Source organism: Flavobacterium endophyticum, assembly GCF_003634455.1.
Lineage (GTDB): Bacteria > Bacteroidota > Bacteroidia > Flavobacteriales > Flavobacteriaceae > Flavobacterium > Flavobacterium endophyticum.
Window position 1 is genome coordinate 1 of the sequence record NZ_RBLC01000008.1, and the last position, 57,671, is coordinate 57,671.

The 57,671-nt window shown below is 36.6% G+C and carries 50 protein-coding genes (1 of these 50 running past the window's edge); 20 read left to right on the forward strand and 30 right to left on the reverse strand.

The genetic code is table 11. From position 1 onward, the window contains the following. Positions 1–162: 162 nt before the first annotated feature. Complete coding sequence (locus tag CLV94_RS16585) at positions 163–606, reverse strand: DUF4268 domain-containing protein (protein ID WP_121377636.1); 444 nt, start codon at positions 604–606, stop codon at positions 163–165. 69 nt (positions 607–675) lie between these two features. Between CLV94_RS16585 and CLV94_RS16590 the strand changes: the two genes are divergently transcribed. Then, entirely contained in the window at positions 676–1,314 is a 639-nt protein-coding gene (locus tag CLV94_RS16590; protein ID WP_121377637.1) for an NUDIX hydrolase, read from the forward strand. Between the two features lie 51 nt (positions 1,315–1,365). Then, positions 1,366–2,181 carry a lysophospholipid acyltransferase family protein gene (locus CLV94_RS16595; RefSeq protein ID WP_121377638.1) on the forward strand — a complete coding sequence of 272 codons (816 nt, stop codon included), beginning with the start codon at positions 1,366–1,368 and terminating at the stop codon, positions 2,179–2,181. Here the strand turns inward: CLV94_RS16595 and CLV94_RS16600 are convergent, their stop codons facing one another. From CLV94_RS16600 to CLV94_RS16610, 3 genes are read right to left on the reverse strand one after another with little or no spacing between them, the layout of a single operon-like run. Next, a complete protein-coding gene (locus CLV94_RS16600) occupies positions 2,182–3,036 on the reverse strand; it encodes a TraB/GumN family protein (RefSeq protein ID WP_121377639.1) in 855 nt (284 codons plus the stop codon). A gap of 7 nt (positions 3,037–3,043) precedes the next feature. After that, the gene (locus CLV94_RS16605) at positions 3,044–3,679 is read right to left on the reverse strand and encodes a hypothetical protein (protein WP_121377640.1); all 636 of its coding nucleotides are present in this window, start codon (positions 3,677–3,679) and stop codon (positions 3,044–3,046) included. A gap of 14 nt (positions 3,680–3,693) precedes the next feature. Continuing rightward, a complete protein-coding gene (locus tag CLV94_RS16610) occupies positions 3,694–4,188 on the reverse strand; it encodes an RNA polymerase sigma factor (protein ID WP_121377641.1) in 495 nt (164 codons plus the stop codon). Between the two features lie 717 nt (positions 4,189–4,905). Between CLV94_RS16610 and CLV94_RS16615 the strand changes: the two genes are divergently transcribed. Continuing rightward, complete coding sequence (locus CLV94_RS16615) at positions 4,906–6,210, forward strand: NAD(P)/FAD-dependent oxidoreductase (protein WP_121377642.1); 1,305 nt, start codon at positions 4,906–4,908, stop codon at positions 6,208–6,210. Positions 6,211–6,218: 8 nt separating this feature from the next. On the opposite strand, the gene CLV94_RS16620 is transcribed toward CLV94_RS16615, so the two are convergent. Further along, complete coding sequence (locus CLV94_RS16620) at positions 6,219–7,301, reverse strand: DUF3810 domain-containing protein (RefSeq protein ID WP_121377643.1); 1,083 nt, start codon at positions 7,299–7,301, stop codon at positions 6,219–6,221. A 165-nt stretch (positions 7,302–7,466) separates the two neighbouring features. On the opposite strand from CLV94_RS16620, the gene CLV94_RS16625 reads away from it, so the two are divergent. From CLV94_RS16625 to mazG, 3 genes are all read left to right on the forward strand, one after another. Beyond that, positions 7,467–7,724 (forward strand): (2Fe-2S) ferredoxin domain-containing protein, encoded by a 258-nt coding sequence (locus CLV94_RS16625; RefSeq protein WP_121377644.1) that lies wholly within the window; start codon positions 7,467–7,469, stop codon positions 7,722–7,724. 67 nt (positions 7,725–7,791) lie between these two features. Then, positions 7,792–9,258, forward strand: a complete 1,467-nt coding sequence (locus CLV94_RS16630; protein WP_121377645.1) for an aminoacyl-histidine dipeptidase — start codon at positions 7,792–7,794, stop codon at positions 9,256–9,258. Positions 9,259–9,377: 119 nt separating this feature from the next. Then, positions 9,378–10,154, forward strand: a complete 777-nt coding sequence (gene mazG / locus CLV94_RS16635) for a nucleoside triphosphate pyrophosphohydrolase (RefSeq protein ID WP_121377646.1) — start codon at positions 9,378–9,380, stop codon at positions 10,152–10,154. A gap of 49 nt (positions 10,155–10,203) precedes the next feature. On the opposite strand, the gene CLV94_RS16640 is transcribed toward mazG, so the two are convergent. The 18 genes from CLV94_RS16640 to CLV94_RS16725 form a co-directional block, all read right to left on the reverse strand. Continuing rightward, on the reverse strand, positions 10,204–10,659 hold the full coding sequence (locus tag CLV94_RS16640; RefSeq protein WP_147406652.1) for a hypothetical protein: 456 nt from the start codon (positions 10,657–10,659) through the stop codon (positions 10,204–10,206). Between the two features lie 74 nt (positions 10,660–10,733). Next, positions 10,734–11,081, reverse strand: coding sequence for a hypothetical protein (locus tag CLV94_RS16645; protein WP_121377648.1), 348 nt, complete (start codon positions 11,079–11,081; stop codon positions 10,734–10,736). Positions 11,082–11,186: 105 nt separating this feature from the next. Next, positions 11,187–13,208, reverse strand: a complete 2,022-nt coding sequence (locus CLV94_RS16650; RefSeq protein ID WP_121377649.1) for a DUF349 domain-containing protein — start codon at positions 13,206–13,208, stop codon at positions 11,187–11,189. A 147-nt stretch (positions 13,209–13,355) separates the two neighbouring features. Beyond that, complete coding sequence (locus tag CLV94_RS16655) at positions 13,356–14,099, reverse strand: shikimate dehydrogenase family protein (RefSeq protein WP_121377650.1); 744 nt, start codon at positions 14,097–14,099, stop codon at positions 13,356–13,358. A 74-nt stretch (positions 14,100–14,173) separates the two neighbouring features. Continuing rightward, the gene (locus CLV94_RS16660; RefSeq protein ID WP_121377651.1) at positions 14,174–15,562 is read right to left on the reverse strand and encodes a tetratricopeptide repeat protein; all 1,389 of its coding nucleotides are present in this window, start codon (positions 15,560–15,562) and stop codon (positions 14,174–14,176) included. 134 nt (positions 15,563–15,696) lie between these two features. Continuing rightward, a complete protein-coding gene (locus tag CLV94_RS16665) occupies positions 15,697–16,890 on the reverse strand; it encodes an aspartate aminotransferase family protein (protein ID WP_121377652.1) in 1,194 nt (397 codons plus the stop codon). A gap of 64 nt (positions 16,891–16,954) precedes the next feature. Next, positions 16,955–18,601, reverse strand: a complete 1,647-nt coding sequence (locus CLV94_RS16670) for an OstA-like protein (RefSeq protein WP_121377689.1) — start codon at positions 18,599–18,601, stop codon at positions 16,955–16,957. A gap of 114 nt (positions 18,602–18,715) precedes the next feature. Beyond that, positions 18,716–19,987: an adenylosuccinate synthase gene (locus CLV94_RS16675; protein WP_121377653.1), complete on the reverse strand. Its 1,272-nt coding sequence runs from the start codon at positions 19,985–19,987 to the stop codon at positions 18,716–18,718. Between the two features lie 21 nt (positions 19,988–20,008). Beyond that, positions 20,009–20,473, reverse strand: a complete 465-nt coding sequence (locus CLV94_RS16680; RefSeq protein ID WP_056072956.1) for a Fur family transcriptional regulator — start codon at positions 20,471–20,473, stop codon at positions 20,009–20,011. Positions 20,474–20,634: 161 nt separating this feature from the next. Continuing rightward, positions 20,635–22,854 carry a RelA/SpoT family protein gene (locus tag CLV94_RS16685; protein ID WP_121377654.1) on the reverse strand — a complete coding sequence of 740 codons (2,220 nt, stop codon included), beginning with the start codon at positions 22,852–22,854 and terminating at the stop codon, positions 20,635–20,637. Positions 22,855–22,996: 142 nt separating this feature from the next. Continuing rightward, positions 22,997–24,520, reverse strand: coding sequence for a serine hydrolase (locus CLV94_RS16690; RefSeq protein ID WP_121377655.1), 1,524 nt, complete (start codon positions 24,518–24,520; stop codon positions 22,997–22,999). A 20-nt stretch (positions 24,521–24,540) separates the two neighbouring features. Then, positions 24,541–25,326: a TrmH family RNA methyltransferase gene (locus tag CLV94_RS16695; RefSeq protein ID WP_121377656.1), complete on the reverse strand. Its 786-nt coding sequence runs from the start codon at positions 25,324–25,326 to the stop codon at positions 24,541–24,543. Positions 25,327–25,398: 72 nt separating this feature from the next. Beyond that, positions 25,399–26,730: a DUF58 domain-containing protein gene (locus tag CLV94_RS16700; protein ID WP_121377657.1), complete on the reverse strand. Its 1,332-nt coding sequence runs from the start codon at positions 26,728–26,730 to the stop codon at positions 25,399–25,401. Between the two features lie 17 nt (positions 26,731–26,747). Next, positions 26,748–27,764 carry an AAA family ATPase gene (locus CLV94_RS16705; protein WP_121377658.1) on the reverse strand — a complete coding sequence of 339 codons (1,017 nt, stop codon included), beginning with the start codon at positions 27,762–27,764 and terminating at the stop codon, positions 26,748–26,750. Between the two features lie 21 nt (positions 27,765–27,785). Next, on the reverse strand, positions 27,786–29,000 hold the full coding sequence (locus CLV94_RS16710; protein ID WP_121377659.1) for a DUF4350 domain-containing protein: 1,215 nt from the start codon (positions 28,998–29,000) through the stop codon (positions 27,786–27,788). Continuing rightward, a complete protein-coding gene (locus CLV94_RS16715) occupies positions 29,001–29,765 on the reverse strand; it encodes a DUF4129 domain-containing protein (protein ID WP_121377660.1) in 765 nt (254 codons plus the stop codon). Next, positions 29,758–30,711, reverse strand: a complete 954-nt coding sequence (locus CLV94_RS16720) for a hypothetical protein (protein WP_121377661.1) — start codon at positions 30,709–30,711, stop codon at positions 29,758–29,760. Before CLV94_RS16720 ends, CLV94_RS16715 begins: the two co-directional genes overlap by 8 nt. Then, positions 30,708–31,676: a stage II sporulation protein M gene (locus CLV94_RS16725; protein WP_121377662.1), complete on the reverse strand. Its 969-nt coding sequence runs from the start codon at positions 31,674–31,676 to the stop codon at positions 30,708–30,710. Before CLV94_RS16725 ends, CLV94_RS16720 begins: the two co-directional genes overlap by 4 nt. 20 nt (positions 31,677–31,696) lie before the next feature. Here CLV94_RS16725 and CLV94_RS16730 point away from each other — a divergent pair, with 20 nt between their 5' ends. Both CLV94_RS16730 and CLV94_RS16735 read left to right on the forward strand, forming a co-directional pair. Further along, a complete protein-coding gene (locus tag CLV94_RS16730; RefSeq protein ID WP_121377663.1) occupies positions 31,697–32,440 on the forward strand; it encodes an RDD family protein in 744 nt (247 codons plus the stop codon). 47 nt (positions 32,441–32,487) lie between these two features. Continuing rightward, positions 32,488–33,090 carry a trimeric intracellular cation channel family protein gene (locus tag CLV94_RS16735; protein ID WP_121377664.1) on the forward strand — a complete coding sequence of 201 codons (603 nt, stop codon included), beginning with the start codon at positions 32,488–32,490 and terminating at the stop codon, positions 33,088–33,090. On the opposite strand, the gene CLV94_RS16740 is transcribed toward CLV94_RS16735, so the two are convergent. Beyond that, positions 33,091–34,902 (reverse strand): T9SS type B sorting domain-containing protein, encoded by a 1,812-nt coding sequence (locus CLV94_RS16740; protein WP_121377665.1) that lies wholly within the window; start codon positions 34,900–34,902, stop codon positions 33,091–33,093. 133 nt (positions 34,903–35,035) lie between these two features. Here CLV94_RS16740 and CLV94_RS16745 point away from each other — a divergent pair, with 133 nt between their 5' ends. The 4 genes from CLV94_RS16745 to CLV94_RS16760 are packed head-to-tail and all read left to right on the forward strand — an operon-like array spanning position 35,036 to position 39,168. Beyond that, positions 35,036–36,013, forward strand: coding sequence for a GNAT family N-acetyltransferase (locus CLV94_RS16745; RefSeq protein WP_121377666.1), 978 nt, complete (start codon positions 35,036–35,038; stop codon positions 36,011–36,013). Beyond that, on the forward strand, positions 36,010–37,107 hold the full coding sequence (locus CLV94_RS16750; RefSeq protein ID WP_121377667.1) for a DegT/DnrJ/EryC1/StrS family aminotransferase: 1,098 nt from the start codon (positions 36,010–36,012) through the stop codon (positions 37,105–37,107). The genes CLV94_RS16745 and CLV94_RS16750 overlap by 4 nt, the downstream gene beginning before the upstream one ends. Beyond that, on the forward strand, positions 37,108–38,385 hold the full coding sequence (locus CLV94_RS16755) for an O-antigen translocase (protein ID WP_121377668.1): 1,278 nt from the start codon (positions 37,108–37,110) through the stop codon (positions 38,383–38,385). Between the two features lie 48 nt (positions 38,386–38,433). After that, a complete protein-coding gene (locus tag CLV94_RS16760) occupies positions 38,434–39,168 on the forward strand; it encodes a glycosyltransferase (protein WP_121377669.1) in 735 nt (244 codons plus the stop codon). Between the two features lie 6 nt (positions 39,169–39,174). On the opposite strand, the gene CLV94_RS16765 is transcribed toward CLV94_RS16760, so the two are convergent. Together CLV94_RS16765 and CLV94_RS16770 are read right to left on the reverse strand one after the other, a co-directional pair. Beyond that, the gene (locus CLV94_RS16765) at positions 39,175–40,848 is read right to left on the reverse strand and encodes a hypothetical protein (RefSeq protein WP_121377670.1); all 1,674 of its coding nucleotides are present in this window, start codon (positions 40,846–40,848) and stop codon (positions 39,175–39,177) included. 24 nt (positions 40,849–40,872) lie between these two features. After that, the gene (locus CLV94_RS16770; protein ID WP_121377671.1) at positions 40,873–42,009 is read right to left on the reverse strand and encodes a glycosyltransferase family protein; all 1,137 of its coding nucleotides are present in this window, start codon (positions 42,007–42,009) and stop codon (positions 40,873–40,875) included. Between the two features lie 45 nt (positions 42,010–42,054). On the opposite strand from CLV94_RS16770, the gene CLV94_RS16775 reads away from it, so the two are divergent. Then, complete coding sequence (locus CLV94_RS16775) at positions 42,055–43,149, forward strand: glycosyltransferase (RefSeq protein WP_121377672.1); 1,095 nt, start codon at positions 42,055–42,057, stop codon at positions 43,147–43,149. 4 nt (positions 43,150–43,153) lie between these two features. Then, positions 43,154–43,552 (forward strand): sugar 3,4-ketoisomerase, encoded by a 399-nt coding sequence (locus CLV94_RS16780; protein ID WP_121377673.1) that lies wholly within the window; start codon positions 43,154–43,156, stop codon positions 43,550–43,552. Here the strand turns inward: CLV94_RS16780 and CLV94_RS16785 are convergent. The 4 genes from CLV94_RS16785 to CLV94_RS16800 form a co-directional block, all read right to left on the reverse strand. Further along, on the reverse strand, positions 43,543–44,487 hold the full coding sequence (locus CLV94_RS16785; RefSeq protein WP_121377674.1) for a glycosyltransferase family 2 protein: 945 nt from the start codon (positions 44,485–44,487) through the stop codon (positions 43,543–43,545). The two genes, CLV94_RS16780 and CLV94_RS16785, sit on opposite strands and share 10 nt — an antisense overlap. Position 44,488: 1 nt before the next feature. Then, positions 44,489–45,376 (reverse strand): glycosyltransferase family 2 protein, encoded by an 888-nt coding sequence (locus CLV94_RS16790; protein WP_121377675.1) that lies wholly within the window; start codon positions 45,374–45,376, stop codon positions 44,489–44,491. Beyond that, complete coding sequence (locus CLV94_RS16795; protein ID WP_121377676.1) at positions 45,376–46,059, reverse strand: cell division ATP-binding protein FtsE; 684 nt, start codon at positions 46,057–46,059, stop codon at positions 45,376–45,378. The genes CLV94_RS16790 and CLV94_RS16795 overlap by 1 nt, the downstream gene beginning before the upstream one ends. A gap of 116 nt (positions 46,060–46,175) precedes the next feature. Next, entirely contained in the window at positions 46,176–47,129 is a 954-nt protein-coding gene (locus tag CLV94_RS16800; protein ID WP_121377677.1) for a bifunctional helix-turn-helix transcriptional regulator/GNAT family N-acetyltransferase, read from the reverse strand. Between the two features lie 246 nt (positions 47,130–47,375). Between CLV94_RS16800 and CLV94_RS16805 the strand changes: the two genes are divergently transcribed. The 6 genes from CLV94_RS16805 to mdh form a co-directional block, all read left to right on the forward strand. After that, positions 47,376–50,393 (forward strand): tetratricopeptide repeat protein, encoded by a 3,018-nt coding sequence (locus CLV94_RS16805; RefSeq protein ID WP_121377678.1) that lies wholly within the window; start codon positions 47,376–47,378, stop codon positions 50,391–50,393. A gap of 32 nt (positions 50,394–50,425) precedes the next feature. Beyond that, a complete protein-coding gene (locus CLV94_RS16810) occupies positions 50,426–52,183 on the forward strand; it encodes a TonB-dependent receptor (protein WP_121377679.1) in 1,758 nt (585 codons plus the stop codon). A gap of 111 nt (positions 52,184–52,294) precedes the next feature. Beyond that, positions 52,295–52,744, forward strand: coding sequence for a hypothetical protein (locus CLV94_RS16815; protein ID WP_121377680.1), 450 nt, complete (start codon positions 52,295–52,297; stop codon positions 52,742–52,744). A 219-nt stretch (positions 52,745–52,963) separates the two neighbouring features. Next, positions 52,964–54,580, forward strand: a complete 1,617-nt coding sequence (gene asnB / locus CLV94_RS16820) for an asparagine synthase B (RefSeq protein ID WP_121377681.1) — start codon at positions 52,964–52,966, stop codon at positions 54,578–54,580. A 231-nt stretch (positions 54,581–54,811) separates the two neighbouring features. Beyond that, positions 54,812–56,752, forward strand: a complete 1,941-nt coding sequence (gene gyrB, locus CLV94_RS16825) for a DNA topoisomerase (ATP-hydrolyzing) subunit B (RefSeq protein ID WP_121377682.1) — start codon at positions 54,812–54,814, stop codon at positions 56,750–56,752. A 47-nt stretch (positions 56,753–56,799) separates the two neighbouring features. Further along, positions 56,800–57,671, forward strand: the 5' portion of a protein-coding gene (mdh, locus tag CLV94_RS16830; protein WP_121377683.1) for a malate dehydrogenase. 64 nt of this gene lie beyond the right edge of the window; 872 of the gene's 936 nt are visible here — the first part of the coding sequence; the start codon lies at positions 56,800–56,802; its stop codon lies beyond the right edge, outside the window.

A 57,671-nucleotide genomic window follows, 5' to 3' on the forward strand; every position in this document is an offset into this window, starting at 1 on the left:
CCTGCGCAGATGGTACTGCAATCCTGTGGGAGAGTATGTCGCCGCCTTCCTTTGAAAGAGTCCTTACATATCGTAGGGACTCTTTTTTTTGCATAAAACTCAACAAAAAAAGCTATTAACTTCAAAAGGTAATAGCTTAGTATAATTAAAAAGTAAAATTAATTATGTGTTGGTCTCTAAATCATTGATATAATCTTGATATTCATAGAAGAATCGCTCGAAAGCATCCATGTTTTGATAGAAAAAGTCAAATATTTCCGGCCAAGTGGCTTTGTTAAAAAGACTTATTCCTGTTTTTTCTACCCAAACTTTACTTATTATTTTGCCTGTTTCTAAGTGAAAATTTCTTTCAAAAACGGCATCAGGAATAAATTCATCCAGTAAAATCTGCTTTAACGATTCAATTTTCTCAAAATAAATCTTCCTTTTTTCTTCGTCTTTTGACTCTATGTCAATCAGGACTTGAGCTTTTTTGTTATCGACATAAAACTTAAAGGAGAAATCTTTAATTTTTGTATCGTAGAGAAGCCATTTTCTCGGATATTCTTCGGCAAATTTGATCCAAAATTCCTTTTTGATAATTTGAGCTTCTGCTTTGCTGTACATGTTGAATAAATAAGTTTGATTAAAATGAATTTTACGGTACCTTTATAAATCACATTGCAAAAAGATATAATGGATTTTCAGGTCTTTTTAGAATATATACCAAAAATAGAAAAAGAAACGCTACCATCGGTTGAAGCTCATATAAAAATGGCTTCGCTAGAACGCCTTTCTACTATAATTAATAAAACTTATGATAGAGACGGATTAAGGAATGCGGCCGTAATGATGCTTTTTTACCCAAAGAATTCAGAAGCACATCTCGCCTTAATCGTAAGAAATGCTTCTATCGGAATTCATTCTTCACAAATTGCTTTTCCTGGCGGTAAAGAAGAGCCAGAGGATTTAAATCTAGAGGCGACCGCTCTTAGAGAAACGTTTGAAGAAATAGGTGTCCTGCCTGAAAGGATTCAAGTTGTTAAGGCATTTTCTGAAGTTTATATTCCGCCCAGCAGGTTTCTTGTTTCTCCTTTTTTAGGTATTTGCCAAGCAGAGATAGTATTTAATCCTAGCGCGGATGAAGTTGCAGCAATGATTGAATTGCGGCTAGAAGATCTTTTAGACGATGCCAATTTAGTCCAAGCAAAGATCAAGGCATCTTATACTGATGAAATAGAAGTTCCGGCATTTAAGCTACAAGGACATATTGTTTGGGGCGCAACGGCAATGATGCTGAATGAGCTTAAAGAAACGATAAAAAGAGTGCTTTAATAGCTACGATTTTGTAAGTTTGCCTTCTGTTTTAAAAAAAAGCTCAATCGTATGGGATTGTTTAAAAGAAATCCTTTTGGTCATATACTTTTCTTGAAAAAATGGCTTATCCGTGTTTTTGGAATGCTGACGCATAGACGTTATAGAGGTTTTAACGAGCTTCAGATTGATGGCTCAGAAATTATCCGAAGTCTTCCAGATACTAACGTGCTGTTTATTTCCAATCATCAGACGTATTTCGCGGATGTTGTGGCCATGTTCCATGTTTTTAATGCCAGTCTAAAAGGACGTGAAGACAATATCAAAAACATCGGCTATATCTGGAATCCGAAACTAAACATTTATTATGTAGCGGCCAAAGAGACGATGAAAGAAGGCCTGCTCCCTAGAATTCTAGCCTATGCAGGAGCTATTACTGTTGAAAGAACTTGGCGTGCTAAAGGGAAAGATGTGCAGCGAGAAGTAAATCCTAATGATACCGAAAATATAAAGATTGCATTAGAAGACGGATGGGTGATAACCTTTCCGCAAGGCACTACGAAATCTTTCAAGCCTGTACGAAAAGGAACGGCTCATATTATCAAACAGCACAAGCCTATCGTTGTTCCGATAGTTATTGATGGTTTTAGGCGTTCTTTTGACAAGAAGGGACTTCGCCTTAAGAAAAAAGGAATTCTTCAGTCTTTTATCATCAAAGAACCTTTAGATATTGATTATGAAAATGACTCTGTAGAAGAAATTGTTGAAAAAGTAGAATATGCTATCGAACAGCATCCGTCGTTTTTAAAAGTACTTCAGCCTGAAGTCTTGGAAGAAGTTTTAAAAGTAGAAGAGGAATTAAACAAGAAAAGAAGGTGGGATTATTAACTATTTTACAGCTTCAACAGTAAAACCCTGCTTTCTCAATAACAAAATCACACCATTTTCGCCTGCAAGATGTGCGGCACCAACTCCAAAAAAAGTAGGCTTGAATCGAGCCACATCAGCAATTATAGGAATCCATTTTGCATTTCTCTTGACCAGCATTTCATCATCAAATTTTGAAGAAGCTGTTTCGCCGAGCTCGTTTGTGAAATTTAGTAAATCGCTTATTTTTTTATCCTTGTACAATTGCATAAGCTTATTGAAATCTTCTTCATAAGTCTTGATGCCATTTTTTGCTGTTCTCACTAATTCATCCATCTGTTCTTGATACGAAATCTTATCAAAAACTTTCATCTGTTCAGCAACGGTTTCTAGGCCATAAATTGCTTCATTTTGAGATTTGCTGATTTCAGCGAGCGCTTCTTCAACTGATTTAGGCTTACAGCCAAGGATTTTCTGTACAAACATAATACTCACGAAGCTTGGCTTTATGGTATTGATTGTCTTGGCAGAGATAGCCGCATTGTCTCTTAAAAAGTCATCTACAATTTTATAATCTTCTGCAGAAACGAGCGATTCCATAGTCACACCGTTTTTCATGTTCATATTGGCCATCATCTGACTTTCCATCTTTGGATCGTCAACATCAATCTCAAGATAAAGCTGTTCCGTCTTTTTCATCGCCTCGATGACATTCTGATCTAATAACGTATAGCAAGAAGCATGGATAGTTCCGTACAGGTAAGAAGGTTTTTTTATCCCGTTTCCCGAAATTTTCCATAACAAGGCATCCTCAAGCTTTTGAGCTTGCAATCCTATAAAAAATAGTGAGAATAAGAGCGATAAGCAATATTTCATGGAATTACTAAAGGTCTATTTTCTTTAGCTCCTCATAATTTTTATAAAGCTTTTTCATCAAGAAACCGTATAATAATTTATAAAAAAGCCAGGAAACTACAGTAAATACGCCTACGATTGCAATGACAATGCCAATAAAGAACAAGATAGCTTTAATGCCGTCATGTTCGATTTTTTCTTTTACCAAGGCGAAATCAGGATTGTAAAAATAAGCCAACATGAATCCTAATATCAAGCTGAATATGATCATTCCTAAGTTATACCATACATAAATATTTACTGTTCTTCTTGTCTTTAAAATGTTTTTCATCAAGATTTTGGTAGAATCTGTAGTAGAAATTACGATGTAATTCTTGTAAAATAAATAGATGAAGGTGACGATAATCGCATAATGGGCATACGTTAAAATTCTCATGTACAACAATATGTTATCCATGTTAAGTTTTTGGAAATATTCATCATTGTTTGAAAAAAGGCTGATTCCTATCCAAAATAAAAATTCTATGATACCAATAATCATAATCAATCTTACTACAGAAGATGAGTTCTTATGAATCATCTTGTAGATATCATTCTCAGAGACTTGCTGAAAAGAATTTTCATTCTTTTTCCAATCTTTCTTTAATAAATCTAACTCTTTCATATTTTTTTTCCTTGTTAAGGATTTAATATTTTCTTCAATTTTCCTTTAATCCTGTTCATTTTCACTCTCGCATTCACTTCGCTGATTCCTAAGGTTTCCGATATTTCTTCATAATCCTTATCCTCCAGATACATAAAAATCAAAGCTTTTTCAATGTCGTTTAATTGATATACGGCCTTATACATCAGTTTTATCTGTTCTTCTTCTTCATAATTATAATCTTCCTGCTTGATAAAATGCTTCGTATTGTCAAATTCCATTGTAGAAATTGACCGCGTACTTTTTCGATATAAAGTGATGGCTGTGTTCAAGGCAACCCGATACGCCCAAGTAGTGAATTTAGAATCTCCCCTAAATTTTGGATACGCTTTCCAAAGCTGGATCGTGATTTCTTGAAACAGATCGTTATGAGCATCATCGCCAGAGGTATACAATCTACAAATCTTGTGGATTATATTCTGGTTTTCTTTTAGCTGCTTAACAAAAGACTTTTCTAAATCTTGGCTCATGTAAGGTTAGTAGTTGAAGAGTCAAATTTGTTACAAGTTACTATTAATTTTAAATAATTATCTCGAATGTTTATACCAAAAATAAAAGAAGAGGAGATTTTTTCTTTATGGACTTTGCGTCTTTATGTGAAAATAATTGCTCGCAAAGGCACAAAGTATAGAAAGGCTGATTATATGCCAGCAGTACCAAGAGAATAGCATAAAAACCAAAACTTGCGATTGAATCTGACTGATGCTATATGATAATAGTTTTATGTTATGCAACATTTATTGTATGCTATACTACATCAGTTCTATGTATACTTCATCAACCTAATGTTATACTACATTAATAAAATATATATAGTATTAATTATATGTCATATAACATAGGTTTATTGCTATACAACACCTGATAGATGCTATGAAGCATTAGCTTTATATTATACTACATTGGGTAAGTGTTGACAGCATAAGCGCTATGTTATACTACTCTAATCTATTGTTATATGACATTGTCAAAATGTAATATAGCATGAGTATAATGTTACATTACATTCATGCAAAAAAAGAAGTATTTGATTAAAACTTTCTATTTAAGAACTGTAAAAAAATAATGGCTTGCAAAGGCATAGCGTCACAGAGTATAAAACGTCTAAATTTTATTTAAAGCGACAGGCTACAGTTTTAATTTTCGGGATAAAACTTCGTATCTTGCAGTAAGAATAAACGCAAACGATGAATATCCCACAATCAGATCTTCCTAGAATAGTTATTTTGGGAGGCGGCTTCGCCGGAATCGCATTAGCCAAGAAATTAAAAAACAAGCCTGTACAAGTCGTGCTTTTAGACAAGCACAATTACCATACGTTTCAGCCTTTATTATATCAGGTGGCAACTGGAGGGCTTGAGGCAGGCTCAATTGCCTATCCGATTCGGAAAGTAGTCCATGAATATAAAAATTTCTATTTCAGGCTTTGCCATGTAAACGAAATCAATACCAAAAGCAATAAGGTGATTGCCGACATCGGGGAGCTTCAATATGATTATTTGGTTATTGCAACCGGCTCTAAGACCAATTATTTTGGGAATAAGGAGATTGAAAGGAATAGTATTGCGATGAAAACAATTCCGCAGTCGCTTAATATCAGGAGCCTGATACTCGAAAATTTTGAGCAGGCACTTTTGACAGATGATGTGAATGAACGGAATGCACTGATTAATTTTGTTCTGGTCGGCGGAGGTCCTACGGGCGTCGAGCTGGCTGGTGCCTTAGCCGAAATGAAAAATGCGATATTGCAAAAAGATTATCCGGATTTGGATATCAGCAAGATGCAGATCAACCTGGTCCAGAGTGGAGACAGGATACTGAATACTATGTCTGAAAAATCGTCTGAAGCCGCAGAAAAATACCTGAAAAAACTCGGCGTAAATGTCTTGAAAAACATGCGAGTTACAAGTTATGACGGAAGAACGATTTCTACCAATACAGGAGTTTCTTTTGAAACAGCTACATTAATCTGGACGGCTGGTGTGCAAGGCGCTATCGTAAACGGGCTTCCTGCTTCATCTTTGGTTGAAAAAGTAGAACGCATCAAAGTGAATGAATACAATCAGGTTGCAGGCTATTCGACTATTTTTGCCGTAGGCGATATCGCAATGATGGCAAGTGAAGAATATCCGCAAGGGCATCCAATGATGGCGCAGCCTGCCTTACAGCAAGGAAAATTATTAGGAGAAAATATAATACGGCTGATTCAGAAGGAAGAAATGAAGCCTTTTAACTATAATGACAAAGGTTCGATGGCAACTATTGGACGAAACAAAGCGGTTGTCGATTTGCCGCATTATCATTTTCATGGCGTTTTTGCGTGGTTTGTTTGGATGTTTGTCCACCTTTTTTCGTTGATTGGATTTAAGAACAAAGCAGTAGTTTTTATGAACTGGCTGTATAATTATATCCGTTTTGATCGCGAAGGAAGGCTCATCGTTAGGCCGTACAAAAAGAAAAGCTTTACCAGTTTTACTTTTGATGAGATATAGCTAGAAGCTTAAAGCGGATGATTTTTATAATACCCAATCATCAACCCAACAAACTTGCTATAGCTTTCAAGCCCGTCTTTCTGCTGGTTTATTTTTAAGAAATGATCGTAGAAATAATGAAAAAAAGTATCGATAGGGGTTTGATAGCTGTCCCAAAAATCTTTTGATTCTTGGAAATTTTTTAAGATTCCGGGATGGATTAAAGGCAATAGCTCTTTGCTTTTTCCTTCCTCAATTTTTTCGATGTTACCCAAGCAATATTTCAGCGCATACGAATAGCCCGAATATTTAAAATAAATATTTGGGTTGTTTATAGAAGCCAAATAACCAATGAAATTAGCTTCGCTTTCAGAAGCATAGCCTATCTGATGTGCCATTTCATGGCAGACAGTAGTAGGGAAGTTGTATTTTGGAATCTTATAATTGACTTGGGCTTCATTCGTGAAAGGATTCAGATAGCCGCCAAATCCCATATAGGTCAAAGGCAGGCTCACCAAGGATTTTTTAATGCTAGGCACTTGGTATTGGAAATACGAATACTGTTTTCCTAGTTCGTCATATCCATCTTGTGTCAGCGCATATATTTTCTCAATTTCATACGGATTGTCAACTTTTAGGCTGTCATTTTTTACAATCTGACTATGGATTTCGTTTGTCTTCGCAATCATTTGTTTGGTAAATGCCTGCAATTCTTCCAGCGTATAGTCTTTGTCAAGTTTCATTTTGGCATACAGTGGCACGCGATGATAGTTCAAGCCCCACAAGCAATTAAAAAGAAAGTAAAAGATAGAAATGAAGCTCAGTACCGATAGCGTTTTTGATTTCCAATCCATTTTCCAAGATGCCCATGAAAATAACTGAGCTCTTCTTTTATAAAGTCGATAGATTAGAAAACAAATCAATACAGTATAAGCAATGTCTCCAAAAGAAAAAGGCAAGCGGCCAAAAAGAGTTCTTGAGATTTTTGAAAGCCACAAGTAAAAACCATTACTATAATATTTTTCAATGGCTTCAGGAAAAAACGATACGATATTGAGGATAATTATCTGAACTACTAAGAAAATACTCCAGATAATTTTTGATTTTTTCATCGACGAAACATTTGTTTTTGTAAATATAAACAGAAACAATTTAAAGTTTTTTTCTAGAAGAAACTTTAGATAAAAATTAATACTCGCTTCGTGCTTTGGTAGGATAATAAGTCGTAAAATTGCAATAGATTTCAGCGTAAAATCAGCAGCTTACTTTGATTATTTATGAAAAAGAAAAATGAAGAGAAAATAATTTTTTTCTGCAACGGAAAAAAGTGCGGCAAGTACAATAAAGAACCGAAAGATTACCTGAAAAAGAAGATTGCCGAATTCGGACTAGAAGATAAAGTCTGTATTTCAAAAATGGACTGCCAGGGAATGTGCAAGAAAGCGCCGGTAGTCTATATTGAGCCGAAAGATATCTGGAAAAAAGAAGTTACAGAAAAAAAAGCTAAAAAAATATTTGAAAAGTACCTCCTTTAAGCTTTTATATCTTGGGCATTCCGCACATAACTTTGTAACTTTGCTATACTAAATTCAAAAATAAATAATGAGTCAGGAAATAAGAAACCTTGAGCCGAAAGCGCTTTGGAATAAATTCGCCGATTTGAATGCTGTGCCGCGTCCTTCAAAAAAAGAAGAAAGAGTGATTGCCTTCATGAAAGATTTCGGTAAAAAACTAGGCTTTGAGACCATCGAAGACGAAGTTGGAAATGTAATCATTAAAAAACCGGCTACTGCTGGAATGGAAAACCGCAAAACCATCGTAATGCAATCGCATTTGGATATGGTGCACCAAAAAAACAACGATACTGTTTTTGATTTTGATACGCAAGGTATTGAAATGTATGTGGCAGACGGTTGGGTTCGTGCTAAAGGAACAACGCTAGGCGCAGATAATGGCTTGGGAGTTGCTACTATTATGGCTATTTTAGAATCTACCGATATTCCTCATCCCGCTATCGAAGCCTTATTTACGATTGATGAAGAAACAGGAATGACTGGCGCTATGGGACTAAAAGGAGGCTTGCTAGATGGTGAAATTCTTTTGAATCTTGACACCGAAGAAGACGATGAAATTGATATCGGATGTGCTGGCGGAATTGATGTGACGGCAACTGCCGAATATGACGAAGAAGAAACACCACAAGGTTCTGTTGGATATTCGATTACCGTAAAAGGCTTGAATGGCGGACATTCTGGAATGGATATCCACAAAGGTTTAGGAAATGCAAACAAAATCATGAACCGTTTGCTTTTTGACGGTTTTGATAACTTCGGATTGCAGATTTCTGAAATAAAAGGAGGCAGTCTTCGCAATGCGATTCCTCGTGAAAGTGTTGCAAAAGTAATTATCGCCGAAGTTTATGACGAAGCTTTTGTTTTCGATATGCAAGAAATTGTGAACGAAATCAAAACCGAATTCAAGACAACGGAGCCGAATTTAGAAATCGTTTTTGAAAAATTAGATACTGCTCCGGTAAAAGTAATGCCTTCGATTGCACAGTTTTATTTTGTAAGAGCAATGTATACTGCCCATAACGGCGTGTACAGAATGAGTGCTGATTTTGATGATTTGGTGGAAACTTCTAATAATATTGCAAAAGTAGTTGTAGGTGAAGGAAAATTATCTGTCCAGTGCCTGACACGTTCTTCTGTGGAATCATCTAAAATGGATTTAGCGAATGCTTTGCGTTCCGCTTTTGAATTAATGGGATGCGAAGTTGAGTTTACTGGATCATATCCTGGCTGGACTCCAAATGCAAAATCAGAAATACTTGATGTATTGACTGGTATTTATGAAACTCAAAACGGAAGCAAGCCAAATGTAGTAGCTTGCCATGCAGGTCTTGAGTGTGGTATCCTTGGAACTAATTATCCGGATATGGATATGATTTCTTTCGGTCCTACGATCAAAGGAGCGCATTCTCCTGATGAAAGAGCTAATATTGCTTCAGCTCAAAAATATTGGAAATTTGTTTTGGAAATTTTGAAAAACATACCAAGCAAGAATTAAGAATTTCCTATAAAATTCAAGCCATAGATTGATAGATTAGCACAGATAGAGAAGTTTATAATCTGTGGAAATCCTTTAGTCTGTGGCTATTTTTTTTACTTTTACAAAAAACCTTTTCTATGAATTCAAGACAGCAAAAACTCGACGCATTTGGCAGATTATTAGATATTATGGACGATTTGCGTGAAAAATGTCCGTGGGATAAAAAACAGACGTTGCAGACTTTGAGGCATCTGACGATCGAGGAGACATACGAATTAGGAGACGCGATTCTTGATAACGACTTGCAGGAAATTAAAAAAGAATTAGGAGACGTGCTGCTTCATATTGTTTTTTATGCAAAAATCGGAAGCGAAACCAACGATTTTGATATTGCCGATGTATGTAACGAGATCTGTGAGAAACTGATTCACCGCCATCCGCATATTTATGGAGATGTTGTCGTAGAAGATGAAGAAGAAGTAAAGCAGAACTGGGAAAAACTAAAGCTTAAAGAAGGGAAGAAATCGGTTTTAGAAGGTGTGCCTAAAAGTCTTCCCGCATTAGTAAAAGCAAGTCGTATTCAAGACAAGGTCAAAGGTGTCGGATTTGACTGGGAAGAACCGCATCAAGTATGGGATAAGGTAGAAGAGGAGATTCAAGAGTTTCAAGAAGAAATCAAGAATGGCGACCAAGATAAGATTGAAGCCGAATTTGGCGACGTTTTATTCTCTATGATAAACTATGCCCGATTTTTGAAAATCAACCCAGAAGACGCCTTAGAAAGGACCAATAAAAAGTTTATCAAAAGATTCCAATATCTTGAAAGCAAAGCTGGCGAATTAGGAAAACAATTGTCAGACATGACACTTGCGGAAATGGACGTTTTCTGGAATGAAGCCAAGAAGCTAAAATAAAAAGAGGCCCAGCTGAGCCTCTTTAAATGAATTATAATTAACCGAAAACCTAGATATTATTTTCAATAATAGATTGCCATTTTTTTGCAATCATTTCATTTTCTTGCCAATAAGCCTTTCCTAGCTTGTCATTTTCTAGGTCGTAAAGCACTACCGAATTCGTATTTCCGTTTTTAAGCTTGAACGTAAAAAGGATTTTATCGTCGCTGCCTGTTGATGTTTCTTCAACTCTGCAAGACGTCGCTTCTTTTAAGTCTACAAAAGAAGCTCTGTCGTTTTCTTTGTTTAAGTCGATAAAAAGAAATCCTTTGTTCGCCTCATCTAAAGCATAGATTTTTTTGTAATGCGTTTCACGCGTTGAGAAATCGTATTTTCCTTGGCGGAAATGGTCAAAGATTTCCTTAATTTTCTTTTTGTTTTTTGCCTGACTATTGGCGATATAAAGTAATGGCAAGACGCAAACCAAAGTAAGCACTAGCCCTATTGTTAGAGATGCTGTATCCATTTTTTAGATTTTTTGTATAATGATGATTTGGCTGATAGAAGTATCAGCCCTAAATTTTTAGCGTACGATAAAAATCACCAAAAAAAGTGGAAGGGAAAAAGTAAGATTGAGACATTTTCACATCGATTGATGTCCTGTCTCAGAAAAGCTGCAGTAGCTTTGCAGGTGCTGAAGCCTGAAAAACTTATGTCATAATACGATTCGAACCATTTAGCGTAAACAGGAAGATCTGCTCTCGGATTCGAAATAGAATGGATGCTTATTTCTTGATTTACAAAAGCCGAAGCTCTAAGATAATCAACCTGCTCAATGGATTTTTTATTGTTTTGTATAGCACCAAAAGCTTTTCCATCGTCGCTATTGACAAAAAGAAAGGCTACCAGAAAAACGGAGAACAGCGCTATGTTTTTAATCCATTTCATCGGGCAAAGATACTTTTTATAAAAAAGGTATAAAAGGATTAGAGGCATAAATGCCACAAAATCATAAAAAAAAGCCCTGCAATTTGCAGGGCTTTTGGAAATATACTATTCTGTTTTTATATTTCGAATCTGTTTCAGCTTGTCTTTCCACATCTGAAGGCTTTCTTTATGTCGCTCAATGTTTTTCTTTACTTCAAGAACCATTGGATTGTCCTTTTTTGCGTTCGCAAAAAACTGGATGTTATTCTCTAACTGGAAGATTTCTTGCTGTACTTCTTCAATCTTGCGGATCAAGAAAATCTTCTCGTTTTCAAGTTTTCTTGTATCATCAGAACTAGAAAGCTGGTCGATTCTACTGTTGAAACGAGCCATTTCAGAATCTTTTTTGCTTAAACTCAATTTATCGAACAAAGCATCTAGAATCTTATTGAATTTCCCTTCGATATGGCGTCTAGCATGGGGCACCTTTCCAAAACCTTTCCATGTTTCGATATGCGCTTTTATGGCATCCAAATCAGCTTTGTGCTCTCCGGTCAAAGCAAAGTCTTTGATGGTTTCAAGGTACGCTTTCTTTTTATCGAAAGCTTCGATTTCTTCTGAATTTACCTCGTTTCTTTGTGCATGAAGCTTGTCGAAATAATGATTGCAGGCTTCTTTAAAGTCTTTCCAGATGCTGTCGGAATATTTTCTTGGCACATGTCCAATCTGTTTCCATTCTTCTTGAATCTGCTTCATTATCGGAGTCGTTGCGGCAAAATCTTCGCTGTCTTTTAACGCATTTGCTCTTTCGACTAAAGCTAATTTCTTATTCAGATTGTCTTGCTGGTCTTTTTTGATATCCTTATAAAATGAATTTTTCAAGGCATTAAAGTCACGCACGGCATTTTTGAAAGCAGACCAAGTTTCTTCGTTAACATCGGAAGGCACTTTTCCGGTAGAGAAAAATTCGTTTCTCAAGGCTTCTACTTTTTCAATCTGACCTTGCCATGAAGAATGTGCTTCTACTTTTTCTTTCGCTAATTCTTCTATTTTTGAAATGATTTCTTTTTTCTTCTCAAGGTTTTCTTGTTCTGTGCCACGTTGTTTTTCGAACAGAAGTTCTCTTTTGTCATGGATTTTTTTAGTCAGTTCGCTAAACGTATTCCAGATGGCCTCGCGGTGTTCTCTTGAAACCGGACCGATATCTTCTTTCCAGATTTTATGAAGGTCTTGCAATTCGCGGAATGCTTTGTTTACATCCGGCTCATTTACCAGCACTTCCACTCGAGTAATGATTTTTTGCTTCAACTCTAGGTTGTGCTTGAAATCCAAATCCCTAGCTTCTCTGTCTAAATGCAAGTAGTCATAAAAGTTTTCTACATGGAAATGGTAGTTATTCCAAACGTGGTTGTATTTGTCTCTCGGAATAGGCCCTGCATTTTTCCATCTTTCACGCAATTCATTGAAATGTTTTAGCGTATCCTTGATGTTTTCTTGAGGATTGATTAATTCTTTCAGCTCTTCTACGATAGCTAAACGTACATCCAAGTTAGATTTCAAGTTGTTTTGAAGACTCTTGAAGTGCGTGTTTTTCTTATCTCTATATTGGTTAAATAAAGTGTCAAATTTGACTTTTAAAGGAAGATGGTAATGAAAATCTTCAGTCGTATCTGGATTTTCAGCTAAAAACTCTTCTCTTTTTTCTTCTATAAAATGATTGTATTTTGAGAGGAAAGCAGACTTGATTTCTTCCACATGGTCTTTTACAGACATTACTTTTTCAACAGCGACTAGCTTTTCTAATTCCTGTACAAGAGATTCCATGTCCATTGCTTCATAATCTTGCATTGGAATTTCATGACGCTCTTTAAGAGTTTCGTCTTCACTTTCTTCTGCATTGGAGTGAGCAATAGCATCTAAGGCTTCTTGGTTTTCGCTGACAGCAATGGTTTCTTCTAATTCTTCAGGAGAAATTTCTACAGCGTCTGCATTTTCAGCAGCAACAGTCTCAGCTTCTGCTTCAACAGCATCAGCATTGTTTTCGCTTTGTTCTTCTATCTGCGGATTTTCATTTTGAGACACATCTTGTGTTTCATTTTCTTGACTTCCATCTGCTTCATGCAGGTTATCATTCTTTTCTTCTAACATCATTAAATGTTTAAGGTTGGTAATTCTTTAGTTTGGAAAGATAGTAAAGGCGGATGAAAATTCAAAGAAAAACCAATATTTAAAGTAATTTTTGCCACTATAGATGTTTTTGTCGCAATAGAACTTTAGAGATTTTTGCTGAAAAAGCTACTTATTCCAAATTTTCCATGATTTCTCAGCCTGATAGCGCAGCATTTCTAATCCGTTTTTAGTTTTGGCTCCATATTTTTTAGCTTTCTTCAAAAAGATAGTTTCTTCGGGATTGTAGATCAAGTCATGGGCGATATGCTTTGGAGAGAAATATTCATAAGGAATAGGAGGAAAGGCATCTACATTAGGGGAAGTGCCAAGCGGCGTGCAGTTGATTACGATTTGATGATTGTCAAAAGTCGTAGCGTTGACTAGATTGTATCCGATGCTTTCGTCGGAAGCTTCTCTGGACACAAAAGTGTATAAAATTCCGAGTTCTTCCAAGGCGAAAGCTACGCCCTTGGATGCGCCTCCGGTTCCTAAAATCAATGCTTTCTTATGATGCGATTCTAACAAGGGTTCTAATGATTTTTTGAAACCGTAATAGTCCGAATTATATCCTTTTAGGTTTCCTTTTCGTGTAAATTTTATGGTATTGACCGCACCGATTCTTTCTGCTTTTTTTGAAATTTTATCAAGATAAGGCATTACGGCTTCTTTGTAGGGAATGGTGACATTTATTCCTTTTAAATTAGGATGCTGCTTGATGATTGCTGGAAATTCCTCAATTGACGGAATGTCAAAATTGACATAATCGTAATTGTTTAGATTCAAAGATTTGAATTTTTCTGCAAAATATCCTTTTGAAAAAGAGTATCCGATATTTTTTCCGAGCAGCCCGAATAGATGTGTAATTTTCATGCGTCTAAAATTAAAAAGCCTGGCAAAAGCGAAATTAATCATTTTTGCCAGGCTTCTAAAAGATATTCTTTTTGTTATTTTTTATGAATCATTTTTTGGACATCTTTTCTTTCCCAAACAGTAGGGAAGAGGGTTTCAAGAATGGTGTGGTTTTCGAAACTTACTCTCAATCCATTGCTGAGATGGAATTTTCCTTTTGTTTCGTCATCTTCCATAAAATATAAACCAGCAAGACGGTATTCTAATTGAAACTCTTCTGGGAAATACTCTGAAGCCTGCAATAATGTGTGTATGGCTGCTTCGAATTCTCCTAAATACTGCAGGATGTCAATCCAATACAGCCAAGTATCCAGCTCATAATCGCCAAATTCTACAGCTTTTCTATAACCTATTTCGGCTTCTTCTAGAAAATCTAAGGCTCTATTGATGGTTGCATAACGTTTCCAGTACAATCTATTTTCGTTATCAATTCCAATGGCCTTATTTACATAAAACAATGCTTTTTGATAGTTTTTCTGTCTTACGTAAAAATCGGTAATCGCAATCCAACCTTTGTCTAATAATGGATCTTCGTGAACAGTCTTGTGAAAATATTTAAGCGCCAATGGCTTGTTGCCTAATTTTTCATAACATTTTCCGATTCGAAGCAAGGCATACGACGTTGGATCATCTAATTCAATGGTCCTGTTGTAGCTTTCAATCGCTTCGTCATAACGTTTAAGACGTTCTAGAGACTTGGCTTTTTCCATGAAAGCACCCATGAACTCATCGTCGATCATGGAAGCGTAATCGAAGCATCTTAAGGCGTTCTCGTAATCTTGCAGTCCGTAATAAAGTCTGCCGCTTTGGTGCCATGCGATTTCGCTGTAAGGATTTCTGTCAATATAGTTCTCAAGAAAGGCAATAGCTTCCTTGTTTTGGTCTAAAAATTCAAAACAGTATACCACATTGTATAATGCGGCTTGGTCTTCTACGTCTTCTTCAAGACATTTGATAAAATTCTCCTTGGCAAACTCCAAATTGTCCATGAAAAGGTATTCCATGCCAATCAAGTTGTAGACATCTGCATAATCATCCGTCAGTTTTAGGGCTTCCTGCAATAATTCTACAGCCTTCTCATGATTGTCTCTTTTGGAGTAAATGTTGGCTTTTTGGATAAAAATTTCTTCGTTTTGGGGCTCAATGGCGTAGAGTTCGTTTAACAGCTTTTCAGCTGTTTCTAGCTTGTCATCATACACCAGCATTTCTACTTGTACTAGTTTTAAGCCTGTAGAACGAGGGTGCTGCTCAAGCGCTAATTTTAAGGCTTTTTTAGCCAGAGACGCTTTACCCATATCCAGATAGTGAAGAATAATTTCTTCAAATTCTTCCGAATCAAAGAAGAGAACTTTGTTAGTTTTCAACATCGATTCGAACTTGGACAAGGATAAATTGTAATCTTCTTCATCGTGACTCAAATGCATACTCTTTGTTTTTAAAATTATCCTTAATAAATTTAGGGAACGTAAATCTTTTTGCGAGGTAAGGCTGAAATTGTTGTGAACAATTTAATTAACAAAACTACTCTCTGTAAGTTACGGATTTTTATTGTTAAATCCTAATTTTTCAGGGTTGATTGCACTTCATCCATTACTTCTAAAATAATGGCACAACCTTCTCTGATTTCTTGTTCAGATATTGTCAGCGGAGGCGTAATTCTAATCGCTTTGCCTTCAAACAGCAGCCAGAACAAAATCAGTCCTTTGTCTTGGCATTTTAAAATTACTTGGTTCGTAATTTCGGCATCTTCAGTCATTGCGGCAAGCATTAATCCTCGCCCTCTTACTTCTTGTATCAAAGGATGTACCAAAAGCGAACGGAAAAGCTTTTCTTTCTCCAGAGTCTGCGGTATCAGGTCGGTTTCGGTAATTTCTTGTAATGTTGCCAAGCTGGCTGCAGCTATGACAGGATGTCCGCCGAAAGTCGTGATGTGCCCTAATTTCGGATTATCACTCAATAAATCCATCATTTCTGACGAAGCTGTAAAAGCGCCAACCGGCATGCCGCCACCCATTCCTTTGCCTAATATAATTACGTCAGGAATGACATCATAGTTTTCAAAACCGAATAATTTTCCGGTTCTTCCGAAGCCAGGTTGGATTTCATCGATAATCATCAGCGCGCCAACTTCTGTACATCTTTCTCTGACTTTTTTCAAGAAGCCGTTTTCTGGTTGGATGAATCCAGCACCACCTTGAATACTTTCTAATATTATTCCTGCGGTTTTCGTCGTGATTTTCTGTAAATCTTCTTCGTTGTTAAACGTGATAAAATCGACATCAGGTATTAGCGGACGGAAAATTTGTTTTCTTTCCTCAAATCCCATAACGCTCATAGAACCCATCGTATTGCCATGATAGGCATTATTGCAGGAAATCAATTGGCTTCTGCCTGTAACTCTTCTGGCAAGTTTTAAGGCACCTTCTGTAGCTTCTGTTCCCGAATTGACCAGATAGGTTTTTTCTAACGGTTTTGGAAGGAGAGAAGCTAATAGCTTGCAAAATTCGACAGCTGGATTTTGCGCATACTCGCCGTAAACCATTACATGTGAATACTTGTCGAGTTGATTTTTTATGGCGTCATTGACCCTTTTGTTCTGGTGCCCTAATGTACAAGCGGAAACGCCGGCGACAAAGTCAAGGTATTTTTTGTTATTGGTATCGTAAATGTAAGAACCGATAGCGTGAGAAACTTCCATTCCCAAAGGGTAAGGAGAGGTTTGCGCTTGGTATTTGTGGAAATCTTTAATCATTGAAATCTATATCATTGTACTGTTTGATTGCTTTGCTGCAATCCTAAATCTGCAATCTAAAATCTTATTGCACTTTCGCTTTCTTCTCAGGATTCTTTTTGTCATATTCCAAAGTTTCTTTTCGGACTTCCATCGGGACATCTTCTTTGGCCTTGTCAATCTTGCTTTGCTTCACAATTTTTTCATGAAGCTCTTGCTCTTCTGGAGGAAAAATATCATCCTTGCTTTTTATGATTTCGTCGCCCCGCCAAATAAATCCTCGGAGTTTCCGGGCATTTTCGGGCAGGTCTTTTTCGGGATAACTTTCGCTTTCTGTATTTTTAAACGCGGTTACAGTCGTGATTTTGTTGTCTTCCAGCTCAAGATGTATACTGCTGCTGATTCCTTTGTCGATAGCAGCTAATTGGCCTTTATCATAGGCATAATAAATCTTTTCGGTGTTCTTGACGAGATCGACTTCGTAGAGCTTATTGTCCCGAAATTTACCGTATAAATTGACACCCTTGACCTGATTATAGCCTTTTCCTAAGGTATCTTTGGAGGCAATAAAAGCATCTGTCAATACCTTGAGGGAATCTAATTTTTCAGTTTCTGTATTCGAAATAAGATGGATTACTTTTCCGGTCAATTGATTTTCTCCATTCCAAACCACTGGCCTTCCTATTAACTGCGTCAGTCCGTTTTTTTCGTTGGAGTGTAAGGAATCGCATTTTCCGCTCATGTCGATTTTATAAAAACGTACGTTATTGAAAGCCCGCATGATTCTATTTTCTGGCTTTCCGGTAACCATCAACTTTTTGCCATGGATATAAAGCGTGTCTTTTTCAATTAATGTCGCAGCAACAGCTCTTTTGGTCATTACTAAAGAGTCTTGGTTTCGATACACTTCACCATAATGACCTCGGACAATTCCTCTGTTGATAGAATCGGTGATTTTGACGTTGTTGGTTGCTGAAGCAAATTCCCTATTTCGGTCATAATACAAACTGTCGCCTTCGATAAGCCTATTGTTGTATTTGATATAGGAATTCTTTACAAAATGAGCATAATTCTTTTTGGTGTCATAAAAACCTTTTTCGGTGTAGATAAAATTTTCCTTGCTGGTAATCGTCGACGGACCGAAAAGATAGGAGTGGCCTGAATTTGAATAATAATCCAAATGATTTGACTTGATGACGTATTTTGGATTTGTAATAGTAACGGCGGTCAGGAACTGGAATTTCTTTTCATTCAGGAAATACCTTCCGGATTTGCTTACTAAAGTGTTTTCTTGGTCTTTTATTGTGCCATATGTGTTGTAATATGCCTGCTGGATTCTCCTGTCAAAATTAATCGTATCCGTTGTCAGTGTCATTTTTGGATCACGCATGACCACATTTCCTGTGGCATAAGCGAATTTTATGTTTCCTTGATATTCCGCATAGCGGCTGTCCATGAAAACCGTATCGCCTTGGTTCATTTTCACATCGCCAAAAGCCTTTACATAGTTTTCTTTTTGGAATAGATAAGCGGTATTGCAGGTCATCCTAACACCATCGTGCAGAATCCTGACATTTCCTCTATATCGAATTGCACCTGGAATTTCTTCCTGTTGGATATCGACAAAATCGGAATTTTCAACTACTATTTTTTTAGGAGGTGCCTGTGCTAGCAGTGTGTTGAAACTCAGTAGGATAAAAAAGCTTGCAAGAAATAAAAAGTTCTTCTTCAATGGATCGTATTTTGGCTCAAATTTAAGTAAAATCTCCAAATCTGATTTTTAATTAAGAATTATTTATAGGTAGCATAAAAAATAAAACGCCTTGACATTATCAAGGCGTTTTTATTATTTTATAATAGTCTGGGTTCTGTCTGGCCCGACTGAAATTACCTTGATCGGAACTTCTACAAATTTCTCGATAAACTCGACATATTCTTTTAATTCTGAAGGAAGCTCGTCGTAAGAAGTCATTCCCGTCAAATCAGCTTTCCAGCCTTTTTTCTCAACATATACTGGAGAAACGTTTTCTGGTTCTATGTTGTAAGGAAGATGGTCGATTTCTGCTCCTTTGTATTTATAAGAAGTACAGATTTTTAGGGTATCAAATCCTGAAAGCACATCGCCCTTCATCATATATAAAGCAGTAACTCCGTTTACTTGAATTGCATATTTCAAAGCTACTAAGTCTAACCAGCCGCAACGTCTAGCGCGACCTGTTACGGAACCGAATTCGTTTCCGACTTTTGCCATGGTTTCGCCATCTTTGTCAAAAAGTTCGGTAGGGAAAGGTCCGCTGCCAACTCTTGTCGTATATGCTTTGAAAATTCCAAAGACTTCTTTTACACGGTTTGGAGCGATTCCTAAACCAGTACAAGCGCCTGCTGCAGTTGTATTGGAAGATGTCACAAAAGGATACGTTCCGAAATCAATATCTAAAAGCGAGCCTTGTGCGCCTTCTGCTAATATTGATTTTCCTTCTTTCATCGCTTTGTTGATGTATTCTTCACTATCGATGAATTGCAATGTTTTTAATACTTTGATAGACTCAAAAAACTCGTCTTCCAGTTCTTTCAAGTCGTATTGAAGATCGACATCATAAAAAGCAATCATAGCTTCATGTTTGTCGGCTAAGGTTCTATATCTTTCTTTAAAATCGGCCAGTTCGATATCGCCTACACGAAGACCGTTTCTTCCTGTCTTGTCCATATAGGTCGGCCCGATTCCTTTTAAGGTTGAACCAATTTTAGCTTTGCCTTTTGATGCTTCAGAAGCAGCGTCAAGCAGACGATGTGTAGGCAAAATAAGGTGTGCTTTTCTTGATATGATCAATCTTGACTGGATATCGATATCAAATTTTGCCAATCCTTCCAATTCTTTTTGGAAAACAACAGGGTCGATCACAACGCCGTTTCCTATAATGTTGATTGATTTTTTGTGAAAAATTCCAGAAGGGATAGTTCTCAAAACGTGCTTGATTCCATCAAATTCAAGCGTGTGTCCAGCATTTGGGCCGCCTTGAAAACGGGCAATAATATCGTACTTTGAAGTGAGAACGTCAACAATTTTTCCTTTGCCTTCGTCGCCCCACTGCAATCCGAGTAGTAAATCTACGGTCATTTTTTAGTTGTTTGTGTTTATTTATTCTTTAGGTGTAGTCTTTTTGTTTCCGTAAAGGTATAGAGAGTGGTTGTGGATTTCGATATCAAAAATTTCTTCAATAGTTTTTTTGATGCTTTGGATTCGCGGATCGCAGAATTCAATCACTTCACCAGAATCGGTCATGATGATATGATCGTGCTGTTTATCGAAATAAGATTTTTCGTAATGTGCTTGGTTTTGTCCAAATTGATGTTTTCTTACCAATGCACAGTCCAATAGAAGTTCAATCGTGTTGTAAAGCGTAGCTCTACTAACGCGGTAATTCTTGTTTTTCATCTTGATATAAAGAGATTCGATATCGAAATGCTCTTCATTATCATAAATTTCCTGAAGTATAGCATAGCGTTCAGGAGTTTTGCGATGTCCTTTAGTTTCAAGATATTTTGTAAAAACATTTTTTACAATCTCTTGATTTTTATTGTTATCTACGGAAATTAGTGTCATATCCTGCAAAGATAAATTATTTTATTCAAGTATCAAGTTTCTCGTTTATTGATTTTTATATGTTTAACAAAAGATATAGACTATGGATTTTAATGAAGGATTTTGCTCGTAAAATTTCTGCGAAAATTCGAAAATTCGATTCTGAAACAAGTCTTTTGAGGCTAGTTCTTGTTAATCCGGGTTACTTTATCAATTCCGTCTATCTTTTTAATGTTTTCAATCAATTTTTTGAGAATCGTGTTGTTTTGCACGACAACAACAACTTGCCCGTTGAAAATTCCGGCATCACCGCTCAACGAAATACTTTGGATGTTTACGTGCATGTTGTTGGAAATTACTTTGGTCAATTCATTGGTCAGACCAAGCGTATCCATTCCAGTAATGTTCAGGATAGCCTTAAATTCTTGCTGCGTCGAGTCGATCCATTTCGCCTTGATGATTCGGTAAGCATAGTTAGATTGCAAGCTGATAGCATTTGGACAGTCTTTTTTATGGACTTTTATTCCTTCGTTGATAGTCACAAATCCAAAAACATCGTCTCCTGGAATCGGATTACAGCAAGTCGCTAGTTTATAATCGAGCTTGTCTTGTTCTTTTCCAAAAACCAACATGTCATAATTGTTGCTGATTTCGGGTTTATTGATGATTTCCGGATTTGTAGTAGGAGAGCGCTTGATTTTGTTTTTGAAAAAGTTCATAAACGTATTGCTCTTCTGCGCGGCATAATCTTTCAACTGCTGGTTGTCGATAGCGCCGATTCCCACGCGATAAAAGAGATCAAGGCTTGTTTTTAGCTTGAAATAATTGACCAGTTCATTGACGGTCGTTTCGTTTAAGGTCACTTTTAGATGACGCAATTTTCGAGTCAACAATTCTTTTCCGTCTTCAGCGGTTTTCTTCGTATTCTCGTTTAATACGTTTTTGATTTTCGTTTTTGCACGCGAAGTTGTCACATAATCCAACCAATGTGATGTCGGTTTTTGGTTTGGAGAAGTGATGATCTCAATCTGGTCGCCGCTGTTTAAGACATGATTTAGCGGGACTAATTTTCCGTTGACTCTTGTTCCCCGTGTCCTGATTCCGATTTCGGAGTGGATACTGAATGCAAAATCCAACGATGTGGCACCTTTCGGCAGCGACTTGATTTCGCCTTTCGGCGTAAATACATAAATTTCTTTAGAATATAAATTTAGCTTGAAATCTTCGACAAAGTCCACGGCATTTGTGGAGGCGTTTTCGAGAGCTTCCTTCAAAAGATTTAACCAGGTATCTAAACCGTGCTCTTCGTTGCCGCCTTGTTTGTATTTGTAATGGGCAGCGTAGCCTTTTTCGGCAATTTCGTCCATTCTTTCGCTTCGGACTTGAATTTCTACCCAACGGCCTTTTGGTCCCATGACCGTAATATGCAAAGCTTCGTAGCCTGTCGATTTTGGCGAAGAAATCCAATCGCGCAAACGGCTCGGGCTGGGACGATAATGGTCGGTAACTATAGAATAGATTTTCCAAGCCAAGAATTTCTCTTCGCTTGGTGCTGCTTTGTAGATAATTCGCAAGGCAAACTTGTCGTACACTTCGTCGAAGCTTACGCCTTGTGCCAGCATTTTCTTTCTGATTGAAAAGATGGATTTTGGACGGCCTTTTATGATGTAGTCGATTCCTTCGGCATCTAGCGATTCTTTCAGTACATCTGAAATGGATTTGATGTATTCGTCCTGCTGTTCCTTGGTTTCTTTTATTTTGCTGACAATATCATTGTAGATTTCAGGCTCGGTATATTTCAAGCCCAAATCTTCCAGCTGATTTTTTATGTTGTAAAGTCCCAAACGGTGGGCAAGAGGCGCATAAATATAGAGTGTTTCGGATGCAATTTTTGCCTGTTTGTAATCGACCATCGATTCCATTGTCTGCATATTGTGCAAACGGTCTGCAATTTTGATAAGAATCACGCGTACGTCATCATTCAGCGTCAATAGCATTTTGCGGAAGTTTTCCGCCTGCATCGAGATTTCGTTATCAGTTTTTACCTGGGCTATTTTGGTCAATCCTTCGACGATTTTTGCAATCTTCGGATTGAACATCTTTTCGATGTCTTCTACAGTAATATCAGTATCTTCAACAACATCATGCATCAGTGCAGCGGCAATAGAAGTGGCTCCCAGACCGATTTCTGATGCGACAATTTTTGCCACAGCAATCGGGTGGAAAATATACGCTTCGCCAGATTTTCTGCGTTGGTCTTTATGAGCGTCTACAGCAACATCAAATGCTTTGCGGATTAGTTTTTTATCATCTTCTGAAAGCGTCTGGTAACTGATTCGCAAAAGTTCTTTGTATTCTCTAGCAATTGCCTTGTTTTCTTGTTCTAAATCAATCTCTACCATGGCGTTTCTGATATTTGTTAGCTACTCACTAAAAGTAAAATAAAGTTTTGGATTTTCCAATTTTTTCGCTAGTTTGTATAGAAGCAAAAACCGCTCCAAATTGGGCGGTTTTTTTGTTGTATGGAGTTGTGTTTTATCGCTTTTATTTTATCCTGAAAAAGTTAAGGTCTTGAAAATCATAACTAAAATCTGTAGCAGGAGAAATAGGCTTCATCGTGAATTCTGCATTATCTTTCTCGAAGAAGATATGCGCATCAGCGTGGAAATAGCGATTGTCCCATTTTACGACGAAATTATTGTCTTTATAAAAGAAAATTTCACCTTTTAATTGCGGAGAACGTTTGGAAGCAAAATACATTTTTCCTTTCTTTTCTGTAATCGTAATTTCTCCGAGCCAATTGTCTTTATAGGTTCCAATGTACTTCTTGAAATCGATTTTCTGGTTTTTATTGTTTGTGACAGTTTGCCATACTTCATCTGTAATTTTGTCTGCTTTTTCCTCAGTAGCTTTGTTTCTATCACTGTAAATTTTTACATGGTCAATTGGTTCAATTCCGAGATAGCTGTCTTTAATTGTGTTGGTGATGGCCGAAAAAGCAGCGCCAGATTGCTGATTCGTAAAAACAATGATTCCGAGCTGCAATTCGGGAATCAAAGTTACTTGGGTTACGATTCCTTCTAAGCCGCCTGTATGTGAAACTTGCATCTTTCCTTTCACATCGGTTAATTGCCAGCCGAGACCATACGCTTTGAAAAGAGAATTATAAGGTGGCGCAGGCTTATTAGGCATCAGGGTTTGCGGTGTCCACATTTCTGCGTGTTCTTTTTCCGAAAACAATTTTTGTCCGTTGCCGTATTTTCCTTTATTCAATTGCATGATGGCCCATTTGCTCATATCGTTTACGCTGGAATAAATACCCGCGGCTGCGTCAAAAGTTTGGTTTTTATAGCGTGAAATGACCTTTAGCTTTCCATCGATAGGAACATGAGGAACGATTACGTTAGAAGTATCTTTTAAGCGTACCCATGTCGAAGCTGTTTTGGTCATTTCCAACGGTTTCAGGATTTTGGTTTCTATAAAATCATTCCATGTTAGGCCGCTAGCTTTATGAACGACTTCTCCCGCGATGATATACAACAGATTGTCGTAATCGTATTTTGTCCTGAATCCAGAAACAGGCTTTAAGTATTGGATATTTTCAATAATGTCTTGTGCTTTAAAATCAGAACCGTCAGGCCAGATCATTAAGTCGCCGGCACCAAGTCCGAGGCCGCTTCTATGTGTCAGCAGATCTCTGATGGTAAACTCGTTGGTCACATACTCATTATACATTTTGAATTCTGGCAAGTATTTGATGACTTTGTCGTCCCATTTGATTTTACCTTCGTCAACAAGCATTGCCAAAGCAGCGCTGGTAAAAGCTTTGCTGTTGGATGCAATTCCAAATAAAGTATTTTCGTCTACTTTTTGCTTCGTAATTATCGATTTGACGCCATAGCCTTTGGAGTGGATTACTTTTCCGTCTTTTACGACAGCAACCGCGATACCAGGCACATCAAAAGTTTTTAGTGTTTTTTCTACGACTTCGTCAATTTGCGTAGGCGTAATCTGTGCCGAAAGAGTAGTGCTTATTAAAATAGCGAATAGGCCTAATTTAAAATTCATAAGTTGTAATTCATAAGTGATTAAAATCCTCTTTGTCTTTTTGCTTCAAATATCAAGATTGCAGCGGCCACAGAAACGTTCATGGAATCAATTGCACCTTGCATTGGGATGATTATGTTTTGGGTCGCATTGTCGCGCCATTCTTGCGTGAGTCCGGTAGCTTCCGTCCCAACAACTAAAGCGGTCGGGGTGGTATAATCTTGCGTATGATAGCCCGTAGAATTCTGCAAAGTAGCACAATAGATGCTGATGTTTTTTTCTTTTAGGAAGGTAATAATTTCTTCAGTATTTCCTGTCGCGATGTTGTTTGTAAAAAGACAGCCCACACTCGAGCGTACAATATTTGGATTATACAAGTCGCTTTTCGGGTTGGCTATGATAACCGCATCTAGGTTGGCGGCATCGGCAGTTCGCAGAATGGCTCCAATATTGCCTGGTTTTTCAGGTGCTTCGGCGACAAGAATGAGCGGGTTTTCACCTAAATCTAATTCAGATAAAGAAAGAGTTTTGGATTTTGCAATGGCTAAAATTCCTTCCGTAGTATCACGATAGGCTAGTTTTTGGTAAACTTCTTTGCTGATTTCAATCAATTCTGCAGAATGGGAAAGTTTTCCGGCTTCGTTTTCAGAAATGATTTCCGGTAGAAATAAGATGGTTTCGATTTCATAACCGCCTTTCTGCGCCAGTTCGATTTCTCTTTGCCCTTCGATTAAAAAAGTTCCGGTCTGCTTTCGGGCTTTGGATTTTTCCTGAAGCAGCACCAGCGATTTTATAAATGGATTTTGGACAGAAGTGATTTGTTTCAAGATTGTAGTTTCTATGTTTCTAAGTCGCTAAGGTACTACCTTTTCTAAAATCATAAAACCTAAAATCATAAATTAAAGTATTCCTCTAGCTTTAATTTCCAAATATTTATTAATCGTGTCCAAAGTAAGATTTTCGGGTTGTGTCAATACCGAATAGATTCCGTATTTTTTCAATTCGTTAACGATAAGACGTTTTTCAAAAGCAAATTTTTCAGCGATGACTTTGTCATATACTTCTTGAACTGTAACTGCCTTCGAATTGATAATTTCGTTTAGTTCTGTGTTCTGAAAGAAAACGACGACCAGCAAGTGGCTTTTTGCAATTCCCTTTAAATACGGAAGCTGGCGATGAAGACTGTCTAGAGTTTCAAAATTTGTATATAAAATGATAAGGCTTCGGTGGTTGATATTTTTCTTTATGTCGGCATACAATCGGCTGTAATCGCTTTCAAAGAAATCGGTTTTGATGTTGTAAAGACTTTCCAAGATTTGGTGCATCTGTGAAGAGCGTTTTTCGGCTACGACACGATTTTCTACTCTTTTTGAAAAGGCAAACATTCCGGCCTTGTCTTGTTTTTTTAGAATTACGTTAGATAAAACCAAAGTCGCATTTATAGCATAATCCAACAGGCTTAGGCCGTTAAAAGGCATTTTCATCACACGGCCTTTGTCGATAGCCATGTAAATGGATTGTGACTTTTCGTCTTGGAACTGATTGACCATTAACGAATTCTTCTTTGCCGTGGCTTTCCAGTTTAGCGTACGGATGTCATCACCTTGCACATATTCTTTAATCTGCTCAAATTCCATCGTATGGCCAATTCTTCTGATTTTTTTTACACCATATTGAAACAGGTTGTTTGAGAAGGCCATCAGGTCGTATTTTCGCAGCTGAATATAAGACGGATAGGTCGGGACCATCTGGTTTTTGTCAAACGTAAATCTTCGGGAAACCAGTTTTAATGGAGAAATCACATAGATGTTGAGGTTTCCAAAAACATATTCGCCTCGTTCTGTCGGACGAAGATAATATTGGATGTCGTCTTGAGAAGAAGCTTTTATTTTTCGCTTGATTTCAAAATTACGGACTTGGAACTGCTCGGGAATTTCGTCTATGATTTTTATCCCGATAGGGAAGGTATAATAGTTTTTTATATGTACCCCAACTGGATTTTCATCGCCGTTTGATAGTTTTTCGGGAGCGATTCGAGTTCCGTCTATTCCGGTTTTGGCCGCAAATAAGATCAGTATGTCAAGGACTAGAAACGCCAAAAGCATCAGCAATACATATCCTGCCGCATTGTAGAGTGCCGGAAACATAAAAGCAAAGCAATAGATGAATCCGACGCCAATCAGCGCGAAAAAAAAGAAATTGTTGATGTATAGTTTTTTGGGCAGTTTCAAAGCGGCAGTGTTTTAAATTATCTAGGAATTTCGATAGCTTCAATCACCTGCTTGATGATTTCTACGCTTGTAATTCCTTCCATTTCACGTTCTGGCGTTACGATAACTCGGTGTTGCAGAACTGGAATTGCGGCTTCTTTGATATCTTCTGGCGTTACGAAATCTCTTCCGCGAATAGCGGCATATCCTTTGGCAGCATTTAGGATGGCAATCGATGCACGAGGCGAAGCTCCTAAATACAAGAAAGCATTTTCTCTTGTGTTTACGACTAGCTTGGCGATATATTCCAAAAGCTGAGGCTCTACAATAATCTGTTTTACCAAAGATTGGTATTTCTGAATTTCTTCAGAAGTCAGAACGGTCTGGATGTTATCTAATTTTCCATGATTCTGCAATAGGTGCTCTTTCTGGATAATCAGGATTTCTTCATCTAATTTCGGGTAATCGATATTCACTTTGAAAAGGAAACGGTCTAATTGGGCTTCTGGCAAACGATACGTTCCTTCTTGCTCAATCGGGTTTTGTGTCGCGATAACCAAAAACGGAGCTTGCATTTCATAAGTAGTGCCGTCCATTGTGATTTGGCGTTCTTCCATGACTTCAAACAATGCAGCCTGTGTTTTGGCAGGAGCACGGTTAATTTCGTCAATTAAGACTAGATTGGAAAAAATCGGTCCTTTTTTAAACTCAAATTCTGATTTTTTTAGGTCATAGACAGAAGTTCCTAAAATATCAGACGGCATCAAATCGGGTGTGAACTGAATTCTGCTGAATCCGATGTTTAATGTCTTAGCCAATAATTTTGCCGTAATGGTTTTGGCAACTCCCGGAACTCCTTCCAATAGAACGTGTCCGTTTGAAAGGATAGCGACCAAAAGCTGATCGATCATCTTGTGCTGACCTACAATAACGCTTCCGATTTCAGTCCTGATTTTTTCGATGCTTTCTTGCAATTGGCTTAAATCAATTCGAGATTGAAAATTTACGTTTTCGGTTGCATTTTCGTTTTGGCTGTGTTCTATATTTTCTTCCATTGGATATGTGGATTATGTTTCTTAATTGTCTTTTTCTTTTGCGAAAATCTTTTCGATGGCCGTATTTAAGGCTATCAAGTCGCTTTCAATACTTTGATGATAGTTTTTTCGGTACTGGTTTATAAGATAGACGGCTCGTTGTATATCTTCTAGCTTCTTGCCTGTTTTCTGCTGTAGCTTTTTCTCGAAATTTTCATCCAGAACAGTAGTATCAAGCAGGTATTCGTTTCTAACTTTTTCTAAGAAATATATGATTTTCTTTTCAATTATATTGTCGTGATTGCCTTCTTGGAAATATAAATTTCCGATGGTTTTCGTAAAATCGACTGTTGTGTTTTCTAAAGGCTTTATGATTCTGACGATCCTTTGTTTTCTTTTTGCATTGAATATAAGGAAAATCAACATTCCTAGCAAAAATATATACCATACGGCTTTTAAAGCGGGCTGGCTAAGTATATAGCGCAATGGGGAATTTGAAATGATTTCCCCAGTCTGGTTTTTTACAAGCCAGAATATTTCTCCGTCTGCATAACTCAAGGCTTTAGCCGCATATTTTGAGTGATTGTCTTTTAAAAGATGATAGTTCGTAAAGACAGTCGGCTGTGTGTGCAGGTAAAATTCTCCTTTGCCATAAGGAATTTTTATAAAATTGACCAGCTTTTCTGATTTGTTTCCTTGATATCCAAGAACAGTAGTGTTGAGCGTGTCTATTTTATTGAAATAGGAATTTCCGGATCCGACGGTGATATTGTATTTTTCTGAACCTAGATTTGGATTGGCCAGCCATGCCGAGATGGAATCCCTGCCTAGAAATTTTGAGGAATACTCGAATTTCAGGCTGTCCATTAATTTTTGCGGAAATGATTTTGAGCTGATAAAAATCTTATTTCCATGTTCGGCAAAATATAAGATTTCTTGTGTCGATTCGTCGTCAATCAGGTAGTTTTCTGAAATGGAAAGAATGGTTCCTTTGGCTTTATAGGTATTGACAAGACTGTCATAATCGTATAACGGCTCAAGATATTCGTAGGCCGTCTGTGTAATCCTATTGACTTTTTCATTATCAAACAAAGCTGGAGCTTCTTCATTAAAGATATACATCCCAAAAGGAATTTTATCGTTAATTCCAAAAGTAGGCGACCAGTTGATTGGTTTCGGCCGTGTAGCATCAATATAAACAATACCCGCTAAAAGCAGTACCAAAAACACGATGTATATTTTGATAGTCTTGTTCATTTATAGGGCTTTGATGGTTTTTTCAAATGATTTTACGGCTTTTGACAAGGTGTCTTCTTCTAGCTCAAATTCGCCATACCAGATGTAGTTGTAGAGATAAGAAAGGTATGAAAAATCGTTCCTTAGTTTTTCGCTTTTTATTTCGTAGAGATAGTCGGAATTTGTTTTCTCGACATCCCATTCGATGATTTCTTTTTCGGCTAGCTTTTTCAGCAGCCATAAATAATAATAGCGCACGACCAATCGGCTTTCGCCTGATTTTGTGGCTTCTTTGATCAGCTTTTCGAAGTCGACCAAATGAAGGTTCTTTTCGATTTCATCGTAATGAATTACTTTTTTGTCTGAAGATTTTCCAAAAATCCATCGGCCTTCATCATTCATAATAGCCTTCACGATAAGGTAGATTACGAATAAGATAATGATTACGGCTAGAATTTTCAGAAATAGTTCAACAAAAGACATGGAAGCTTCCTCGCTGCTCAAGCTGAAAATTTTCCCAAACCAATATGAAAGCCATTCTTTAAAACGATCCCAAGCATTTTTTTCTTGGGTCTTGGTTTCGTACTCAAAGCTCGAATCGCTGTATTTCTCTTTTAATTTGCTAAACGAACGGCTTTTTATTTCGGTGCTGTCGATTGCGATGTCTTTTTCAGAAAACTTAGAAATAGCAGTAACTGTGTCGGTTTTTTTTTCCGGCGGAGGATCCTGACTGAAAGCGGTATTCAGGCAGAAAAAGAAGAGAACTATGTAGAGTAGCTTATTCAAAATCTTTTCCGATACTGTCGATTTCTCCAAACGAAGTTTTGTTTTCCTCATGTTCTCTGCGGCTGTAGTAAATTAGGCCTTGGTTTACAATAAGGAGATTATTCAATACGTAATTTGCCAAGATTACAATTACAAAAATTATAGCCATCACGATTCCAATTGTAGAAAGCGCTTCTGTTGTTCCGTTAGCAGTCCCAGATTCAATTGAAGTAAAGAGGACAATCATAGAAATGACATACGGAATCATCGAAAAGATAGTCAGGACAACTTGAACAATCATATACATAATCATCGTGACGCCAATAATCGGCCAAAATTGCTTTTTTAAATATCCTATAGCATTTCCAAACGAAGTAAAATAACCGTTTGAAGTATTGAGATAATCAAATAATGTAAGTGATAGTATGCTGAATAGTGCAGGAATGGCAATGATAAGCAATGGGATTCCGATAATGATAAAGGACAGAAACAGTAAAACGACAAACAAAATCATCACCAACGGCGTAATTATAAACAAGGAAATAATAAAATACAGTACTATTTTTCCTGCTTTAGATTTTAAACGGCCAATTATTTGCTTGGTCGTGAAATTGCTTCCTCCGTTTTCGTCATATTGTTGCAAATAAACAACTGGATAGGCAAAATTTAATAAGGTAAGAAATAAGGAAAGAATAACAAATCCGACTAATGATCCGATAAAAAGACCTAAGTTTTCATTAAAAAGCTTTTCGGTAAAATTATAACCAGGATTTGTATTGTCTATTGAAGAAAAAATAGCTTCAAAATAAATTTTTGAAAGAAAATAGATGAAAACTGTCAGCAACAACAGGAATATTCCGTTGATGACAAAATAGTTTTTCAGGAAATGCTTTCCATCTTTTTTGAAAAAGGAAAAGGTGTCGTTAAGATAATCGCTAAAATTTCTTTTCTTGAATAAGGCTATCATTTGGCGGATTGGATTTTTTTGTTGACGATAAAAGGAAATATCAGAAAATAAAAAGAAATCAGGGATAAAGTGGATAGGATAATAAAGACATTCAGCCAATTCGGCATCTCTAAGGAATATCGGGTGACAAAGCCTTCGAGTATTCCAGCGGCAATGGTGAAAGGCATTGTTCCCATAAAAATTTTCAAGCTGCTCTTGAATCCTATCTTAAAAGAAGTCATTCTGGAATAGGTTTTCGGGAACAGTATAGAAGCACCTAGAATAAACCCAGCGGCTGCTTCAATTACTATTGCGAAAATTTCCATGGAGCCATGAATCCAGATGCCTTGAACGCTTTCCCAAAAAACACCTTGTTCGTAGAAAAAGTATTGGAAAGCACCGAGCATTATGCAGTTTTGAATCAAAATATAAAAAGTACCCAAGCCTGCAAAAATACCGTAAAGGAAGCATCGCAGTCCTACGTATAAATTGTTTAGGGTGATTCCGATCGTCATGCCCCAATTGCTTCCGTCTTTGTAGATTGCAACAGGATTACCGTCTTTGATGTTTTCTAAAGTCTTGTTGACATAGCCGTCGCCTAAAATCAGTCGTACAAAATCAGGGTCGTATTTTGCGGATACCACGCCAATTGCTGTAGTCAGGAAGAAAAGGAGGAAAGCGTATAAAACATACCTTCGGTATTGGTACACCAGCAAAGGAACTTCGATAGAAAAGAAATACACGAACCTGTTGGTTTCTGTCCTTTTAGTCTTGTAGATTTTTTGATAGATCTGTGCTGCTAGATGATTCAGATAGACAACTGTCTTGCTTTTAGGATAATAGGTTTGTGCATACGATAAATCGTTGACCAAATGTATGTACAAACTGGCCATTTCATCAGGATTTTTTTTAGCTTTACCAAAAATTGCTTGTTCAAAGTCAAGCCATTTTTCTTTATTTTGCTTTATGAATGCAACTTCTCTCATCTGATGCTAAAATATAAAATATGACACAATTATCTATAAATACGACGCAAAATGTCAATATTAATTTTACGGCAGCCTCTATAGGTGATAGGATTTTAGCATACCTGCTTGATTTTCTGGCTAAAACGGCCTATGCTATTGTTGTGTATTCTATTTTTTTCTATGGACTGGGTATCAATAAGCTATTGGACAAAATGGATAATTGGTCCAGAATTTCAATATTAGTTTTGTTTTATATGCCGGTCATTTTTTATTCGCTTCTTTTGGAAAGTTTATTAGAAGGGCAGACTTTAGGCAAAAAGCTTATGAAAATAAAAGTCGTTAAAATTGACGGCTATCAGGCTTCTTTTGGCGATTACTTAATGCGTTGGGTTTTTAGGATTGTTGATGTTAGTTTCAGTGGCGGTATTGTGGGATTGATAGCTATTATTTCTAGTGAAAAATCGCAACGCCTTGGAGATATGACTGCTGGCACTTCGGTAATCACGCTAAAAAATAATATCAACATCAACCATACGATTTTGGAGGAAATTGACAACAGTTATGTGCCGACTTATCCGTTGGTGATAAAGCTAAGCGATAATGATGCACGAATCATTAAGGAAACGTTTCATAGCGCAAGGGCCAATCGCGATTTCCATATGCTTTCAAGATTGAAGACGAAAGTAGAAGATGTTACCGGTATTAGAAACCAGTCTGGAAATGATGAAGATTTCATCAAGACGATTTTGAAAGACTATAATTATTATACTCAAAAAATGTAATTAGAATTACGAATTACGAATACACTAAATAATTTCCTGAAATTACTATGTTTTATCTTTTAGATATTATCGGAACCATGGCTTTTGCGCTATCTGGCGCACTGACGGCAATGAACAAGAAACTCGATCCATTCGGAGTTTTTATTATTGCTTTTGTGACTGCTGTTGGTGGCGGTACATTAAGGGACATTATGATCGGACGTACTCCTGTGGGATGGATGCGCGACTTGAATTATGTGTATTTTATCATTGCTGGCTATTTCCTCGCTATTATTTTCAGGAAGAAACTAGACAGGCTCAGAACTTCTTTGTTTTTATTTGATACGATTGGCTTGGGCGTTTTTACGTTGATTGGCCTTGAAAAAGGATTAGACACGAATCTTCACCCGATTATTTGTATTGCTTTGGGGACGATGACAGCTTGTTTTGGCGGTGTCACTCGAGACATTCTATGCAATGAAATACCTGTGATTTTCAGAAGAGAAATTTATGCCACAATCTGCATTATTGGGGGGATTTTGTTTTTCATCTTAAAACGCTGGAATCTTGATAACGATATTCTTTATCTGATAACTTCCTGCGTGATGATCGCAATTCGCTTGATGGCTGTCAAGTTCAAATGGTATCTTCCAGCCTTGAACCAAAAATAATTATCGGGTCAGATAAACATACCCTGTTAGAGGAGTTTTATAATCTGGATCGTTGAGATCTAAGACATAATAATAGGTGCCGTCTGGAAGATTGGTCCCGCTGATTTCAATTCCTTTAGTTGCTTTCCCATACCAGTTTTCGGTATTGTTATTTCCTGTCCACACCAACGTGCCCCAACGGTTATAGATAAGCAATTCGAAATTCAAAAAGATATCTCGTAATCCGTCTATAAAGAAAAAATCATTCCACCCGTCATCATTGGCAGTAACAGCATTATAGACTGTTGGCGGGCAGTTTTTTGTGTCTAATAAAAAAGAAGTAATACTATAGCAATTTTCATCTTCTATCCTCACAAAGATTTCTTTTGGCGTTACCGAAGCAATATAATTATGCGAATTAAGAATCGGGTTTTCGTTAGATTCAGCTTCCTCTTTAGACGCAAAAAAATGAACTACATAACTAGGGTCAATCTTTACAGCGTCTTCATAATGCGAAAAATTGAAAGTTCCTTTTTTTAGGCCTTCATTGCAGGCGAAAATCGTTTCGAGCGGATTAAATTCTGGAGAAACCAGAAAAGAAACAGCAACAGAAAAATTGTTGTTCATTTCATTTAATTCGGTTACGATTCCAGTTCCATTTCCGGCATCGTCGACTACAAATTTTAGAGTAAAATCATTCGGAATTTCATCAGGTATCGTAAGATGGATACTATCGCTATAGCTTCCTCCAATCGGGATAGGAGGGACTGTCAAGGTTTGCTCAATCAAGATTCCGTTCGCATAAATCGAAATAGGAACTTCTGCAATTAGAGAATCAGTACTATCTAGATTGTATACGGTATAATCTACAATGATGCGTCGCGAATTGCATTCTAAAGCAACATTATCAATTGAAATGGTCGCATCTGGAAGCTGGTTATTTAATTTGGTAAGCACGGTGGTAATCATTACAAAATCCTGCTGCGAAGTAAGCTGAATTTCTACCGATTCGTCACTGATATCTATAAAGTCTTGGATTTCATAAACATCCAAATCCATGTTGTACAAGGTGCTGGAACCTGTAAAAGTATTAGTGCCGTTAAAGGCATTATTTGGAGGATTTAAGGCATTGCTTAAAGTATTCCCGTTAATTTTTAAAGATTCCGTAAACCCAGGATTAGGGAGGTTAACATCGCCTTCCCAAGCAATAAATCCAATTTTAGAACCGACATTATCAATTACATTCAGGCTATTTAACGTCAAGGTCAGGTCATTCTGCGTTCTTGAAACACCCTGCAGTCCGTCGTAGACATTGATTTGATTCAGAGGAAGGCTTTCGTTTTTGTAGATAATTACGATGGCCCAACCGGCAAAGTTTGTACGGTTGTTGCAATAATGCGTCGGATTTAAAAACGGAGAAACATCCAGGTCTGATAACGTATAATTTCCGTTTCCAGTCGTGCGGATTTGTGTCGTCACATCTGTAAAAGCGCAGAAATAGTCTAAATCATTTTGGAAAAAAGCGAAATTCCTTTCAGAAGTTATAGGCGTTCCGTTTAGAAGCACATTCAAATCGCCTGTGCCCGAACCGGCCCAATAGAGATAAGCTTTTTCAATTTCATCTGTTGCATCCATTGTCAAAGTTGCAGAAGAAGAAGTGGAAATAGAACATAAGGTATTGAGATTGTTTTCTGAAGTATTGAGCGTATTTCCTACAATCGTGAAATCATAACGGCCGTTGAATTGTTGGAATAAAGCTACATCTTGCGCTAGAACGGTGCAAGAGAAAAGTAAAAAGACGATAATGTTTCTAATTGGTAGTTTTAGATTCACTCGATAATCAATTGAAAGATATAAAGATAGTATTTATTTATAATAGAGTATGTTAACAAAATAAAATTACCTTTTACGAATGCCTTAATCTTATCTAAAAAATTAGTACTTTTCCAAAGCATAAAAATAGGCCGTGAGAAACTATACCGTTAGAAAATATAAAGCCGAAGACTACGATAATTGGAACGCTTTTGTGGATAAAGCCAAAAATGCGACATTTTTATTTCATAGAGATTTTATGGAATACCACAGCGATAGGTTTCAGGATTTTTCATTGATTATTTTAGATGGTGAAAATTGGGAAGCGGTCTTGCCAGCTAATGTTGTCGGCGACGCTATTTTTTCTCATCAAGGATTGACTTACGGGGGAATTGTGTGCGATGAAAAGATGAAACAGTCCATAATGATTTCAGTTTTCAAGAGCGTATTGCAGTTTTTAGAATCCAACGGAATCCAAAAGCTTCATTTCAAGATGATGCCTTCTATTTATTTTGATTTTCCTTCCGACGAATTAAATTACGCTTTATTCTTAGTCGATGCAAAATTGACACGAAGAGATGCTTTGTCTGTTATTGACAATTCTAAACCATACAAGATCTCTAGAGCTAGAAGAGCGTGTGTAAGAAGAGGACAGCAGTTGGGCTTGATAATCAAAGAAGAGCCTAATTTTAAGTTGTTTTGGGACGAAATATTGATTCCGAATATCTCAGAAAAGCATAACGCAAAACCTGTTCATACTGTTGAAGAAATCGAAAAGTTGCATCGTTTGTTTCCAGAAAACATTAGGCATTTTAATGTCTATTATCAAGATAAGATTGTTGCAGGGACAACTATTTTTATTTCTAAAAATGTTGCTCATCCTCAGTATGTTTCTGGACAAAATAATAAAAACGAGCTAGGTTCGTTAGACCTTCTGTACCATCACTTGATTGTTGATGTATTTCCCGATAAGCGGTTTTTTGATTTTGGAATTTCTAATGAACAAAACGGGCAAAAACTTAATGAAGGACTTATTTTTTGGAAGGAAAGTTTCGGGGCAAGGACTCTGACTCAGGATTTTTATGAAATCTCAACCTCCAATTACAACAAGCTAGAAAATGTTTTGATATGATAAAATTTCTGGATTTAAAGAAAATAAACGAACCGTATCAAGCGGCTTTCCAAGCAAAGCTAAAAGATATCTCAGAGAAAGGCTGGTATATTTTAGGCGAAGAAATCAAAGCTTTTGAGCATAATTTTGCGGCATATTGCGGCGTCAAATATTGTATTGGCGTTGGAAATGGCTTGGATGCTTTGGTCTTGATTTTTAAAGCGTATATTCAATTAGGTAGAATCCAAAAAGGGGATGAGGTGATCATTCCTGCAAATACTTACATTGCGAGTATCTTAGCGGTACTTCAAGCAGATTTAGTTCCGGTTTTAGTCGAGCCAAATCTTGAAACCTACAACATCGACGCTAAAGAAATAGAGAAGGCCATAACGCCAAAAACTAAAGCAATTTTGCCTGTTCATTTGTATGGACAGTTGTCTCCGATGCAAGAAATTAATTCCATAGCAAAGAAATATAAACTGTTGGTGATCGAAGATGCGGCGCAAAGTCATGGAGCCGTTTTAAATTCAAAAAAAGCAGGAAGCATAGGCGATGCCGCAGGATTTAGCTTTTATCCAGGTAAAAACCTAGGCGCTTTGGGCGATGCGGGGGCCATTACCACAAATGATGAAGAATTGGCAAGAATGCTTTTTTCTTTACGCAACTACGGATCCGAAACAAAGTACGTTAATGATTATATCGGAATTAATTCCCGACTGGATGAATTGCAGGCAGCATTCTTAACGGTAAAATTGCCAAATCTTGATGCCGAAAATACGATCAGGCAGAAAATAGCAAGACGGTATTTGTCCGAAATAAAAAACAATAAGATTACTTTGCCGTTTTATGACGATTCCGATAATCATGTTTTTCATCTTTTTGTTGTCAGGACAGCTGATAGGAAAGGATTTCAAGAGTATTTACTGAAAAATAATATCCAAACCTTGATTCATTATCCGATTCCACCTCACCAGCAAAAAGCGCTTTCTTTTCTCAAAGAATTATCTTTCCCGATTACTGAAAAGATTCACAGGGAAGTTTTGAGCTTGCCAATAAGTCCTGTCATGAGCGAGGAAGAGGTTGGCTATGTGATTCAAATTATTAATAAATTCTAATTGATTTCTATAAAAAAAATAGTAGCATCATCACTGTTCAAAGTAACCTCTTTGAATAGTATCAGTGTTGTCATAAAAATTTTAATAGGAATTCTGTCATCCAAGATTATTGCCCTTTTTTTAGGAGCTCCCGGAATGGCGTTGGTCGGAAATATGAGGAACTTTTTTTCTTCGGTAGAAACGATTACGACCTTAGGCTTCCAAAATGGAATCGTAAAATATGCTGCAGAAAATCAAAATGACGAAGCTCATATCAAAAAAATAATTTCCACCACTTTTATTACGTTATTGTGCTCTTCGATACTATTTGCCTTTGTCCTTTTTTTATTTAGTGGCTACTGGAACGAGCAGGTTTTCGGAGCTCATCACAATTTTGATTTTGTATTTATTGTCTTAGCTTTTTCTGTACCGTTTTATGTCCTCAATGTTTTTTTGGTGAGCATACTGAATGGTTTTGGAAAATACAATAAGATAATCTACATCAATATTTTTGGTAGTATTATTGGACTCATCGTTTCTGTAATCTTAATCTGGGAACTCAATATAGCAGGTGCCTTGATTTCGGTAGTGGTTACACCAGCCTTACTCTTGTTTGTTACCTTTATTTATTTTAGAGCCGAGATGGATTTATGGAAGTATATCAGCTTCCAGTCTTTTGATTTTGACATTATCAAAAGCCTATCGTCCTTTTCACTGATGGCTCTAGTTTCGGGATTCTTAGGCCCATTGGTCTTTCTGGCAATTCGGAATAATGTGATTGAAAAATTAGGCACAGAACAAGCTGGATATTGGTCAGCGATGGAAAGAATTTCATCCAATTATTTGATGTTTATTTCTACCTTACTGACTGTTTATTTTCTGCCAAAATTAATATTAGCTACCGCAAAAAAAGAGACTAAAACTGTTTTTTATAGCTATTATAAGACCATTTTGCCGATTTTTATTTTTACCGCTGGTATCATTTATGTGCTAAGGCATTTCATTGTGGCTTTTCTGTTTACGAAAGACTTTATGCCCGTCGAAAACCTATTCAAGTGGCAGCTGATAGGCGACACGCTTAAAGTAGCATCACTCATACTTGGATTTGAATTCTTTGCTAAAAAAATGACAGTAGCTTTTATTATTTCTGAGCTATTATCTTTAGCCGTCTTATACGCCTCAACTCTATATTTTATAGCGGATTATGGTATAGAAGGCATAGTGATGGCACATGCATTTACATATCTGCTGTATTTTTTGGTGTTGAGTATTTATTTTAGAAGCACTATGAAGCTATAATATAAACGTCTTATTACCTTTATTAATTTTAATACTAAGAACTTTAGAATGAACAAAAGTCTTTTTATCATACCCTTTTACAACGAAGAAAAAAGAATATCATCTGATGAATATCTCCAAATCATTGAAGAATCAGAAGAGATAGATTTTTTATTGGTAAATGATGGTAGTGTAGATGCTACTTTAGGTATTTTAAAAGGGCTTTCTGATAAATTATCAAATTGTGAAACGTATGATTTGTCTCAAAATTCAGGGAAAGCCGAGGCCATAAGAAAAGGTATGCTTCATGCACAAAATCAATACGACTATATCGGCTATCTGGATGCTGATTTTTCAACGCCTGTATCAGAAATGATAAAACTATTGGACTATGCAAAAAGAAATCCCCACCTAAATATTGTCTTGGGAAGCCGCGTAAAGCTTTTAGGTAATCAAGTTATAAGATCGCAGGTAAGGCACTATTTCGGACGAATTTTTGCCACTGTAATAAGTAAATTCATTTTGCGTGTTCCAGTTTATGATACCCAGTGTGGTGCAAAAATCATAAAAGCTGACGTCGCAAAAACACTTTTTGAAAAACCATTTTTAACGCGATGGATTTTTGATGTCGAAATGCTATTACGCTATAAAACAACATACCCCAACTTTCTAACAACTGCTAGCGAATATCCATTGGATATTTGGATCGAAAAAGGCAAAACATCTATAAAACTAAAAGAGTTCTTGATTTTTCCATTTCAAATTTTAAAGATATATTTTCACTATTCTAAAAAAAACAGTTAATATTTTTTAATGAACTGATTTTCTTGCGATGACAGGAAATTCTTCATTTTTTTCTATTGTGTTGTAGATTATGAAATGTTTTGTTTCGTCTATCTTTTTGAAGTTTTTATAGATGTATACGGCAATTACGCTAAAATCTTCTTTTTTGTCAAACATAAATTCCTCACCACCATCAAGAAAGCTTTTTTCTAAAAAAATAAAATTTTCTTTTTTTGCTGCAATCCTCAGAAAACGACTAGGATCTCTATTCACCTCGTTGTTTGTAAGCCAATCTGCGGGTAAAACACTTTGAGTGTTAAATACGTAATGTGCCATTGGAAAACTTGGAGCAACAATATAACGATTGCCGTATTTTTCAACCAGAGACTTAAGATCGAGTAACTTGTTTCTGTTGTCTTTATTGGTTTTGAGGTATTTTAGCTTTGGAGAAATAGTATCTAAAGGATAGTTTAATTCAGAAATTTGTTTTTCTCTATAAGGCCTAAAGTTGGAAGAATAGGCTAACAGTAAAATAATACTTCCACCCAAAATAAATAATTTCGGATTATAGACTTTGTCTAAGTCTTCTGAAAATAAGATTGATAATGATAGGATTATACCCGTTGAAAAGAAAATAGGATAATTGTAACCCATGCTTATTGAACAGCTCCAAGCAATCAAAAGAGTCAGGAGAATTGGAATATAATACTTGAAGTTATTTCGGTCCTTAATTATTTTACTGATTACAGCAAAAGTAGCAGAAAGCATTGCAATTCTTGAAGCGATCAGAAATTCTCTAAAAACGCATAAAGCAATAGAAACGACAAGCAGAACAATAGAGAGATTTTTTAAATATTCTGGAAAAGTGATTGCTTTCTTTTTTGGAAAATACAATAATAAATACGCCAGCAGAATGATTAAGGGCAGTAAAAAAGATACTTTAGGATACGTCCACACATAATCTAAAAAACCTGAATAAAGAAGGTCTTTAAAATGCGTCTGTCCAGTTGTTTGCTCTAGAAAATTATTAATAGATGATGTGTAGTTTATCCACAAAAAGAATAGTGAAATGAAGACCAATAAAAAAGCTAAGAATTGTACGCCTTTTTTTATTCCTTGCATACAGGCAATCACTAAAAAGAAACCAAAAGGAATTAAATAAAAGGATTGTTTTGTAAGTGCTGATAAGAAACAAAAAAAAGCGATTGCCAAAAGTTGAACTATACTCGATTTTCCATTCCTGCTTAAAGAGAGAATATATAAAGCAATTACAGCAAAGAGCAGGCCATCTGTTGTAGGCCACGGATACGCCGTGAAATTCAATAATGAAATGACAAATCCTACCGTCATTAAGGCCCACTTATTAAATTTAAAAGGAAGCGGATAAAAATTAGTAAAACTTTTAACGGCTAAAAACACTTGCAAAGCAAACAGCAAATAGTTGACAATTTTGATATAATAAAATTGACCCGCTATAGGAAGTATTTTAATAAAAATGGCCTGAAAATATAAAGTTGACGGTGGAGCTTTATAGACAAAATCTTTATAGACATCTTGTCCGTTTGCAATTCTCCATGAAAAACTGGGAATATATCCAGTATCCCAAGTTTCAAATCCATAACGTGCCGTGAATAAACAATAAATGGCTACAACGATAAAAAATAAAGAACAGTAGATGGTATTTGTTGAAATTGTTTTCATGAATTATTTTTTTCGACTATAGATTTATTGCCAGTTTTCTAAATACCTCTCAGCAATTTTAATAAAATGATGCTCCTTTTCAACGAACGCTCGTGCATTCCTACCCATTTTAGCTAATTCTTCTGGATTTTCGATTAAGAACGATAGTTGATCTACTATAGAATCTACATCTGGCAAAGCATTTACAGCCACTTTATCGGTTAATTGATAATAGTCGTAAAATTCAGATTCAGCTCCCGTAAAAACGACTTTTCCTTGCGCCATGGCTTCCAAAGCATTATATCCTTGGTCAAAAGAGTAGATCTGATCAAGAAGTATATGTGCCGATTGCAAATACTTTTGATATTCGTCATAAGCCAAGCTATTCACTATTATGATTTCGACTTTGTCTTTGTACTTTACTTCTATTTTTGATAACGCCTCTAAAAAAATAGCACTTCCTTTTTTGACAGAGCTATATTTATTAATACCATGGAAAATGATAATCCTTGAATCAATTTTTATCGGCGAGAACTTAAGCTTATCTGTATTTATCGGATTTGGAATCAATGAAAAATCAATGTCAGTATGCTCCATCGGGATCTTATAATCCAAATCAGAAACCAATATTCCATCGCAGTTAGATTTCAAGAAATTAAAAAGCTTTTTCTGTTGCTTTCCTACATAACTCAAAGTATAATTGTAATATTTTTTATTTGAAGCATCATCAAAATAAGGCGTAAGTACCGAATATTTTAAATTGTTTTTTAATAAGACTTCTACAATTGGAGTTTCGTCCCCGCAAATCAAAAGGAATTTTTTGTTGTTTTGTGCAAATAGTTTTCGGTAAAGTTTTTCCGCTAGTCTAGGCGAAGTTTCAATTGCATTTGAATTAATCAATTGAACGACATCGTAATTTTTCAGTTGAGGTAAAAGCTTTCGGAATCTAGAGGCTCTTTCCAATGCTTCCAAATCCAGCATAAAAACTTTCTTGAAAACCTTGTTGCAGAATCGAAATAAGCCATTAGAAGGAATTACTCTCGAAGCAATTGAGAAATCAACAGGATATTTTTTAAAATCATCTCCGGTACCTACAATATGCACTTCATGTCCTAAAGCAGTAAGTCCTTCCTTTAACGAATTGTGTAATCGGCTGAATTCTCCAACGAGTAGAATCCTCATAATTGTTTATATTTGCTTCAAAAATAATTAAAAAAGTAGCAACAGATGCATCAAACGAAAATATGTTTGATTGGAAATAATCTTTCAAATGGCGGTGCCGACAAGATTCATGCTATTTTATCAAATTTTTTTTTCAGCAAAAACATCGATGTCCATAATGTGATCATCACAGATGAGATAACCTACGATTTCTCTGGAAAATTGCTGAACCTCGGCAAGCTGAAAGACAACGGCAATGGACTTTTAAACAATCTCAAAAGATTTTTGGTGCTTAAAAAGTATATCAAGCAACATAATTTTGATTACATTATCGACGTACGCGCTAGAAACAACCAGCTTAAGGAATTTTTAATTGCGAAGATGATTTATAAAGTTCCTTATGTAGTGATGATTCATAGCTATAATACGGATTGGTATTTTCCGAAAAATAATCTTATAGCAAAGACTATTTTTTCTAACGCCTACGGAATTGTCTGCGTATCCAAAGAAATTGAAGCGAAGGTTAAGGGAAAATACGGCTATAAAAACCTAAGAACGATTTATAATCCGCTTGAAATTGATAAAATTACCGTTCTTTCAAAAGAAAATATCGATCTGGATTTTGAATACGTTTTGGCCGCCGGAAGAATGGTTTTTGACAACAACAAGCAGTTCGATAAGATGATTAAGGCCTATGCCGCTTCAAGGCTTCCGATGAAAAATATAAAATTGGTTCTGCTAGGCAATGGCCCTCAAAAAAAATACTTGCAGGAATTAGCCAAATCCGAAGAGGTTGAAGATAAGGTAGTGTTTTTGGATTTTCAAAAGAATCCGTTTAAATTTATAAAACGTGCTAAATTTACGCTGCTGACGAGCAAACATGAAGGGTTGCCTAATATTATCACTGAATCTTTAGCTTGTGGCGTACCAGTTGTTTCTTTTGATTGCAAGTCGGGACCTAATGAATTAATAGAAAATGGCAAGAATGGACTTTTGGTCAAAGATCAAGATTTTGAGGAATTTGTGCATGCGATGGATGAAATGGATCAAAACGAAACCCTGCTGGCAACTTGCAAAGAAAATGCATTGGAAAGCATACAGCGTTTTTCTGTAGAAAAAATTGGTGCTGAATGGTTAGAATATTTAAAAATTAACAAATAGGTAAATGAATATCGAAATTATTGAAATCCCAAAAATTGAAGATTATAGAGGAAATATTGCCGTTATCGAAAACGACGTCGTTCCTTTTGATATCAAGCGTGTTTATTACCTATTTGATGTCCCGAGCAATTCTCATCGCGGCGGACATGCGCATAAAAACTTGATACAGCTGCTGATTCCGTTATCAGGAAGCTTCGACGTTGTACTAAACGATGGCAGAGAAAATCAGATAATTACGCTCAACAAACCAGACAAAGGACTTCTTATAAAACCAACAATCTGGAGAGAATTAGAAAACTTTTCATCAGGAGCCGTATGTCTTGTTATTGCTTCAGAAGTTTATGAAGAAGATGATTATATTAGAGAGTTGGATCAATTTTTAGCGTATGTAAATCAATCGTAGATTGAAATCAAGATATTTTTCTGCTCCAGATATTTTTTGAAAGCATATAACTTTCGAATCAAAAATGTCGGCATCGCCAATATAATTTTCGTTTTGAAAGGAATATTTGAACGATCGACAGACTGCATATAAAAATTAAAAGTCTTTACATCTCCGGCTAGTTTATGACGTATTGCAAAGAAAATCCGATGTAGGTCTAAATATTTTTTTAATGACGGATTATTTTTTTCTTCCTCTTTAAATTCGTCAAGCTTCGCAAAAGAACGCTTCAAAGTACTTGCCAATGAAACCCTATTTTCAGCATCTAGCATGTGCCTTGCCGAAATTTCATTGTCAAAAGCAACATCAAATCGTAAAGCAATTCGTAACCATAAATCGGTGTCTTCTCCAGCTCCTAAAGTAATTGTCGTTTTAAAATTCCCAGCCGTATCAATAACTGTTTTGGGCACAGCAACCGCAGATGTCCATGCAATCCTGTCGATATAGCTTGACTGAAAAAAATCGTTTACAATGCCTTTCCATGGATGATGAGGAATAGCTATATAGGTTGGTTTGATAATCTTATTCGGATTGTAAAACCGTTCATAATTTGTGCAGTAAAGACCACATTGTGGAAACATTTCATAAAGTTCTGACAGTTGTTTCAAATGATTTGGAAACCAATAGTCATCTGCATCCAGAAAAGCGATAAGAGTTCCCGAAGCTTTTGCAATTCCATAATTTCGTGCAGCTGAAACACCTTGATTTTCTGTTGAAAACAGCCTAATTCTGGAATCGTTAATTGCGAGTGCTTTGGATTCGCTTTGATCGGTAGAGCCATCATTTATGATTATAATCTCAAAGTCAGTAAAAGTCTGGTCCAGAGCACTTTTTAAAGTGTTTTGGATGCTTTTTTCTTTGTTGTATAAGGGAACTATGACAGAGAATAAAGGCATGCTACTTTGTTTTTAAATCACAAAAATATCCTAATCGGAACAGGTCAAAAGCGAATAATGATGGATTTTTTCCTAAAAGATTATTTAAAAAAGCGGACTTGAAAGTTTTATAAAAGAATAAATATAAGCCTTTGATGCCATATTTGTTCAATGTTTTGTAGTATTCAGATAACTTGACGTATTCTGGAACAATCAATTTGTTGTTGATCAAATAGTCGAGTCCGATTAAAGCTTCTTCGGATTTTCTTAAAAAGACCTTGCTGCTTTCCAGTCCCAGATGATAAACTGGGTTTTCAATGTGGACGACCTTGATGCCAGCTTTTTTTAAATCATAAGAAAACAACGTGTCCTCATGCCTCAAATTTGGAATTTCCTCATTAAAAGAAACAGTTTTGAAAACTGACTTTTTGATCATGAAATTTAAGGTCAGAAACGCTAGATATGGATTCTTCTGACGTTGTTCAATAGGAAGAGCTTCTCTCGAATTGCCGTAGACCCATCTTAAAATTTGGTCTTTGCCGGGTTTGTCCTTTTGATAGCGGATGCCACCGTACACTACTTTTTCTTCGGAATTGATTTGGGAAACATAATTGGAAACAAAATCTTCCTCTATCGGAATTACGTCAGCATCAAGAAACAACAAGTTTTCAAAGCGTGCTTTTTTTGCCAAAAGATTACGTATGGCGCTTCGACCGATATTTTTTTCTAAGATAGTATACGAGCAATGATCTAGTGTGTTAATTTTTTGATTTTCAATATGATATTTTTTTGAAGCATCGTCCAAGCATATAATTTCGTATTCAATAGTTAGCTTTTTTGCTTGTTCGTGTAAGGAAGAAACAAGCGGGAAAATATCAAAATTATATGTCGGGATTAAGATTGAAATCATTAAACCGTTCTCTGAACTACTTCAAATACAGAACCGCTATCGCATTTTAAGGTCTTGGCAGGATATTTCATCAATAACGCATAATCATGTGTTGCCATGATGATAGTCTTTCCGTTCATGTTGATTTTTCGCAATACCTCCATGACTTCAACGCTAGTTTGCGGGTCAAGATTTCCCGTAGGCTCATCGGCCAAGATAATTTCCGGATCGTTTAGCAAAGCTCTTGCAATCGCAATTCGCTGCTGCTCGCCTCCTGATAATTGGTGCGGCATCTTGTTGGCGAAATTTTTCATTCCGACTTTTTCTAAAACTTCTTCAATTTTGTCTTGCATTTCTTGCTTGTCTGTCCAGCCAGTGGCTTTTAAGACAAATACCATATTCTCGTTTACATTTCGGTCGGGAAGCAATTTAAAATCTTGGAAAACAATTCCGATTTTGCGTCTCAAATACGGAATGTTTTTTTCCTTCAATGCCGCCAGGTCATAATCAACAATGCTGCCTTGGCCTTCAGTTAACGGAAGATCCGCATACAAAGTTTTCATGAAACTACTTTTTCCGGAACCGGTTTTTCCAATAATATATAAGAATTCGCCGTGTTTTACTTCAATATTTACATTCGATAAAATGAGATTTTTCTCTTGATAGATATTTACGTTTCTCAAAAAAAGTACTGGTTGCGACATAATAATTTCGTTTATGTGGTAAAAGTAATAAGTTAACGTGCTTTATCAAAATTAAATTGTAAATCACTTTCTAAAGTTTCAGAATTATCTTCTAGTTTTTTGATGAATTTCCAATATTATTTTTCCAATAAATTCAATTCCATCTGAATATTGCATCGTTTGTAGGGCGTTGGAAGTCCGGCTACTTTTTGAAAACCCAATTTATAATAGAGATTAATGGCAGGTTTCAATATCGTATTGCTTTCCAAATATAATTTTGAAGCGCCTAATTCCTTTGCAGTTTTGACGATAGCCTCGCCGAGCAAAAAGCCGATATTTTTCCCTTGTGCTTTTGGAGAAACAGCCATTTTCGCCATTTCAAAATCGGTATCGTTCATTTTGATCAAGGCGCACACGCCAACAGGCTCATTGTCATAGAGTGCGATAAGTATTTTTCCTCCTTTGTCTAAGATGTATTCTTTTGGATTGTCCAATGCTTTGTAATCGGCTTCTTCCATTTCAAAATACGTAGAAATCCATTCCATATTCAGCGACTTGAAGGCGGAGTGGTATCGACTTTCATAGTCTACGATTTGTACATTTTTACTTTCACGAAGTTTCTTTTGCTCTTGGACTCTTTTGAACAATGTTTTTTGTTCTAATAAAAATTCCCATTCTTCAATAGCTTCCCATAAATTGTGAGTCGCTTCGTTCATGATACTCTCAATAGCGTTGCCTACATCTTGGTATTGTATGCTGAATTTTTCAGACAGAATTTTGCCTTTTTCGGTCAGAGCAACCATATTCCGACGCTTATCGCTCGTCTTCAGGTTTTCTTGAACCAAGCCAGCAATAGTCATTTCCTTGATGATTTTTGTAATTGATGGCTGTGAATGGCCTACATCGTTAGCAATTTCCGTAATTGTTTTTTCGCCTTCTTCTGAAAGTATAAAAAAGATAGGGAACCATTTTGGAGAAAATTCCACATTGTACAATTCGTATATTTTTGAGGCATCTTCGGTCACTTTTGCAGTAAGCAAGCGCAACCGACTTCCTAATGCCATCTTTCCTGTTTTTTCGAATAAATTCATTTTATAATTAAGTATATAATTAGTTATGTAAAATTATAAAAAATTTAAATTCCCGTGATATGTATTTTATGAAATTTAAAAGAAATTTATGATTGGCATAAAATTTACAGGTCTAAAGCGCTCTTTTTCATGCGTAAACCTTGTATCTGAGAAATGTTAAAAATTTTGTTTACAATAAACCCAAAGAGGCTTCCGTTATAAACTTAAGAATTTGATATATTTGAATCTTAAACAAAACCATTAAAAATGCACAGACTCTCAAGGTTATTTCTGTTGTTTTCATTCATAGGAACCACTTCGGTTTTTGCACAGCAGACGGCAATTTACACTAACGATCTAACAGAATACAATAAGGCAGTTTCGCTTTACAATGACAAGCAATACCAAGCTGCGCAAATTATTTTCGAAAAAGTAAAAGCTGAAAATAATACTAAAAATTCTGATGTTGAAGCCGATTGTGCCTACTACATTGCCAATTGTGCTATTCGTTTGAATCAGGCCAATGCAGATCAGATGATGGAAAGTTTTGTAGAAGACTATCCAACAAGCACAAAGCAGAACCAGGCGTATATCGAGGTAGCGCATTATTATTTTGAGCAAGGAAAATATCCACAATCGCTTAAATGGTTTGATAAAGTGGATGAAGGTTCGTTAAGCGACAGCGATAGAGAAAAATATGACTTCCAAAAAGGCTATAGCTTTTTTACTGCTGGAAAGAAAAAAGAAGCCACTAACTACTTCAATCAAGTGCTGAATTCTAAGGAATACGGTTCCCAAGCAAAATACTATTTAGGATTTATGGCTTATGAATCGGATGATTATACCAAAGCAACAAAATTATTTGATGAGGTTTCTGGTGAGGAAAAATATCAAGAGAAAATGTCGTATTTCCAAGCAGACATGAATTTTAAGCTCGGCAAATTTGACAAAGCAATCGAGTTAGGGAAAGCTGCCATGGCGAAATCAAATGCCATGGAAAAATCAGAACTAAACAAGATTATCGGGGAAAGTTATTTCAACCTAAAACAATACGACAAGGCGATTCCATACTTGAACGAATACAAAGGCAAAAAAGGGAAGTGGAACAATACCGATTTTTACCAGTTAGGATATGCTTATTACAAGCAAAATGACTACGAAAATGCGATTTCCCAATTCAACAAAATTATCGACGGACAAGATTTCGTAGCACAGAACGCCTATTACCATTTGGGAGAAAGCTATTTGAAAACCGATAAGAAACAACAGGCTTTGAATGCGTTTAAAAATGCTTCGGAAATGGTTTTTGATACAAAAATTCAAGAAGATGCCTATTTGAATTATGCCAAATTAAGTTATGAAATTGGGAACTCGTACCAAAGTATTCCAGCAGTATTGAATGGATTTATTGAAAAATATCCAAATAATCCGAGTAGGCCAGAAATCGAGACACTTTTGATCAATTCGTATATCACTTCAAAAAACTACAAGGAAGCTTTAGTGTTGTTAGAAAAAAATAAAGGGTCGAACAGGGAAGCCTATCAAAAAGTGACTTTCTATCGAGGTTTGGAATTGTATACAGACGGCAATTATCAAGAAGCCTTGGCGATGTTCAAAAAATCATTGGGAGAAAGGAGCAACGCTAAATTTACAGCACGAGCCACTTTCTGGAAAGCCGAAACAGAATACGTTTTAGATAGTTTTAATGAAGCCGTCTTGACATACAAACAGTTTCTAGGTGATGCCGAAGCTAAAAATACGCCAGAATACAAAAACATCAATTACAACTTGGGATATGCGTATTTCAAGCTGAAAGACTACGACCAAGCGGCGACTAATTTCCAAAGCTATATTTCAGGGCCTAAAGATGATAAAGTACGTTTGAATGACGCTTATCTACGTTTAGGAGACAGCTATTATGTTTCGGCAAAATACTGGCCAGCGATGGATGCATACAACAAGGCAATCGAAATCAAAGGTATCGACGCGGATTATGCGGCCTACCAAAAAGCAATCAGCTACGGATTTGTTTCCAGAAACGATAAAAAGATTGAAGACCTGAACAATTTCGTCAAAAACTTCCCGAAATCGCAATTGCGCGATGATGCGCTTTATGAGCTTGGAAACACCTATGTGACTGAAAAGAAAACTGAAAGTGCCGTTCAGACGTATGACAAATTGATAGCAGAATACAAAGGAAGTTCTTATGCATCAAAAGCAATCTTGCGTCAAGGTTTGGTTTATTATAATGCTGAAAAAGACGAATTGGCTTTAGCGAAATTGAAAAAGGTCGCGGCAGAATTCCCGAATACTCCAGAGGCTTTAGAAGCCGTGTCTACCGCCAGATTGATTTATTTGGATAACGGAAAAGTAGACGAATATGCTACTTGGGTAAGAACACTAGATTTTGTTGAGGTTTCTGATGCCGAACTAGATAATGATACTTATGAAGCGGCAGAAAAACAATACCTGCAGAATAATGTCAAGCCTGCAATTACAGCTTTGAGCGGTTATGTGGCGAAATTTCCAAACGGAATCAATTCCCTAAAAGCAAATTTCTACCTGGCACAGTCCTATTTTGCTGATGGTTTAGAGAATAATGCAATTCCGAATTACGAGTTTGTGATTGCAAAACCACGAAACGAATTTACAGAACAATCGTTAGCACGCTTATCGCAAATCCTTCTTAAAAAAGCCGATTATGCAAAAGCAATTCCAGTATTGAAAAGATTGGAAACAGAAGCAGATTATCCGCAAAACATCACTTTTGCGCAATCGAATTTGATGAAATCATATTATGAGCAAAAAGATTATGAAAATTCGGTTGTCTATGCCGAAAAAGTCTTGGCGAACGCAAAAACAGATGATAAAGTAAAAAGTGATGCTCAAGTAATTGTGGCGCGTTCTGCTATAAAAATCAACGATGAGGTGAAAGCAAAGGCAGCGTATGCAAAATTGCTTACGATTGCTAAAGGAGAGTTAGCAGCCGAAGCCTTGTTTTATGATGCCTATTTCAAAAACAAAGACGGAAAATTTGAAGCTTCAAACACGGCTGTTCAAAAATTAGCAAAAGATTATTCAGGATATAAATATTTTGGAGCCAAAGGTTTGGTCGTGATGGCGAAAAATTTCTACGGACTAAAAGACAGTTTCCAAGCAAATTATATATTGGAAAGCGTTGTCAAGAATTTCAAAGACTATCCAGATGTTATCGAAGAAGCCCAAAAAGAATTGGATATTATTAAAGGAGAAGAAGCAAAACGCAACTCATCCATTCAAAATTAATCACATCTTATTCTAAATTCAATACAAGTAATATGACACATAAAATTCAATATAAAATTGCTTTACTGTTTCTTTTTGCAGGCTTACAGGCTGGTTTTGCGCAAAAGAAGGATGAGAATATCGGGACAGAAGTCGTGAATGTGGTGAAGCCTTATACACCTACCATTTCTGATGCCTTCAAGGTAAAAGAAACACCGACGTTAGAAGACGAAGACAATACCAAAAAAGAAGAAATCAAATACAATATTTTTTCCTTTCCTGTGGCCTCGACATTTACTCCGGCAAAAGGAAGGGCAGCTGCCGTAGATAAGACAAAACAAGAAAAATTATATAAAAATTATGCGACTTTAGGCGTCGGGAATTACGGCACGCTGAATGCCGAATTGTTTGTTACCGAAAACCTAAACAGAAATGAATACGTAGGAGGAATGCTCCGTCATCTTTCGTCTCAAGGCGGCATAGATGATATTTTGTTAGATGACAAATTTTATAATACGTCGCTGGATTTAACTTACGGAAACCAGCAAAAAGATTTCTCTTGGAATGTCGATGCAGGCTATCAGCACCAAGTTTACAATTGGTATGGACTGAGAAACGATTTTGCCAATGACCTTGCCGATCCGCAAGACAGGCAAGATTTAATCAATAGTATCGATCCGCAGCAAACATATCAAAATATTTATGTGGGAGGAAGATTCAGTGCGAAAGAAAGTATTTTTAAAGAAGCGAGTCTGAAATTCAATCATTTTTCTGATGCTTTCGGTTCGTCTGAAAATCGATTTTATGTGAAGCCGACTGTCGGTTTTGAAGTTTCCGGAAGAAAAATCAATGCCAATTTCATCATTGATTACTTAGGCGGTTCTTTTGAAAAAGACTATTTCGGCTTGACCGATATCAGTTATGGATATACTAACATTGGTGTGCAACCAAGTTTTGTTTACCAACAAGATGACTTGACGGTTAATCTTGGTGCCGGACTTTTCTACAGCATGGATAGCGAAAATAGCGACAATAAGTTTTTTGTCTATCCGCAGATTACGGCTACCTACAGAATCGTAGGCGATGTCATGATTGCGTATGCAGGAGCAGAAGGAAGCTTAAAACAAAATTCGTATCGTGATTTAGTACAAGAGAATTTCTTCGTATCGCCGACTCTAGGTATTGCTCCGACGGATCAAAAGTACGATGTGTATGTAGGATTGAAAGGTAAAATTGCAAATAACGTCGGTTTTAATATCCGAGGTTCATACAAGAATGAAGACCAGAAAGCAATGTTCTTGAACAATCCGTATAACAATGAAAACGCAAATCAAGAAGGCTATGCTTTCGGAAATTCGTTCAATGTTGTGTATGATAACGTAAAAACGATTAGCTTTTTTGGAGAACTGAAAGCCGATTTTTCTAAAAATGTTTCTTTCGGCGTGAGCGGAACCTTCAATAGCTATACAACAGACGACCAGGCAGAAGCATGGAATCTTCCAGAACTTCAAATTGCAGCCAATCTGGATTTTAATATTACTGAAAAATGGTATGCAGGAACCAGTCTCTTTTTTGTTGGAGAGCGAAAAGACGTCTTTAGCTATACTTCGCTGTTGAGAAATGAATTGGAGACTATTACTTTAGACAGTTATTTTGATTTAAATGCCCATGTAGGATATAAATACAATGACAGGCTTACGGCTTTCCTAAAAGGAAATAACCTGACAAGCCAAGACTACCAAAAATGGCTGAATTATCCTGTACAAGGAATTCAAGTCATGTTGGGAGCTAGCTACAAGTTTGATTTTTGATAGTAATAATTAAATTTCTAAAGCCTGCATTAAATTTGTAGGCTTTTTTATTTCAAAAAATCAGCGAGAAACAGCGTCTATATTTTATCCGCGTTTAAAAATAAGTATCTAATGACCCTCAAAGAAAAAACACTCCAATACTACAAACAATTGGTTCAAGATAAAATCGATGTTTTCCATGACATGATTTCGAATCTAACCGAAGATGCTAAAAACGATGCAAAAGGTTCTGCTGGAGACAAACACGAGACGGCTTTGTCTATGATGCATCTAGAACAGGAAAAATTAAACCACAAGCTGAAAGAATTTCTAGAACAGAAAAACATTTTAGATAAAATTGATGCGTCTAAAACAACCAAGATAATAACCGTCGGAAGCATCATAAAAGCGAATGGTATCCTTCTGTTTATGAGTGCTGCGCTTCCCAAAATAAAAATAGAAGAGAAAAACATTATTGCGCTTTCGCCTCAGTCGCCATTAGGAAGCAAGCTGCTTGGTCAGCAAGCCGGATATGATTTCGAAATCAATGGCACTAAATACCTGATTGAAAGTGTAGAATAACATTTTAGAAAAATATAAATTCTTAAAGTCATCTTATGCGATGGCTTTTTTTATAGAATAAAACCAAACAGACTATTTTTAGTACCAATATGTTTATTAAATAATTAAAAATTCCTGTTTTAGTTTTAATATGTAACTAAAAAATAAATTATACTTTATTAAATAAAACAAATACTTCAAATTTGCTTTATCAAAACAATCAAATTAAAGAATGAAGTTATGTGTGGAATTTTAGCAATTATAGGAAAAGGAAAAGATGAAGAATTGGTAAAACAGCTTTCAAAAAGGATGTCGCATCGCGGTCCGGACGAAAGTGATCTGCATATAACTGAAAACGGACATATCCTGAGCCATGAACGTTTGTCGATTATCGACCTGCATTCAGGAAGACAGCCGATAAAAGGCACAAAATCGGCCTACATGGTCCATAACGGAGAAATTTACAACCATCAAGAATTGAGAGATACGGTCTTGAAACACCATACGTTTCGCACAAAATCCGATTCAGAGGTAATTGTGCACTTGTACGAAGAATTTGGGTATGATTTTTTGAACATGCTGGACGGTGATTTTGCCTTTGTGGTAATCAATGGCGATGATTTTATTGCTGGTAGAGATGCGGTAGGAGTAAAGCCATTATATTATGGATTAGATGAAAGAGGACGTATTTATTTTTCGTCAGAAATGAAGCCGATAGCAGATCAATGCAAGACGTTTGCGACTTTTCCTCCAGGACATTATTATACGCAGAAAACAGGTTTTGTGAAATATTACAGACCAGAATATGAAGACCATGAAAAAGCGACTGAAGCTTTAGATTTATCTAAAATACGCGAATCTTTGACAGAGGCGACTCGCAAAAGACTAATGAGCGATGTGCCGATTGGAGTATTGCTTTCAGGAGGATTGGATTCGTCGCTTACATCATCGATTGCGGCCAGACTGCTCAAGGAAAATGGAAAAACGCTTCATTCATTCTCGATTGGTTTAGATGCAGAAGCGCCAGATGCAAAAGCGGCGCGAAAAGTCGCCGAATTTTTAGGAACGGAACACCATGAAATCCATTTTACGATTGAACAAGGTATTGAAATTCTAGATAAATTAATCTGGCATTTGGAAACCTATGACGTGACTTCGGTTCGTGCCAGTACGCCGATGTATTTCCTTTCAAAAGCGATTACGGATATGGGGGTGAAAGTTGTGTTATCTGGCGAAGGAGCCGATGAGATTTTTGGAGGCTACTTGTATTTCAGAAATGCGCCATCTACAGAAGATTTTCAGAAAGAAACTATCGAAAGGGTACAAAAGCTATTTACAGCCGATTTGCTTCGCGCAGACAAATCCACAATGGCTCACGGACTAGAAGCACGAGTTCCGTTTTTAGACAAAGCGTTTTTGGATTTAGCCATCAGAATTCAGCCAGAAGAAAAACAGCCAAAAACTTACGATGGAATAGAAAAGTACATTCTGCGTAAAGCATTCGATACGCCAGAAAATCCCTATCTCCCAGAAGAAGTTTTATGGAGACAGAAAGAACAGTTTTCTGATGGTGTAGGCTATAGTTGGATTGATACTTTGATTGAATATTGCTCGTCACAGATTACAGATTACCAATTAGAAAAAGCCGGAGAACGATTTACGTATAACACTCCAAAAACCAAAGAAGCTTATTTCTATAGAGATATATTCCACAAACATTTTCCACAATTGAGCGCTGCCCAGACCGTAAGAAAATGGATACCGAAATGGCAGGAAAACCAAGATCCAAGTGGCCGTGCAAATGCAGCACACGTCCAAGCAGATACTGCAATTGCAAAGCCTAATGCTATTGCCTAGATATTAAATATTAGTTTAGTTTGTTTGTTGAAAAGCGTTCACTTTTAGTGGCGCTTTTTACGTTTAAGATACTTTCTGAAAATAAGTCGCGGTAAGTCAAAAAACTTATGCCGAAACCTTAAAAATGTTGATAACTTAAGTGCTAAAATCTCCATTTATAGCTGATTATCACTCCTGTTTTTATATATTTGTTCGTTAAACAAAAAAATACCTTTTTTAGACAAATTATATATGAGCGAAGAAATCAAGAAGAGCAATTATTCAGCCGATAGTATTCAAGCATTAGAAGGGATGGAGCACGTTAGAATGCGTCCATCGATGTATATTGGAGATGTAGGTGTAAGAGGTTTGCACCATTTAGTTTATGAAGTTGTAGACAACTCGATCGATGAAGCGATGGGCGGCCATTGCGATACCATATCCGTTACTATTAATGAAGATAATTCCGTTACCGTTGAAGATAATGGTCGTGGAATTCCAGTAGATATTCACAAAAAAGAAGGCGTTTCTGCACTTGAAGTTGTAATGACTAAGATTGGTGCTGGGGGTAAATTCGATAAAGATTCCTATAAAGTTTCCGGAGGTTTGCACGGGGTTGGGGTTTCGGTAGTAAATGCATTGTCAAATCACATGCGTTCTACGGTTCACCGCGATGGAAAAATCTATGAACAAGAATACGAAAAAGGAAAAGCTCTTTATCCGGTAAAACAAATTGGAGAAACTACAAAAAGAGGTACTATCCAGACTTTTTATCCAGATGATACGATTTTCACACAGACAACAGAGTTTTCATACGATACGCTGTCTGCCCGTATGCGTGAGCTTTCTTTCTTGAATAAAGGTATCACGATTACGTTTACCGACAGAAGAGAAAAAGATGACAAAGGAGAGTTCGTAAGCGAAGTTTTCCATTCTGACGAAGGTCTGAAAGAATACATCCGTTTCTTAGACGGCAACCGTGAGCCAATTATTTCGCATGTTATCAGCATGGAGAGAGAAAAAGGTGAAATTCCAGTTGAGGTTGCTTTGATTTACAATACCAGCTACTCAGAAAATATTTTTTCTTACGTAAATAATATCAATACACACGAAGGAGGAACGCACTTGCAAGGTTTCCGTAGCGGTCTGACAAGAACGCTTAAGAAATATGCAGATGCTTCTGGACTTTTGGAAAAATTGAAATTCGAAATCACGGGAGACGATTTCCGTGAAGGTTTGACAGCAATCATTTCTGTAAAAGTTTCAGAACCGCAATTCGAAGGACAGACAAAAACAAAACTTGGAAATAGAGAAGTTGTTTCTCCTGTAAGCCAAGCTGTAGCTGAAATGCTTGAAAATTATTTGGAAGAAAATCCAAATGATGCCCGAGTAATCGTGCAAAAAGTAATCTTGGCAGCACAGGCACGTCACGCAGCGAAAAAAGCTCGTGAAATGGTGCAAAGAAAAACCGTTATGGGCGGTGGCGGATTGCCAGGTAAATTGTCAGACTGTTCTGAGCAAGATCCAGCAAAATGCGAAGTTTTCCTTGTAGAGGGAGATTCTGCAGGCGGAACGGCAAAACAAGGACGCGATAGAAATTTCCAAGCAATTTTGCCTTTGCGTGGTAAGATTTTGAACGTAGAAAAAGCAATGCACCACAAAGTTTTCGAGAACGAGGAGATTCGAAATATCTTCACGGCTCTTGGAGTAACTATTGGAACTGCTGAGGATTCAAAAGCCTTGAATCTAGAAAAACTAAGATACCATAAAGTAGTCATCATGTGTGATGCCGATGTCGATGGTTCTCACATTTCTACCTTAATATTGACCTTCTTCTTCAGGTTCATGAAAGAGTTGATTGAAAACGGCCACGTTTACATCGCAACTCCGCCTTTGTATTTGGTGAAGAAAGGAAACAAAAAAGAATACGCATGGACAGACGCGCAGCGTGATGAAATCACAGAAAAAATGGGCGGCGGTTCAAACATCCAGCGATATAAAGGTCTTGGAGAGATGAATGCGGAACAATTGTGGGAAACTACTTTGAATCCAAATTTCAGAACATTACGCCAAGTAACAATCGATAGCCTTGCAGAAGCAGACCGTGTTTTCTCTATGCTGATGGGAGATGAGGTTCCGCCTCGACGTGAGTTTATCGAGAAAAATGCCGTGTATGCCAATATCGATGCATAGCATTCTTTCATTTTGAAACAAACAACAAATAAACAAATACAATTATTATGAAAGTTACAATAGTAGGTGCCGGAAATGTTGGCGCAACTTGTGCAGATGTGATTTCGTACAGAGGAATTGCCAGCGAAGTAGTTTTATTAGATATTAAAGAAGGTTTTGCAGAAGGTAAGGCGATGGATATCATGCAATGCGCTACCAATACTGGATTTAATACAAAAGTTTCCGGAGTAACCAACGATTATTCTAAAACGGCAGACAGCGATGTGGTAGTAATCACTTCTGGAATTCCTAGAAAACCAGGAATGACAAGAGAAGAATTAATCGGAATCAATGCTGGAATCGTGAAATCGGTTGCAGAAAATGTCTTGAAATATTCTCCAAATACAATTGTAGTCGTAGTTTCAAATCCGATGGATACGATGACCTACTTGACGTTAAAAGCAACAGGGCTTCCAAAAAACAGAATCATCGGAATGGGTGGTGCTTTGGATAGCTCTCGTTTCAGATATTATTTGTCAAAAGCCTTAGATAAACCATCTAACGATGTTTCTGCAATGGTAATTGGAGGACACGGCGATACAACGATGATTCCATTGACAAGACTGGCATCCTATAATGGTATTCCAGTTTCAGAATTCCTTTCTCAAGAAGCTTTAGATAAAGTTGCAGCTGACACAATGGTTGGAGGTGCTACTTTGACTGGACTTTTAGGAACTTCGGCTTGGTATGCCCCAGGTGCTTCTGTAGCCTATTTGGTTGACAGTATCTTGAACGACCAAAAGAAAATGATTGCTTGTTCAGTATTTTTAGAAGGAGAATATGGACAAAATGATATTTGTTTAGGAGTTCCTTGTATTATCGGTAAAAACGGTATCGAAGAAATTCTTGCTATCAACCTTGACGAAAAAGAAAAAGCATT

Coding starts and splice junctions, on each gene's coding strand:
- CLV94_RS16585 (WP_121377636.1), bottom strand. CDS start 606: ATGTACAGCAAAGCAGAAGCTCAAATTATCAAAAAGGAATTTTGGATC.
- CLV94_RS16590 (WP_121377637.1), top strand. CDS start 676: ATGGATTTTCAGGTCTTTTTAGAATATATACCAAAAATAGAAAAAGAA.
- CLV94_RS16595 (WP_121377638.1), top strand. CDS start 1,366: ATGGGATTGTTTAAAAGAAATCCTTTTGGTCATATACTTTTCTTGAAA.
- CLV94_RS16600 (WP_121377639.1), bottom strand. CDS start 3,036: ATGAAATATTGCTTATCGCTCTTATTCTCACTATTTTTTATAGGATTG.
- CLV94_RS16605 (WP_121377640.1), bottom strand. CDS start 3,679: ATGAAAGAGTTAGATTTATTAAAGAAAGATTGGAAAAAGAATGAAAAT.
- CLV94_RS16610 (WP_121377641.1), bottom strand. CDS start 4,188: ATGAGCCAAGATTTAGAAAAGTCTTTTGTTAAGCAGCTAAAAGAAAAC.
- CLV94_RS16615 (WP_121377642.1), top strand. CDS start 4,906: ATGAATATCCCACAATCAGATCTTCCTAGAATAGTTATTTTGGGAGGC.
- CLV94_RS16620 (WP_121377643.1), bottom strand. CDS start 7,301: ATGAAAAAATCAAAAATTATCTGGAGTATTTTCTTAGTAGTTCAGATA.
- CLV94_RS16625 (WP_121377644.1), top strand. CDS start 7,467: ATGAAAAAGAAAAATGAAGAGAAAATAATTTTTTTCTGCAACGGAAAA.
- CLV94_RS16630 (WP_121377645.1), top strand. CDS start 7,792: ATGAGTCAGGAAATAAGAAACCTTGAGCCGAAAGCGCTTTGGAATAAA.
- mazG (WP_121377646.1), top strand. CDS start 9,378: ATGAATTCAAGACAGCAAAAACTCGACGCATTTGGCAGATTATTAGAT.
- CLV94_RS16640 (WP_147406652.1), bottom strand. CDS start 10,659: ATGGATACAGCATCTCTAACAATAGGGCTAGTGCTTACTTTGGTTTGC.
- CLV94_RS16645 (WP_121377648.1), bottom strand. CDS start 11,081: ATGAAATGGATTAAAAACATAGCGCTGTTCTCCGTTTTTCTGGTAGCC.
- CLV94_RS16650 (WP_121377649.1), bottom strand. CDS start 13,208: ATGTTAGAAGAAAAGAATGATAACCTGCATGAAGCAGATGGAAGTCAA.
- CLV94_RS16655 (WP_121377650.1), bottom strand. CDS start 14,099: ATGAAAATTACACATCTATTCGGGCTGCTCGGAAAAAATATCGGATAC.
- CLV94_RS16660 (WP_121377651.1), bottom strand. CDS start 15,562: ATGCATTTGAGTCACGATGAAGAAGATTACAATTTATCCTTGTCCAAG.
- CLV94_RS16665 (WP_121377652.1), bottom strand. CDS start 16,890: ATGATTAAAGATTTCCACAAATACCAAGCGCAAACCTCTCCTTACCCT.
- CLV94_RS16675 (WP_121377653.1), bottom strand. CDS start 19,987: ATGACCGTAGATTTACTACTCGGATTGCAGTGGGGCGACGAAGGCAAA.
- CLV94_RS16680 (WP_056072956.1), bottom strand. CDS start 20,473: ATGACACTAATTTCCGTAGATAACAATAAAAATCAAGAGATTGTAAAA.
- CLV94_RS16685 (WP_121377654.1), bottom strand. CDS start 22,854: ATGGTAGAGATTGATTTAGAACAAGAAAACAAGGCAATTGCTAGAGAA.
- CLV94_RS16690 (WP_121377655.1), bottom strand. CDS start 24,520: ATGAATTTTAAATTAGGCCTATTCGCTATTTTAATAAGCACTACTCTT.
- CLV94_RS16705 (WP_121377658.1), bottom strand. CDS start 27,764: ATGGAAGAAAATATAGAACACAGCCAAAACGAAAATGCAACCGAAAAC.
- CLV94_RS16710 (WP_121377659.1), bottom strand. CDS start 29,000: ATGAACAAGACTATCAAAATATACATCGTGTTTTTGGTACTGCTTTTA.
- CLV94_RS16720 (WP_121377661.1), bottom strand. CDS start 30,711: ATGATAGCCTTATTCAAGAAAAGAAATTTTAGCGATTATCTTAACGAC.
- CLV94_RS16725 (WP_121377662.1), bottom strand. CDS start 31,676: ATGAGAGAAGTTGCATTCATAAAGCAAAATAAAGAAAAATGGCTTGAC.
- CLV94_RS16730 (WP_121377663.1), top strand. CDS start 31,697: ATGACACAATTATCTATAAATACGACGCAAAATGTCAATATTAATTTT.
- CLV94_RS16735 (WP_121377664.1), top strand. CDS start 32,488: ATGTTTTATCTTTTAGATATTATCGGAACCATGGCTTTTGCGCTATCT.
- CLV94_RS16750 (WP_121377667.1), top strand. CDS start 36,010: ATGATAAAATTTCTGGATTTAAAGAAAATAAACGAACCGTATCAAGCG.
- CLV94_RS16760 (WP_121377669.1), top strand. CDS start 38,434: ATGAACAAAAGTCTTTTTATCATACCCTTTTACAACGAAGAAAAAAGA.
- CLV94_RS16765 (WP_121377670.1), bottom strand. CDS start 40,848: ATGAAAACAATTTCAACAAATACCATCTACTGTTCTTTATTTTTTATC.
- CLV94_RS16770 (WP_121377671.1), bottom strand. CDS start 42,009: ATGAGGATTCTACTCGTTGGAGAATTCAGCCGATTACACAATTCGTTA.
- CLV94_RS16775 (WP_121377672.1), top strand. CDS start 42,055: ATGCATCAAACGAAAATATGTTTGATTGGAAATAATCTTTCAAATGGC.
- CLV94_RS16780 (WP_121377673.1), top strand. CDS start 43,154: ATGAATATCGAAATTATTGAAATCCCAAAAATTGAAGATTATAGAGGA.
- CLV94_RS16785 (WP_121377674.1), bottom strand. CDS start 44,487: ATGCCTTTATTCTCTGTCATAGTTCCCTTATACAACAAAGAAAAAAGC.
- CLV94_RS16790 (WP_121377675.1), bottom strand. CDS start 45,376: ATGATTTCAATCTTAATCCCGACATATAATTTTGATATTTTCCCGCTT.
- CLV94_RS16795 (WP_121377676.1), bottom strand. CDS start 46,059: ATGTCGCAACCAGTACTTTTTTTGAGAAACGTAAATATCTATCAAGAG.
- CLV94_RS16800 (WP_121377677.1), bottom strand. CDS start 47,129: ATGAATTTATTCGAAAAAACAGGAAAGATGGCATTAGGAAGTCGGTTG.
- CLV94_RS16805 (WP_121377678.1), top strand. CDS start 47,376: ATGCACAGACTCTCAAGGTTATTTCTGTTGTTTTCATTCATAGGAACC.
- CLV94_RS16810 (WP_121377679.1), top strand. CDS start 50,426: ATGACACATAAAATTCAATATAAAATTGCTTTACTGTTTCTTTTTGCA.
- CLV94_RS16815 (WP_121377680.1), top strand. CDS start 52,295: ATGACCCTCAAAGAAAAAACACTCCAATACTACAAACAATTGGTTCAA.
- asnB (WP_121377681.1), top strand. CDS start 52,964: ATGTGTGGAATTTTAGCAATTATAGGAAAAGGAAAAGATGAAGAATTG.
- gyrB (WP_121377682.1), top strand. CDS start 54,812: ATGAGCGAAGAAATCAAGAAGAGCAATTATTCAGCCGATAGTATTCAA.